The organism is Xaviernesmea rhizosphaerae, assembly GCF_001938945.1.
Taxonomy (GTDB): Bacteria; Pseudomonadota; Alphaproteobacteria; order Rhizobiales; family Rhizobiaceae; genus Xaviernesmea; species Xaviernesmea rhizosphaerae.
In genome coordinates this window covers 115,344-171,414 of sequence record NZ_MKIO01000020.1, presented here as the reverse complement: position 1 = coordinate 171,414, position 56,071 = coordinate 115,344, and the positions used below count along the sequence as shown (strand labels likewise).

Below are 56,071 nucleotides of genomic sequence, written 5' to 3'. Positions count from 1 at the left end.
CGCCGGCGTCCGAACCGGGGCACGGCATTCAGCAGCGTTTGCGTATAGGGATGGCGGGGGCTTTCGATGACCGAGGCAACGGGCCCGTACTCCACGATCCGGCCGCGATCCATCACGGCAACTCGGTCGCACAGCCGCGCGATCACGGCCATGTCGTGGGAAATGAAGAGATAGGACAGATCGCGCCCTGCCTTCAGTTCGGCCAGGAGATCGAGGATCTGCGCCTGGACCGTGACATCGAGCGCCGAGACAGGCTCATCCGCCACGACAATCTCGGGGTTCGGCGCGATTGCGCGGGCGATCGCGATGCGCTGGCGCTGGCCGCCGGAAAATTCGTGGGGGTAGCGGTCGGCATGGTCGCGGCTCAGCCCGACACGATCCAAGAGGTCGGCAACAACGCCGTCGATGACGCCCCAATCGCGCTCGCCCCTGGCGAACAGCCCCTCGCCGATCTGCCGGCCGACTGTCAGTCTCGGATTGAGCGAGGAATAGGGGTCCTGGAAAATCATCTGGCAGGGCCGGAGAGCCTCTGCCCGCTGCGCCGCCGGCAACGTGTCGACACGCACACCCTTGATCGAGAGCTGGCCGGCGGTCGGCCGGTCCAGGCCCACGGCAATTCGGCCGAGGGTCGACTTGCCGGAACCGCTTTCGCCGATAATGCCGAGCGTTTCGCCCCGTTCGAGCGTGAGGGACACGCCGTTGAGGGCATGAATTTCGCGACCATGGCTCATGAACCGCTTGCGAAGGCCTTCGATCCTGAGGGGCGGGTGGGATATCATGCGTCAGCTCCCTCTCGTTCGCTCCGGTGCCGCATCAGTCCTTTCTCGACCGTCAGATGCGAGGCAAGCAGGCTCCTGGTGTAGGCATGCTGCGGGGCGCCGAGCACCGCGTCGACGGTGCCCGTCTCGAGGATGCGCCCCTGCCGCATCACGGCAACGCGATCGGCCGTCTCCGCGACCACGCCGATGTCATGGGTGATCAGCAGGATGCCGGAGCCGGAGCGAAGCTTGAGATCGACCAGAAGATCGAGCACCTGCGACTGGACGGTCACATCCAGCGCAGTCGTCGGCTCGTCGGCAATCAGGATACCGGGCCGCAAGGCGAGCGCTGCCGCGATCATCACGCGCTGGCGCATGCCGCCGGAAAGCTGATGCGGATATTGCGCCATCACGCGATCGGGCTCGGCAATGCCGACCTCCTCCAGGCAGGCCAGCGCCTGAGCCGTCGCCTCACGGCGCGACAGGCGCTGATGGCGCAGCAGGCCTTCAGTCATCTGCCTGTTGATGGTCAGCACCGGATTGAGGGAGGTCATCGGCTCCTGAAAGATCATTCCGATCCTGGCGCCGCGCACGTCTTCCATCTGCCGCCGGCCCAGGGCCGTCACGTCCTGCCCGTCGATCTCGATCCGGCCGCGCATCTGCGCCGCTTCTGGCAGAAGCTGCATGATCGAAAGGGATGTCATGCTCTTGCCGCTGCCGGATTCCCCGACAAGTGCGAGGATCTCGCCGCGGGCCAGGTCGAAGCTGACGCCGTCTATGGCGTTGAAGGCGCCGGCCTTGGCCGCGAAGGTGACGGAAAGATCGCGCACGCTCAGAACGGGCCTTTGCCCTTCGGTCTCGCTCATCGCAGGCCCTTTCGACGCGGATCGACGAAATCGCGCAGGCTGTCGCCGATCAGGTTGAACGACAGCACGGTCAGGCAGATGGCCGCGCCGGGAAAGATCAGGATCCAGGGCGCCTTGGTGATGTAGTTGCGGCCGGAGGCGAGGATGGCGCCCCATTCCGGTGAGGGCGGCTGAACGCCGAGCCCCAGAAAAGACAGGCCGGCCGCGGACAGGATCGCCGAAGAGAAGCCGAGCGTGCCCATCACGATCAGGCTCTGGCCGATATTGGGCATGACATGCACGCGCACGAGCCGGTTGGTGCCGATGCCGGCCAGCCGCGCCGCCTCGATATAGGGTTTGGCCCGCTCGGCGGCCGCCAGCCCGTAGGTAAGGCGGGCATAGAAGGGCACGAGGCTGATGGCGATGGCGAGCGTTGCGTTCTCGATACCGGGGCCGAGAAAGGCCACCAGGGCCAGCGCGATCAGCGTATCGGGAAAGGAATAGAGGATATCGATGAGGCGCAGCATGACGGCTTCCACCGCGCGCCCGGAAAAGGCCGCCATCAGGCCGGCAAGCCCGCCGATGACGAGGCCGAAGGCGACGGCACTGACGCCGATGCCGAGCGACAGCCGGCCGCCGATGAGAACGCGGCTGAAGAGATCGCGGCCGAACTCGTCCGTGCCGAACGGATATTTCGCCGAGGGTGCGGCAAGACGCGGCCCGACGGCCATGCGCGTCGGATCGAAGGGAGCGAGATAGGCCGAGAACAAGGCCGCGAGAATGATGATCGCCGCAAGAGCAAGGCCGAGAACGACGCTCAAGGGCAGCCGGCGGCGCGGCGGGCGCGGGCCGATCGTGGTTTGTGCCGGAACGGTCATCTCTGCCTCATGCGCGGATCGAGAAGGGTGTAGAGAATGTCGATAAGCATGGAGACGACGACGACGGAGGTTGCGAACAGCACGATGAAGCCCTGGATCATCGGATAGTCGCGCTCCAGCATCGCCTGGACGGCAAGCCGGCCGATTCCATTCCACGAGAACACGTTCTCGATGATGACCTGCCCGCCGAGCAGATAGGCAAAGACAAGGCCGATCACGGTGACGAGGCTGATGAGCGCCGGGCGCAGCGCATGGACGAGGAGAACCTGATGCTCGCGCAGTCCCCTGGCGCGCGCCGTGCGGATATAGTCCTCCGCAAGAACCTCGACCAGCGCCGACCGGGTCATGCGGGCGACGAGCGCGCAATAGGTGAGCCCGAGTGTCAGGGCCGGGAGCACGATGTTGCGCCAGCCCGATCCCGCCACCGGCAGCCAGCCGAGCTTGAGGGAAAAGACCTGGATCATGACGAGACCGAGCCAGAAAGCGGGGATCGAAACGCCGAGCACGGCAATGATCATCACGGCGGTATCGGCGATGCGGCCACGGTTGATGGCGGCCAGGAAGCCGAGCGGTATGCCAATCGTCAACGCTGTAGCAAGGCCAGCAACGGCAAGGGCGAAGGTATTGGGCAGACGCTGCAGAAGGAGCCGGGAAACCGGCTCGTTGCCGCGGATCGTCGTGCCGAGATCGCCCTGCAGCACATGCCAAAGATAGAGCATCACCTGTCGCCAGACCGGCAGGTCAAGGCCAAGACGGCTGCGCATGTCCGCCATGGCCTCCGGCGTCGCGGTCACGGACTGCGCCATCATGGCGGTCACCGGATCCCCGGGCACGACATGGATCAACAGGCCCGACAGGATGATCACGGCGATAATGGTGGAGCAGGCTATCAGCAGGCGTTTGGCTATCAGGAGCATCATCGCATCACCGCTTCCCTCATGATTCCGCCCCGATGCCTGTGGTCTGATTTTGACATTTGCTGAGGTTTGGAACCCGCGACGGCAAAATGTCGAATTCATTCCACGAGACGACGGGGCGGAAAGAACCGATTATCGGGTGACGGTCACGTCATTGAACAGAAGCGATACCATGAAGCCCATCTTGAAGCCTTCGACATTGGCGCCCGAGGCCATCAGCCAGCCCCAGCCGGGCGATAGAAGCGGAACAGCGTAAGCGTTTTCCATCAGATATTTCTCGATGTCATGGATCTTGGTGGCGCGGGCATCGCCCGAAAGCTTGCGCTGTTCGTCCAGCATGCCATCGAGCTGCGCATTGATGCCCATGTTCACGAAGCCGGGGCGCTTCCACAGGAAGGTCAGATAGTCGGGATCGACGCCGGACATGCCCATGGTCCAGACAACAGGCAGGCCGTCGGTCCGTTCGTTCTCGCCCTTCATGTGATCGAAGAAGGCGGCAACCTCGCGCGTCTCGATTTCAGCCTCAACATGGATCGCGGCGAGATCCTGCTGCATGATCTGGTGCATCTGGTCCCAGCCGGGCAGCTTGTGCACCGACAGCTTGATCTTCAGCGGCTTGTCGGCCGTGTAGCCTGCCTTTTCCATGATCGCCTTGGCGGCTTCCGGATCATAGGAAACGCCCCAGCCTGCGCACAGGGATTCGTCGGTGGCGAAAAGGTTCGGCGCCACAGGGCAATTGGCCACGTTGACCAGCCCCTCGAAGGCGATGTTCGCATAGGCATCGCGGTTCATCGCCATGCCGATCGCCTTGCGGATCTCGGGATTGTCGAGCGGCTTGATCTTCCAGGTGAAGGCCGCAAGCATCTGCTGACCGGAAAACTCTGCCGCATAGACCTTGAACTTGCTGTCGCTCTTCAGGTCGGTCGCCTCCTCGAGCGAGGGCTCGACCAGATCGGCCTCGCCGGAACGCAGCGCCGCCATGCGGGCCACCGCTTCGGGAATGACCTTGAAGGTCAGCTTGTCCAGATGCGGCTTGCCGGGATTTTCGATCAGCGGATTGACGTTCTTGTAGTCGGGGTTTGCCGCCAGCTCGATGCTGTCATTGCGCGTCCAGCTGACGAATTTGAAAGGACCGGTGCCGACCGGCTTGAACTCCTTGGTGGCGAAGGAGGACGGGCAGAGGAATGCCGCCTGTATGCTCGTCAGGAACGACGCGAAGGGGCCGTAGGGCTCCGACAGGGTCACCTTCAGCACCTTGCCGTCCACGCTGCTGCCGGTGATCGGCCCCCAGGCGGAGAGGTTCGGATTGAGCGTCGCGGGATCCAGCGCACGGTCGAGGCTTGCCTTGGCAGCGGCGGCGTCGAAGGTGCTGCCATCGTGGCATGTCACGCCATCGCGGATGGTGAAAGCATAGGACTTGCCGTCATCGGACATCGACCAAGCGCTCGCAAGGCCGGGATGCACGGAGCCATCCTTGTCCATGGTCAGCAGCGTGTCGAAGATCAGGTTGGTGATCTGCAGCGACTGCGTCGTGCTGGCCTTCTGGGCATCGAGGCTGTCGGCGTCGACGGAGCGCGCGACGGTGAGATCGGCGGCGACGGCGGGCGAAAGGGCCATGCCTGTCGCGATCGCCGCTGCCGCCAGCAGCGATCGGACATGCTTGCTGATGTGGAACTGTGTCATGCGCTGTGTTCCCTTTTTATGTGGTTGATTTTTATTTGATATGTCAGGCGATGGACACCGGCGGGCGCCTGTTCTTCCACGGGCTCGCGATCTCCAGCTGCGATGCCAGGCGGTAGAGCAGGCCTTCCTCGGCGGGGGCCGCGGCAAACTGCACGCCGATGGGCAGACCTGCTTCGTTCCAGACGAGCGGCACCGACATGGCCGGAGAGCCATTGACGTTGAAGATGTGGGTGTAGGGCATCCAGGACAGGTAGAATTCGTAATGTCCTCGCATCGAGGTCGCCTGCGGAAAGGCGTCGTGCGGCAAGGGCGGCTGCGCAAGTGTCGGCGACAAGAAGACATCGTAGCGGTCGAAGGTCGCGGTCACAGCAGCGGCGACCGCATGCAGGCGTGTCGTGGCGACATTCACCTCAACTGCGGAGATGCGGTTGCCAGCCTCGATCATGTCCCACAGCAGTGGCTCGAAATCATCCGCCGTCAGCCTGCGTCCAAGCACCTGTTCTTCCAGCCGCATGTCCGTGGCGTATTCCGCCAGGATAAAGGTCTCAAAGGCGCTCCACCCATCCGCCGGCAGGTCGATGTCATAGGGCTCGCAGATATGACCGAGGCTTTCAAGCAACCGGACAGTCTGCTCAACGGCCTGAACGCAATCCGGGTGGGTCGGCGCGCCATAAGGCGCGCGGGTGGAGACGGCGATGCGCAGCCGACCGGGGTCGCGTCCAACCTCGCTGGCAAAGTTGCCGCCGGGCGGATTGTTGTAGAACTGGCCCCGATGGTGCCCGTGGGTGGCGTCCAGCATCGCGGCGCTGTCCCGCACCGAGCGTGAGAGCACGTGCTCGACCAGCATGCCCTGCCAGGTGCTGCCCGAGGGCGCGACCGGGTTGCGCCCCCGGCTTGGCTTGAGGCCGAACACGCCGCAGACGGAGGATGGAACGCGGATCGAGCCGCCGCCATCATTGCCATGCGCCATCGGCACGATGCCGGCGGCAACCGAGACCGCCGTGCCGCCGCTGGAGGTGCCCGCGGTGCGGCTCGGATCCCAGGGATTGTTGGTTACGCCGTGGATGCGCGAGCGCGTGGTCCAATCCATGGCCAGTTCGGGAACGGAGGTCTTGCCGAAGATCACAACGCCCGCCTTCTTGAAGCGGCGAACGAGCTCGGCGTCGGCCGCTGGCTTGATCCTTGCACGCGGGGGCCAACCGGCGCCCGTAGGCTGGCCGCCATAATGAGCGGTCAGATCCTTCAGCAGAAAGGGAACGCCACGGAACGGACCATCGCCGAGCTCATCGCGAATAAAGCGTCGGGCCTCCTCCTCGAAGGTCGCCACCACCGCGTTCAGCCGGCCGTTCACGGCCGCAACCCCCGCAAGCGCTGCGTCGAGCAGCTCGTCCGGCGTCACGTCGCCACGGGCAACGCATTCGGCAAGCCCGGTGGCATCATGGTTTTGATAGTCGCTGAGCTGCACGTTCATCATCCCTGTCAGGTGTTTTGCCTAAAGCTACGCCACGATGAAATTAGTGGCATGATCCCGAAGGGTGATGTCAGAAAATAAGTTTTCCTCACCCTAAAGGGTGATAGGGTGGCTCCGTCAAACTTAACCGCCAGGATGGACCGTGCCCGAGCAAAGGAGCCTTATCGTCAGGCACATGTCGCCACCCCGCACCGCGCAGGGGGTCCTCGACCGGTTGCGGCTGACGAGACGCGCGAGCCTCTTGCAACAACATCGGCTGTGCCTCGTTCATGCGCCGGCAGGTTCCGGCAAGACCACCCTCCTGGCCCAATGGCACGCGGCGCTCGATGCGGCCGGCGTCAACACGGTGTGGTATTCCAGCAGCGAGACGGATCGCGATCCCCTGGGCTTTGCCGATGGGCTGCTGCAGGCCGTGGCCGCGAGCGCGCGCCGGAGCGGCGCCTCGATCGCGCCGCAGGAGCAGACAGACGCGCTGACCCGGCTGGTCACGCTGATGGCGCGGTGTGCGGCGCTCAGCCCTCTTGCCCTCTTCGTTGATGACTATCACCTGGCAGAGGCCGGGGATGGCGGCGAGACGATCCACAGCATCCTGGCCGCCCGCATTCCGCAGCTGACCATCATCCTCGCCAGCCGAAACCGCCCGTCCATCCCGATCGGCCGCCTGCGCGTCAGCGGCGAGATCCTGGAGGTGCCGGTCGACGACCTGTTTTTCGACGAGGTGGAAACGCAGGCCTTCTTCGAGGCATCCTCGGGCCTGTCGCTGACGGCGGAACAGAGCCGTCAGATGCACAGCTACACCGAGGGATGGCCGGCGGGCGTGCGGCTGGCCTCGCTGGTGCTCGGCCGGCTTCCGGGCGCCTTCTCGGTCACCCCGCCCACGGGTAGCCATCGGGCCTTCGCGGAATATTTCCTGGAGGAGGTGATCCTCGGGCTGCCCGAAAGGGTCTATCGTTTCCTGACCCGCACCTCCATCCTCGACGCGCTCAATGCCAGTCTCTGCGATGCCGTGACCGGAGACACAGATGGAACCGAGATTCTGAGCTTCCTGGAAGAGGCTCAGCTTTTCGTCGTTGCCTTGCCGGGCTCGCAGCGCTGGCACAAGTACCATCATCTCTTCCAGGAATTTCTTCAGGCCCGGCTTTACGCGGAAAGCGGCAACGATCTCGCCGAATTGCATTCGCGCGCCGCCCGCTGGTTCATCGATAACGGCTCGCCGATGGATGCCGTTCGGCATGCCTTCCTGGCGCGCCGGCCGGACTGGGCGGCGGAGATGATCGAAAGCTATTGCCTCTTCGACTATCTGAGTCATGGCCGGTTCGAGGTGTTTTCACGCTGGATGCAGCAGCTGCCGCGCGATGCGCAGGAGGAGCGGCCGCTTCTGCTGTTCCTTCAGGTCTGGCGCTCCATCAACATGCGCCGCTTTCTGCAGGCCGAACAGACATTGCGCACCATCACCACCCTGGCCTCTGATCGCGACAGCGGAATTTCCGTGATTGCGCGCGAAACGGGACTTGATATCGAGGGCCGCCTGCATCTGATGCGCGCCCTGATCGGTGCTTATGGCGGCGATCTGGCGGCAGGCCTCGACCATATCGCCGCGCTCGAAGGCCGCACGCTCGACCGCCTCGCCTTCGGACAGGTGGACCTGGATTCCATTCACAGCTATCTCGCCCTTCAGACCGGATCGCTGGAACTTGCGGAAAAGCTGACCTTTCGCGCCAAGGGCATCTATGACGAGACGGCAGTGCATTGGGGCGGGCTGCATTCCCGCTCGATCGCCGCCATGTGCTATATCGCCCGCGGCCTGATGCGGGATGCAGACATCATCGCGACGGACGCACTCCAGATTGCCCGCAGCCATTTCGGCGAACATTCCTACATGGTCGCCCTGCCATCCGTTCTTCTGGGGCTGGTGGCCTTTGATCGAGGCGACTTCGACAAGGCGGAGGAGCTCTGGCTTCGCGCGATGCCAGCGGAAGCGAACACCGATGTTTCCGGCTTGTGCGAACGCATGCTTGTGGCCACGGTCGGGCTTGCGCGCGTTTACGATGCGACGGGCCGTTGCGACGAGGCGACAAACCTTCTGGTGCGCGCCAGCCGCAGAGCCTATGAGACGGAAGATTTTCGCCTGGAATTCCAGCTGGCGATCGAGCGTGCGGATCGATGCTTCCGGCTCGGCAATCCCGCCGAAGGGCTGAGAGAATGGGAGCGGCTCTCCCTACACCTGCCGGAAGCCCAGCGCCGCTTCCCGCCTTCCATCTGGCAGGTCTGGGAGGCCTATCAGGTCCTGAAATTGCGCGTGCTGATGGAGCGCGGCCAGCAGGAGGTCGCCCTGAAGAGCCTGGTTGACGTGGTGGAACGGGCGCTGCGGGAAGGCCGTCTCCTGAGCGCGGTGCAGGTTCATCGACTGCTTGCGACGGTAAGTGATGTCGATCTCTCCGTTCCGGCTATGCAGCCGCATCCCGAGCTGGGCCGACTCACGGATATCTATCTTGACATCACGCGTATCGTGGACGCCCCGAGCACTGCCAACCGGCGCAGGTCGATCTCGCCCGATGCCTCCGGGTGGGGCCTCACATCGCGTGAGGAGGAAGTGTTGGAACTCATGCGGTGGGGACTGTCCAACAAGGAGATCGGCGTGCGGTTGGCTATCAACCTCAACACGGTCAAGTCTCACACGAGAAGTCTATTTCACAAATTGGGTGTCAAAAGCAGGACGCAGGCTGTGCTGCTGGCGATTGAGAATTAGCTGTTTTGGCAGCTTGATGGGTCACGTGCGAGCCTCTGGCATCCCTGCACGACGCCACGCCCGAACAGCAGATCCTATCCTGTCGCTGCTCGGCGTGCTGGCGGATCTCGCGCGCTCCTCCGCCCGCAGATCGCTGTCGAGCAGCAAAGTCACGGTCAGCAGAGTGTCGCGTGAGCGGGACCTCATGGAGCGGATCCTGAACTACATGCACGCCCACGAGACTGGCGCCATCAGCCAGTATGTCGGCCAGCTGCGCATCGGCAGCGCTTGCTGCCCGCTCGCACAGACGGACCAGCCCCTTGCCCTGACCGCCGATAACACCGGTTTTTCCGATGTCGCCCATTCTTCGCGCCAGTTCCACGCAGCAAGAGGCTTGGCGCCCGGCCATTACAGGCGGCAGTTTCGCGAAAGACATGACTCGCTGAACTCGGCGAAAGCGCGGCATGGCAACGGTCGTGAAGATCCAGGTTCTGTGACCGTATGATGTTCTTTCTGCGATTCACCGGCTTTTCATGCCCGCTTCTTCCCTGCCTCCTAACATAAGGCGGCCTGCGGGATATGCCGCCGGGCCAGCTTGCGCCCTGCTCTCAGGCGATAGGCCTTGGCGAAGCGCCGCTCCGGCAACCTGCCTGCCGTCTTATACCAAGTGTCGATGATAGGAACCTATAGGACAGGCTTTCCGGGCTTTCTGGCTAGGAGAGGTTCGCAGATCGATGCCACTGCATCGGTCAAGAGCCTCGACAACGCCAGAAGGCCTGGAAAGCCTGCCGAAGGTGGCTTAGGTCTGGTCTCTGGCGTCGTTGCGATGCTTGCCCGATGCGACAGCATCGCGCTGNCTCGACAACGCCAGAAGGCCTGGAAAGCCTGCCGAAGGTGGCTTAGGTCTGGTCTCTGGCGTCGTTGCGATGCTTGCCCGATGCGACAGCATCGCGCTGCCCATCGCGCCTAGCCAGAAACCAGACCTGAGCCATCCTATAGGTCCCTATCATCGACACTTGGTATTACGGCCCGGCGGGGGTCATGCCGGTTTCAAGACGCGCAAAGCCAGCCTCCAGGGTCTTGCGCGCGAGGATAGAGGTCATCGACGGGCTGCGGTGCGGGTCGACGATCAGAGAGAGTGTCAGCGGCGGCAGGCCGCGGTCGGCGAAGGGCAGTTGCCACAGCCCGTCGGCGCCGACAACGGGCGCGGCAGGCGGAAGGACCGCCAGGCCATAGCCGCATCCCTCGCGGACAAGTGCGCGCATGAGGTCGAGACTGTTGGTGCTGGCCACGGGTTGCGGCCTTCGCCCGATCCGCGCGGCGGCGATGTCGACGGCGTCGCGCACATGCGTGGACGCATCCGGAATCAGCGTCGGGCAGGCAAAGAACGACTCCAGCGCGATACCGTCAGGCGGCGCGGTCCCGGGCAATGCGGGAAGAAGCGCGCGCAGGCAAAAGGCCGTCGAGCAGGTCACGGCCACGCCCGGCATCGGCTGCGGACTGAAGGTCAGCCCGAAATCGGCGGTGCCGTCGATCACCTGCTGGCGCACCCGGTCGGGATCGACGACCGTGACTTGATGGCGAATGCGCGGATGTTCCCTCAGGAAGGGCGCAAGGGCCGCGGGCAGAAAGCCGACCGCTGCTTCCTGCGAGAGGACGATCTTCACCTCGCCGCGCCGCAGCCCCTTCAACTCTTCGATCTCGAAGCGGATGCGGCCGAAATCCTTCTGCCATCCCCGCACGCCATGGATCAGCATCTCGCCGGCCGAGGTGAGGCGCATGCCGCGCGGCAGCCGTTCGAACAGCGCCACGCCCAGTTCCTCTTCCGCCCGGATCAGTTGCTTGTCGATCGCCGAGGCCGAGATATTGAGCTCTTCGGCAGCCTTGCGGATCGAGCCGAGACGGGCGACCGAATCGAGATAATGGGCAAAGCGGGAGAAGAGCAGCCGGCTCATGCGTGCACGGTCTCGCGTTGAATAAAAGGAAACGCACAGGGCGATTTTTGATGTTTGTAAAAGCGCGGGCCGTCGATGTCTATAGAGGCACAAGCCGCCCTTCCCCTCTCAAGCGGCCCGTTTGACACCGCGAGCCCGCATGCGTCTGGAAACAGTAAGAACCCATGAAGCAAAGATCGCCGGCGCATCGGTTGCACTGCCGATCGTCCAGCTCGACGCCCGCAAGGCGATCGCGCTCCTGATGGTGATCGACATGGGCATTCGCTTCGGCGATCGCGTCGGCGAGGCCCTGGCGGCGCATTTCGCCGCGCTCCGCCCGGAGATCGTCGTCGGTAGCGCAACGCTCGGCATTCCCGTAGCCATCGAAGTGTCGCGGCGACTGGGGATCGACCACTACGTCATCCTGCAGAAATCGCCGAAATTTCACCTCGCCGACGCGCTGGTGGAAGAGGTGCGTTCCGTTACCAGCACAGCGCCGCAGCGTCTCCTGCTCGACCGGCGGTCGGTCCCGCTCCTGCAAGGCCGGCGGGTGCTGGTTGTGGACGATGTCGTCGCCACCGGCTCCAGCATGGCGGCGGCGCTGCGCCTGGTCCGGCGTGCCGGTGGATGCGTCATCGGTGCCGGCACCATTCTGACGGAAGGCCATGCCTGGCGCTCGGCGCTCGGCGACGATGCGGCTCTGCTCCACGGCCTAGGGCATATTCCCCAGTTCGACATGATCGAGGGCGAGCCGGTAGCCGATCCCGCCACCGTGGCAGACGCTTTTGTCGAGCGGCGAATTTTTCTCAAGGCACAGACCACACAGACGCGCAAGCCATCGGCGGCCTGAGACAGCACAGACAAGAGGGCAGCCACGCCGGAAAGGCCGGAGCTGCCCCGTCAGGGACGGAAACAGCCGGGAACCTTTCGTATCGGACATGCCGGCGTCGCCATGAAGGCGTCCGCCGAAAGCGATCAAAAACAAGGGGAACCGAACCATGCAATCCTCCAGCCTGTCCCAGGGCGAGGGCAACACGCTCTTTCCCATCGTTCTCTCCGTTGTGGCTGCAGCGGCCACGGGCGTGCTCTGGGCCTATGCCAACCCGATCCAGCTCGTGCCCGGCGTCATCCAGTGGCGCATCTTTGCCTTTCTGCCCCCTGTCGTCGGAATTCTCATCGGCTGGCGCAGCGGCTTCATCTGCGGCTATCTCGGCACGATCATCTGGTCGCTCCTGGCCGGCACCTTCATTCCCGCGCACTCGCTGATCGTTGACGGCATCATGGTCGGACTGACCGGTCTCGTTCCCGGCCTTTTGTTCGATCCAGCCAAGACCAGCTTCGATCGGGCGACGCTGCTGCGTATCGCGCTCACCTGCCTGGTGGTCGGGGTGGTCATGGTCGCGGCCGTTTCGGCAAGCCTGGCCTATCTCGGCATTTTCCCGTTCTGGTGGGCCTTCGGCTATATCGGCCTGTCGGACATCGTCCCGATGGTCATCGGCACGCCGCTCCTGATCCTGCCCGCGCTGAAGATCCTGAAAAGCGCGCATCCCGCCGGCTTCAAGCGCTTCTGACAGACCTGGAACGACCTGTGCTCGATATCGACAAACTCACGCTCGGCTTCGGCGGCACACCTGTGCTGTCCGAAGCCCGGCTGACCCTCTCGCGCGGGCAGAAGCTGCTCGTCTGCGGTGCCGCCGGCAGTGGCAAGACCTCGCTTCTCTCCGTTGCCGCCGGGCTCATCCCCCGGCTCGTCACGGTGCCGGAGCTTTCCGGCACCGTGACGCTCGACGGCCAGCCGCTCGGCAGCATCGATCGGCAGGCGCTGTTTCGCCGGATCGGCTTCATCGGCCAGAATCTCGAGGATCAGCTCTGGGATCTCTCGGTCGAGGACATTATCGCCTTTCCGCTGGAAAACCGGGGCATGGCCAAGGCCGAAATCCGCGCGCGGCTCAAGATGCTGATCGATGGCTTCGGCCTTTCGGCGCTGAGCGGCCGGCGCGTGCTGACCCTCTCGGGCGGAGAGCGGCGCTTGGTCGCAGTGGCCGCAGCGCTTGCCTCAGGGCCAGATCTCCTTGTGATGGACGAACCCACCACCGGCCTCGATCCGGCGGCGCGCCGGCGGCTCTGCAGCATTCTCGATCAGGCAGCGCAGGACGTGCCAAGCCTGCTGATCGCAGATCAGGATGCCGTCTCGTTGCTGCCTGTCGTCGATCGCCTGGCGCTGCTGCACGACGGACAGCTTTGCGCGCCGCAGCCGCCGGCGAGGTGTCTCGAAAATCATGCGGCATGGGAGGAAGCCGGCCTGCTGTCGCCGATGCGTCGCCGCAGGCTGGCCCCTGCCGGCGCCATCGGCCGGCCTCTGCTGGCAGTTTCGGCTCTGATCACCCAGCTCACCCGTTCTGTCGGCGATCCGGTTCTGAACGCAGTGACGTTCGAGATCCGCACCGGCGAGGTCGTGGCGCTGATCGGGCGCAACGGTGCCGGCAAGACGACATTGTTCAAGGCGATGCTGGGCCTGACGAAAGCCGCCCGCGGAACAATCACGCTGGACGGCGCGGCGGCAGACCGCTGGACCGTGGCCGCGCGTGCGCGCAAGCTCGCCTATGTCCCGCAGAACATGCGCCACATCCTCTTCAACATGAGCGCTATCGGCGAGGTGATCTTCGCCATCACCGCTGCGACGGCGCACTCGAACGATCCCGAGGTCGTCGCCAAAGCCCGCGCCGCCCTTGCACGCTACGATCTCGGCCATCTGGAAGAGGCCAACCCCTTTTCGCTCTCCGTGCGCCAGCAGGCACTGTTGGGCCTTGCCTGCGCCGATGCGGCCGGAGCGCTGGTCGCCATCATCGACGAGCCGCTTCTGGCGCGCGATCTGCGAGGACGGCAGTTGTTGGAGCGCTTTATCGCAGCCATGCGCGAGACTGGACGGGCGGTGATGCTGATCTCGCACGATCTCGAACTGGTCGACGATCTCGCCTCGCGCCTGATGCTGCTCGATGAAGGGCGCATTGCCTATGACGGCCCGACGGACGAGGGCTGGCGCAGCCAGGCTTTTGCCAAGCTTGGTTGGTCAGCACCCTACGCCTCTGTGCCGGAGGAAACCGCATGATCTGGCTGCACGATCTCAACTTCTTCGTCAAACTCGCCCTCGCCTTCGCGGTGATGGTGACGGCATGGCTCGCGCCGGGCTGGCAGGCCGGCATTGCCTTCGCGCTCCTCTGCGTGCTTCTGCTCTGGCTGCTGCGCGTGCCGGGCGTCGCCGGCTACAGCAAGGGCGCTGCCTTGCTCACGGCCATGGTGATGGCGAGCTGGCTGCTCAATCTCACGCTTCAGGGCATACCGCTTGCCGCGGCACTGCCTGTGGCCGCCGCCATGGCCGCCCGGCTCGTGGCCACCACGGCGGCCTTTTTTTTCGTGATGGAGACCTCCACCCCCGGTGCCATCCTGGCGGCTTCGAGCGCGGCGCGACTGCCGCCGCTCGTCACCCTGGTCCTGTCGCTGACCTTCGGCGTCATCCCGATGCTGCGCGCCGATTTCGAGCGCATCGCCGATGCCCAACGCGCCCGGGGCATGGAGATCGACGATGTCGGCCTGCCCAGCCGCCTGCGCTTCGCCCTGGCGCGGGGTGTGCCGCTTCTCGTGCAGGCGATCCGCATGGCCCATGCGATCTCCTTCTCGCTCAGCCTCTACGGCTATGATCTCACGCGGAAACGCACAACCTGGCGGCAGGTCGGCCTGATGGTCGAGCCCCGCCTCATGATGAGGAATAAAGCCGATGCCAAGTGACGCCGCCGATCCCCGGACAGGACAGAGCTGGACCGTCGATGTCGCCGGGCAGGCGATCGATCTGCCGATCGTGGCGATCAAGCCGGATTTTGCCATCTCGCTGATGATGGTGATCGATCTCGGCGTCCGCTTCGGTGCCCATGTCGGGCAGGCGCTGGCCGAGAGGCTGGCGCCAACCAAGCCCGAAATCGTCATCGGCGCCGCCACGCTGGGTATTCCCGTGGCGATCGAGGTCACCCGCGCGCTCGGCCTGGACGACTATGTCATCCTGCAGAAATCGCCGAAGCTGCACCTGGCCAATGCGCTGGAGCAGCGCATCTCCTCCATTACCTCGAAGGGAGAGCAGCGCCTGCTGCTCGACCGCGCCGCCCTCCCGCTTCTGGCCGGCAAACGTGTTGCCGTGGTCGACGATGTCGTCGCATCCGGTTCCAGCCTGCGCGGCTCGCTGGAACTCGTCCGCAGGGCAGGCGCGGAGGTCGTCGGTATCGGCGTGATCCTCACCGAGGCCAAGGACTGGCAGGAGACGCTTGGGCCGGACCGCGATCTGGTTCATGGACTTGCCCATATTCCGCAGTTCACCAAAGCCGCCGATGGCCGCTGGAAACCGATTCCGGGAACCTGACATGCTGTCCCGGAATTGCCATTTGCAGGCCGCCCAGACGAACGGCCCAGTCGGCCAGGCGCGATTGTTGGACAGACTGTCAGAGCTTATGGTTGAATCCAGGGATGAGCCGGCACGCCGGTTCGAGGTGTTGACTGGCAATGGCCGCCGCCGCGAATAGAGCGGCGATCAGAAGGCGCAGATCTTTGCGTAGAGTTGCGAACCTGGCGTAGCGGTGTGCTCTGTGGCGCGGCGGCGTGGGTTAGGGTTGATCGCAAGTTTCCCTTCCCCAGGGATAACCACCCTTTAGATCTGTTATCCTACGGCAGCGCCGTCGCTTGGAGCGTCAAATTTCCGTCTCGCTCCAGAACGCTTCCCTCAACTTTCTTGAGAGCTATTCGCGACACGATCAGATCCCTTAGCTGGCCGCCTGTCGATCGGAAACCCGGTCCGCGTGCGATCACGTTGATGGTCTCATCCTGAGTTGCCCCAAAACTGGTCTCAAGGACTTCGACGGCTCTCTCGTCTATTTCCATCGGCGGGATCATCTCAAGGCGCCTCACCCCGGGGACGTTACCACGCTCCTGTCTCGCGCAGGCGCATCGTGGCGCTTGGCCAGTGCAAGAATTCTCCGGAGCGGTAGATCTGGCCGCCATTGAAGGGAATATCGACCGCATTTCCGACGTGCACCCTGATCGTGCTGCCCGATTGCTGAAGGCCCCATGCCGAACGGATGGAAGCGGGATATTTCTCGCGGACACGTGGACCCATCATATCCAATTCCAGCCTCAAAGGTCACACACCCGTTTCAGCGTCTATCACCTGCCAGGGTCACGACCCATTAAATTCATGCCATCTGTTCGCGCGCATGGGATTCGATGGAAGCAAACAAGCGCAAGACAAGGCTTTCAGCCTTGTCGAGCATTGTTTGCGATCAGCCGGCCCATGCGTGCGAACCCTGCGGGCGGGACGGATTTTGCGCCTGGACTGCGTCGGAAAGCCTTGAAAATGCTCCACATTTCCTGCGGCTTCCCTCCTTGCCAGACACAAAATCCGTCCCGCAGATGACATGAATTTAATGGGTCCTGACCCTAGAGCATCGGTCCGAAAAGTGGGAACCGGTTTTCGGATAAGTCCGATGCAGAAACAAAAGCCTAGAGCAGCGAACTGCATACGATTTTCAGTCCGATGCTCTAAGCCGTCAAAGTGGTCGCTTGTTTGAGGGTGTGTGGAGGTTTGATGGAAGCGGTGATCTGACCACACCACCCAGATCAGAGCGAACCGCCGATGCCGATGCAGCGATCATTGCCGCGGTGAAAATCGCCGAGATCGCCCTTGGAGAAGCCCCCTGCACTCCAGCAGGCTATGCTGGTGGAGGCTCCGGCCGGACCGGCTGATGAAAGAAATGCGGCTCGCAGAAAGATGTGCTCGCGACGGGATTAAATCGTCTGCGCCGGTGTTGACTCCATGACCGAACAGATCAAGCCGTTCCCTTTGATGGATGACGCCATGATAAACAGCCTCTCCCGCCTCACAGCCACGCTCGTTCTTGCTGCGGCACCAGCCGTTTTGGCTCTCCAGCCGTCATACGCGGCGAACCACTACCGGATCGATCCTGCCTCGCACATCGGTTTCCACGTCGGACAGGCCGGCGACGGCGCCGGCATTTCGGGCACCTTTCCGGAAGTGTCCGGCAGCTTCGACATCGATCGTAACGACCTCGCCCACTCCTCCGTCGCGGTGACCCTGCGCGCGGGAAGCATCACGACTGGCCAGGGCCGCATCGACACGTTCCTGCGCTCCAATGCCGTGTTCGACGCCACAAATCATCCCGAGATCACCTTCCGCTCCACGCGCGTCGTGCCGACGGGACCGAAGAGCGCGACCATCGAGGGTATCCTGACCGCGCGGGGCCAGTCGCGCAAAGAGGCGTTTCAGGCCACGCTGGTCGATGAAGGCGGCGCACGAATGGCCTTCCACGTAACCGGCGACATCTTCCGCATGCCTTACGGGATGGGGATTGGCGTGCCGATCTATTCGAATGTCGTCACCTTCGACATGCAACTGCAGGGTCGGCGCTGAACGCTCTCGGCTGCAACAAAAGAGCTTACCCGCCGGGATTAAATATCGGTTCGCGGTGTTCTTCTTCATATGGGCGCCATGCCCGACCCAAGGTTCTCAAGGACACATTCGATGATCAAGACATTCCTTCTCGCCAACCTGCTTCTCATATCCGCTGCACCCTTGGCGAACGCCGCGGAAGACGCCGGCGGCGCCATCAAGGAGGTGGAGACGGCCAAGGGCGATGTCCTTGCCGATGCCAAGGGCATGACGCTCTATACGTTCGACAAGGATAAGAACGGCGAACCGGCCTGCTACGACGCTTGCGCCCGGAAATGGCCGCCGCTGCTGGCCGCCAAGGGTGCAGAGGCTTCCGGCGAGTTCACGCTCGTCAAGCGCCACGATGGCACGCTGCAATGGGCGCACGAAGGCATGCCGCTTTACCTCTTCCAGAACGACGCGAAGCCCGGCGACATCACCGGCGACGGTTTCGGCGGCGTCTGGCACGTGGCCAAGGACTGATCGACATGGGCGAGATCCTGGACGAGATCGCGGATTGCGTACCGGCATTGCGCCGCTATGCCCGCGCATTGACGCATAACCGAGACGGTGCCGACGATCTCGTTCAGGACTGCCTGGAACGTGCGATCCGCAAACGCTCCTTGTGGCGGCCGATCGGTCCGATCCGGCCCTGGTTGTTCCGGATCCTCCTCAACCTGCATCGCAACGAGCTCAGGCACCTGCGACGCAACCCCACCGCCGCGCCGCTGGACGAATTTACTGAAAGGCTCGCCACGCCCGGCTCACAGTTCGAACACGCCGCACTGGCCGAAACGGCCCGTGCCATGGAGCGCCTGCCGGACGAGCAGCGCGAAGCGTTGCTGCTCGTCGCCGTCGAGGGACTTGACTATCGGCAAGCGGCGGAGGTTCTCGAAATCCCCGTTGGAACCTTGATGTCGCGGCTCGGACGGGCGCGGACCGCCCTTCGGCAGATGACGAGCGAGAACGGCAGACCAGTATTGAAAGCGATCAAATGAGCGGCCAGGAGCAGGACATCACTGACAACGACGTTCTCGCCTATGCGGACGGACAATTGGACGGGGACGCGCGCGATCGCGTCGAGCGCCATCTGACCGCCGATCCGGCGGCGACGGCCCTCGTCCGGGAATGGCAACGGCAGAATGGCCTTCTGGAAGCCCTCTACGGGCCTGTCGCGCGCGAGTCTGTACCGGAGCGGCTGCAGCCCCAGCGCCTGGCGCGGTTGCGAAAAGCATCAGACGCGAGCTCGTGGCGGCAGCTCGCTGCCGCCCTGGCGCTTCTAGCGCTTGGAACCGGAAGCGGCTGGTTGGCGCACGGTTTCCTGGCTGGGGACCGTGGCATGGCCGAACCTCTGGTCGCGCAGGCGGTCGAGGCCCATGACCTTTATTCGGGCGATGTCCTTCATCCGGTGGAAGTGAAAGCAGAAGACAGCGCACATCTCCAGACCTGGCTGTCGAAGCGGCTCGACCGGAAACTCTCCATCCCGGACCTGCGCTCGGATGGACTGAACCTGGTTGGTGGCCGGTTGCTGCCGGCCGCAGGCGGCGAGCCAGCGGCGCTGATCATGTACGAGGATGACAGCGGCCAGCACGTGTCGCTCTATGTCGTCCCGACGGATGATGGAGGGGAAACCGCCCTGCGCTACAACAACGTCGACGGACTCGAAGCGATTTCCTGGACGGACGAGGACGTGCACTGCGCCCTGATCGGTGGACTGCCGCGTGCGCGTCTGGAGGCCATCGCGAAAGCCGCCTACGCGCAGTTGATCTGAGGGCACGCTTCATGATGTGGCGCAACACTCGCACTGCCTATGGTCTCGTCAGCCGGCTCCTTCATTGGACTGTTGCACTGTTGTTCATCGCGCAGATCCCGCTTGGCTTCCTGACGCAGGCGACAGCCCAGAACCCGGCCCTGCAATTCGATCTCTATCAATGGCACAAGTCCACTGGCTTCCTCATTCTGGCGCTCGCAATCCTACGCATTCTATGGTCGCTGACCAGCCGCAAGCCGAAGGAACCGTCAGGCACGAAGCCGACGATGCAATGTGCCGCCCACATGGCCCATGCCGCTCTGCTGACAATGACGCTGGCGATCCCGCTGACCGGTTGGGCCATCGCTTCAACCTCGCCGCTCCAGATCCCAAGTTTTTTCTTCGACCTGGTGGTGATACCAAATCTTCCGATGGCCGTGTCGGACAGCGCGGAGGCGATCTGGTCGCAACTCCATGCGTGGCTCGCCTACGGAGCCGCGGCCCTGATCGTGATGCATGCCGGCGCAGCCGTCTTCCACGCGATACGACCAGAGGCCGGCTCGCTCCATGGAATGCTGCCACAGCGCAGTCGACGATAAGCTGACGAGACGTCTTGCCGAACCGACTGATCGGTCAGCGGTGTCGTAAGGGCATAGGCCCGGGTTCCGGCTTTCGGACCCGACAAATCTTAACGTGCACGCCTCTCGATAGCCCGAGGTTTACCGGAAATCGACTGGCTTCAGTGACAATGACATATCACTGCGGATCTCCTCCAACATTGATTAGGTGTTTAGTCCCGGCATTTCATGGTGCATTATTCAACCAAGAGTGGAGGGACGCGCTATGTGACAAATTCTACACGGGAGCGCCCGGACCACAGAGGCAGTCCGTCGAGTAATACAAAATAGTCAAGAGAGCCTGAGAGCACTTTCCGCGCGCTACGGTATCAATCATAAGGCTGTCGCGAAGTGGAAGCGGCGCACGGCGGTGAAGGACCTTCAGGCTGGTCCGAAAGACGCCCGCTCGACGACACTTTCGATCGTAGAGGAGGCGATCATCGTTGCCTTCCGCCGACACACACTGTTGCCGCTGGATGACTGCCTCTATGCCCTCCAGGCCACGATCCCGCATTTGACCCATTCGTCGCTGCATCGCTGCTTACAACGGCATGAGATCAGCCGAGTCGCGAGAACGCGATCGAACACAGGCTCACCAAAAATCAAGCATCCCTGGACCAACGGCCAAGTCGAGCGGATGAACCGGACGATCAAGGAAGCGACTGTCAAACGTTACCACTATGACAGCCATGCGCAGCTAGAGCATCAGACTGAAAATCATACGCAGTCTGATGATCTAGAGTTTTGTTTTTGCATCGGAATTTTCCGAAAACCGGTTCCCACTTTTCGGTCCGATGCGCTAGTGGGATAGCCCAACTAGCGAGTCGTCGCGTTAAGCAGCTTGCCGAGCTGGATATAGACCTCAACCACTCGAAGTCTGCCTGCGTCGGAGTGCATCGACACTCCTTTGCGCCGCCCCCCCCCCCGTATCAATCATTTGACGACGAACTGCGGCTCCGCCAAGCCTTGGAAGGGAAGTGTCACGGCAAAGATATCGCCACCGATGCAGTCGCGGTTCATCGAGGTGATTAGGGCGGTCTTCAGATCCGGGCCGCCGAAGCAGAGATTGGTGCCGTTGGGCACCGGCACCTTGATTTCCGCGTCGATCCGCCCTTCGGGCGTCATGCGCAGGATGCGGCCGGAATCGCTTGCGGCAATCCAGTAGCAGCCATCGACATCCATCGCCGCGCCATCGGGACGGCCAAGCAAGGTCGCATGATCGGCAAAGAGGCGACCTCCGTATCGCTCCCCGCTTTCCGGGTCGAAATCGTAACAGAGCACATGCGGATGGGCGGGATAGGAATCGGAGACGTACATGCGCCGGCCGTCCGGGCTCCAGGCCAAACCGTTCTGCACCTGAAAGCGGCCGCCGCGCGCTTCGAGGACGCCGTGGCGGGCGATGCTGAACAGCGCGCCGGCCTCGCCCTCCACCCCCGGCTTGCCGGCAATCGAGCCGGCCCAGAAGCGGCCCTGACGGTCGCAGGCGCCGTCATTCATTCGCCAGCCTTCGGGTAAGTCGGGGCCGCCGGCAAAGTCGAACGCCACCTTATCGTCGACGATCGTCATCCGGGCGAAGCCGCGATCCGTGGCGGCGATGAAGCCGCCGCCCTCGGAAAGGGCAAAGGCGCTGAGCTGCACCGGCAAGGCCCAATGCGTCAGGCCCTGGCCGGCGGCATCGATGCGCCAGAGCGTGCGGGCGGGAATATCGGTCCAGTAAAAGCAACCTTCGCCCGCATGCCAGACCGGGCATTCGCCCAGCCGGCAGCCGGGGCTGGCGAGAGCTTCGGCCTGAAAGACCGCATGGGAAGCGGGGCCGGACGACATGAGAATCACGCCCTGACGATGCGGGCTTGGCTCGCCTTGTCGAAGATCAGCAGCTTTTCGCCATCCGGGCGAAGCGCGAAGAGGTCGCCGGTGCGCGCCTGGCTGCGCTGCTTGGAAGAGACCAGCATCTTGCCGGCCGGGCTGTCGCAGATCACCGTCGTGTCCGAACCCGTGCTTTCCACCGCATCGACGGCGCAGACAATGCTGCCGGCTGCACCGGCCGCCACCGTCTCCAGATGCTCCGGCCGGATACCGATCAGCACTTCACGCCCGCTCTCCAGCCTGTAGCCATCCGGCATCGGCAGCACGATCTCGCTGCGGGCCGCATGCAAGGTCTTCGCCTCCGGCCCGACCATGGCGGGTAACATATTGATAGCAGGCGAGCCGATGAAGCCGGCCACGAAGACGCTGTCGGGCCGGTCGTAAAGCTCCAGCGGCGTGCCCACCTGCTCCACGCGGCCATCGCGCAGCACCACGATCTTCTGGCCCATGGTCATGGCTTCCACCTGGTCATGGGTGACATAGACCGAGGTGGTGCCGATGCGGCGATGCAGGTCGCGGATCTCCCCGCGCACCTGAGTGCGCAGTTTCGCATCGAGATTGGAGAGCGGCTCGTCGAAGAGGAAGACAGACGGGTCGCGCACGATCGCCCGGCCCATGGCCACGCGCTGGCGCTGGCCGCCGGAAAGCTCCTTGGGCAGGCGGTCGAGCAGAGCCTCGAGGCCGAGCATCTGCGCCACCTCGTCGGTCTTGCGGCGGATCTCGTCCTTCGGCCGATGCTTCAGGCGCAGGGCGAAGCTCATATTCTCGCGCACGGTCATCTGCGGATAGAGCGCATAGCTCTGGAAGACCATGGCGATGTCGCGCTCCTTGGCGGCAAGCTCGGTCACGTCGCGCCCGCCGATGCGCACCTCGCCGTCGGTGACATCTTCGAGCCCGGCAATGATGCGCAGCAGCGTCGACTTGCCGGAGCCGCTCGGGCCGATCAGCACGCAGAACTCGCCCTCGGCGATCTCCACCGAGACGTTGCGGATCACTTCGACAGCGCCGAAGGACTTGGATACGCCCTTGAGTGATACGGCTCCCATTTCACGTCTCCCTGGTATTGTTTGAGCGGGCTTAGCCCTTGACGGCGCCGGCCATGATGCCGCGATTGAACTGCTTCTGCAGCAGGAGGTAGCAGATGATCGTCGGCGCCATGGCGAGCAGGGTGGCGGCCACGAAGACATTCGGCGTGATCGTCTCATCCACCCGGAGCATGCCGAGCATGACGGGAATGGTGAAGAGCTGCTTGTCGCTGACGACCACCAGTGGCAGGAGATACTGGTCCCAGATCATGATGAAGCCGAAGATGACGACGGTGCCGAGCGCCGGCCGCACCAAGGGCAGCACGACATTGGCGAAGATCTGCCACTCATTGGCGCCGTCGATGCGGGCGGCTTCCTCCAGCTCCTTCGGCACGGCGCGCATGAATTCGGTCAGCATGAAGATCGAGAAGGCCCAGCCGACCACGGGCAGGATCATCGCCGCATAGGTGTTGTAGATCGAGGCGTCGATGACCGGAAAGCGCGCCTGCACCACGAGATAGAGCGGGATGGAGATCACCTCTTCCGGCAGCATCATGGTCGAGAGCACCAGCAGGCTGACGATCGCCGCACCGCGAAAGCGGCGGCGCGCCAGCGCATAGGCCGCAAGCGCGCTGACGGCGACCTGAAGCGCCGTGCCGAGAATGGCGACGACGAGCGAGTTCAGCAGATAGCGCCAGACCTGCATGTCGATCAGCGCCGTCTTGAAATTGGCCAGCGTCGGCTGCACCGGCAGGAGCAACAGCTGGCCCGGCTTGATGACCAACCCGCTCAAGGCCGTGACGATGATGCCCCAAAACGGGCCGACGAAGATCGCCAGAATGATGAGATAGAGCAGGATGCGCGCGGCGCGGACGGCGAAAGATGGTTGCATCGGCCCCTCCTCAGCGGCTCAGCCGCGCCTTGACCAGCGTCTGGATCAAGGTCAGCACGATGGTCGCTGCGAGCAGCAAGAGCGAGACGGCCGAGGCATAGCCATATTCGAGATTCTGGAAGCCGGCCTTGTAGATATGGGTCATGATCGTTTCGGTCGAGCCGGCGGGACCGCCGCCTGTGGTCGCATAGACCTCGGCGAAAACGCGAAAGCCGCGGATGAAGGACAGCATAATGACCACGGAAATCGAGGGAATGATCCCCGGCAGCGTCACATGCCAGAGCATGCGCAGCCGGCTGGCGCCATCGACATTGGCGGCGTCGTAAAGCTCGCGGTTGATGCCGACGAGGCCGGCGACGAAGATCACCATGTCATAGGGCGTGCTTTTCCAGACCTGCATCAGCACCAGCACCCAGAGCGCCTGGCCGGGATCGGTCAGAAACCCCTGCGGCGCGATGCCGAGCTGATCGAGCACGGAATTGACGACGCCATAGGGCGCGGAATTGAACAGGATGCGCCAGATCTCGGCGATAACAGCCGCGCTGGTGATCGCCGGCAGGAAGATGGCGGTGCGGATGATGCGCAGATGCCGCGCCTGGCCTTCCAGCACCAGCGCCAGGAAGAAGGCGAGCGTGGAGGCGGTCAGCGTGGAGACGATGACATAGGTCAGCGTATGGCCGACGGCGGCGCGCAGGTCCGGATCGCTAAAGGCGCGGGCGAAATTGTCGAGCCCGACCCACTGGCTCTCGCCATAGAACTGCACGTCGTAGAAGGCCATGGTGAGGCCGGAGGCCATCGGATAGAATTTGAACCAGGTGAAGATGACCAGCGCCGGGGCGAGGAACAGCCACGGGATCAGCGCGCCTTTCCAGTCGAGCCGGCGGGCCCTCTTACGCTTGGCCCTGGCTGGCTGTTGCGGCACTTCGTCCCCGAGAGACAGGTCGCGCGTTGCGGACATGGATCATCTCACCTCGTAGGGCGCAGGCCGGACGCTTGGTTTCCGCGATCGACCTCTGCCGGGCGCCCGGTCAGTTGAACACAGCATCGGTGCCGCCGGCTTCACGCCCGAGGGAGACCATGCCTGGAAAAGAGACCGCGCGCATCCAGGGACGCGCGCGCCGAGACTTGGCGGATTACTCGGCCAGCGCCTTCTGCTTGCGCAGTTCCTCCGCCATCTGCTGATCGATGGCTTTCAGTTCCGCCGGAATGTCCGAGCTGCAGCTCGCCAGAATCTTGTTGAAGCCTTCGGCCGTCAGCATGCGGATCGGCGTCCAGTTCGGCACCGGCGGCACGTAATGGCCGCTCTTGTCGAAGACCTCCTTGAAGGTCTCCCAGCGTGCATCCTTGCGCACGGCATTGACGTCCACGGCCTTGTTGGTCGGCAGGCGCACCAGCGGCGTATGGCCCGTGCCCTCACCCATGCCGATTTCCTGGCCCTCGGGCGAAATCAGATAGCCGATGAATTTCTCGGCCGCCGTGCGCGCCTTGGTGCCGGTCATGATATAGGCGCTGGTGCCTTCGGCAAGTGCCGCGACCCCGCCCGGACCTGCCGGCGGCGGCAGAACTTCGATCTTGTCCTTGCCGGGCTGCTCGTCGAGAACGGCGATGTGGTAGGGACCGGAGAGAAAGATGCCGGTCTGGCCCGAGCGGAAGGTCGGCAGCGCGTCGCCCGTCGTCGCGTTGATCGCGCCGGGCTGGACCAGCCCTTCGCAGAAGAGCGAGCGCATGAAGCCGAGCGCAGCGGCCACCGGCTTGCTCTCCAGATCCGGCTTGAAGCCGCCCTTCTCCTGCTTGACGAAATTGCCGCCGGCCGCCCAGATGAAATTGCTCATATACCAGCTGGCATAGCCGCGCACTGTCGAGGCCGGCACGCTCAGGCCGAAGGTGTCGGCCTTGCCATTGCCATCGGGATCGTTCTTGGTGAAGGCTTCGGCCAGCTTGTGCAGGTCGTCCCAGGTCTTGGGCTGCGGCAGGCCGAGCTTTTCGCGCCAGTCCTTGCGCACGAAGAGCGCGAAGGCCTGGGCGGAGATCGGCACGGAATAGATCTTGCCATTGGCAGCCTTGGCGCTGTTCCAGGCGGCCGGCACGATCTGGTCGTTGCCCTCGATCTTGCTCGGATCGACCTCTTCGATAATGCCCATCTTCAGCATCTGGCCAAGGGCGATATCGTCGTTGATCACCACATCAGGCAGGTCGCGCGCCGCTGCGGCGCGGGCGAGCCGCTGCTCGAAATCCGTGCCGGTGTTGTAGCTCTCGACCTTGATGCCGGTCTTGGCGGTGAACGCGTCGGTCAGCGTCTTCAGGATCAGCGCCGACTCGTCGGTCTGGCGCGACCAGACTTTCAGCGTTTCGGCCGAAGCCGCGCCGGTTGCCGCCAGAAGCATGGCGCCGGCCAGAAGATGCGTGGTCATCTTTTTGAGCATGTCGTTCCTCCCAATCATGAGCGCGCGATCCCGGCGGGGCTGACGACGCTCGAATCCTCTTGCCCTGCATTCTGATCCGGCATGCCGCCGGATCGGTTTGGCGGGGCTCCTCGTGCGCCCGCCGTGCTTCCTTAAAGCGTGTCGCGATCTCTCAGATTCGCTCCTGGCGCTTTAAGTGCTTGTTTTGTCGCATGCAATCGCGCAAAACAGCTTCACACTTTTGCGCGACATGCTTAGCCTCAAGCCGCCTTGTCGCGGCGATAGGGCGCAATCAAGGCGTCGAGCATGCGCTCTTCCTCGGCGCTGAGATCGACAAGCGGGCTGCGCACCCGGCCGGCGGCAAAGCCCTGCAGGCGCACGCCGGCCTTGACGGCCGAGACCGCATAGCCCTTGCCACGATTGCGGATGGCCATGAACGGATAGAAGAAGCCGTTAAGCAGCCGCTCGCAGGTGGCGCGGTCGCCGCCACGCAGCGCCCCGTAGAATTCGACGGCCAGAGCGGGGACGAAATTGAACACAGCTGAAGAATAGGTGGTGAAACCCGCCGCCAGATAGGCTTCGGCGAAGAGTTCCGCCGTCGGCATGCCGCCGAGATAGGTGAGACGGTCGCCCATGCGCGCGGTGACCTGACGCACCAGGCCGATATCGCCCGTGCCATCCTTGAAGCCGACGAGATTGGGGCACTCATCACACAAGCGCGCGAGCACATCCGGCAGGATGACGCTGTTGTCGCGATTATAGACCATCACCCCGATATCGATCGACTGGCAGACGCGCTTGACATGGGCATAGAGCCCTTCCTGCGGCGCGTCGATCAGATAGTGCGGCAGCAGAAGAATGCCATCGGCGCCGGCCTTCTGCGCCCCTTGTGCGATTTCGATTGCCGTTTCCGTGCCATAGCCGCAGCCCGACACGATCGCCGTGTTTCCGGCAGCCTCCTTGGCGGCGCGGACGATCTCAGGCACTTCCGAAGGCTTCAGCGAGAAGAATTCGCCCGTGCCGCCGGCTGCAAACAGCACCGGCGCATCGAAGCCCGAAAGCCATTCGACATGGGCCTGATAGCTGTCACGCTGAAAGGCGCCCGCGCTGTCGAAATGCGTTACCGGAAAGGACAGCAAGCCCGAACCCAAAGCTTGCTTGATCTCCTGCGGATTCATGCCACCCGTCCTCCGTCTCGTCGTGCAGTGACAGAAGACCTAGCACCGGTCTCGGCAGACTGTCAAGAATTCGTATTATATCCTAGACAAACTTCTCTGATGAGCTTGCCGATAGCGCGAAAGGCTGCCGCGCAGATGCAGCTTCATCGCCGCCCGCGCCGCCGCCTCCTCGCCATTGGAAATCGCCTCGACAATGGCGGCATGCTCGCCATGGATCTGCATCAGGTAGCTCTGCTGCGAGGCCGGATCCTCGCTTTGGTTCAAGGCGGCACGCGGAATCACGCTGCGGCCGACCATTGCAAGAAACTCGGGAAAGCGTGGATTGTTGGTGGCCTCGGCAATGGCGAGATGCAGGGCGAAATCGGCCTCGGCGGTTGGCTCGCCCGCCTCGATCAGCATGAAAAGAGCGCGATGGCGCGCAAGGATCGCCTCCTCCTGCTGCGGCGAGCGACGCTGGGCGGCCAGGGCCGCGGCCTCGATCTCGACCGCTGTGCGCAGCTCCAGAAGCTCTATGACGGAGGAGACACGCTCCCGGTCAACGTTTTGAAACGGCAGGGAAACCGGGGCCGGGGCATCGAGCACGAAGACGCCCGACCCCTGGCGCGGCTCGACCAGGCCATCCGATTTCAGGGCGGCGATGGCTTCGCGGATGACGGTACGGCTGACGGCATAGTCCGCCGTCATCTGCGCCTCGCTCGGCAACCGCGCGCCCGGCTCGAAGGCGCCGGAGCGGATGGCCTCGCGCAGCTTCTCCACTAGCTGGGTTACCAGCGTCGCCTTACCCTTCGGGGTTTCGGATGTCCGCCTCCTGCCGCCGTTCACGCTCACGCTCTGCTCCTTGCACGTCATCTTACCGCCTGTTGCCGCCATGGCGCTGCCGGGGGTCATCTTCAACCCGCAGTGGATCATTCACCACCCGGCGGCGCTGCGCAAGATCTCCCTCCGCAAACTTATATGATGGGTTGTCGCCTATTTTGGCTTTCTGTATGCTCTCCTTGCTCATGCCCACGAACGGGGCTTTTGGCTGGAGATTGACGTGCATCGACTTCTCATTACCGGCGCGGCCGGCGGCATCGGCCGGATCATGCGCCAGAAGCTGGCATCGCTGGCGACCATCGTCAGGCTGTCCGACATCAGCGACCTCGGCGAGGCTGCGCCCCACGAGGAAATCATGCCCTGCGACCTTGCCGACAGCCAGGGCATGCGCGATCTGGTGGACGGCTGCGACGGCATCCTGCATCTGGGCGGCATGGCCGGCGAGGCGCCCTCCTCGCAGATCGTCGGGATCAACATCACCGGCTGCCTCAATCTTTACGAAGCCGCGCGCGCCCATGGCATGCCGCGCATCTTGCTGGCCAGCTCCCAGCACGCCATGGGCTTTTACCGGCAGGACGAGCAGCTCGACGCCACCATGCCGATGCGCCCGGACGGGCTTTACGGCCTGTCCAAATGCTTTTCCGAGCTGACGGCGCAGATGTATTTCGACAAGTTCGGTCAGGAGACCGCCATCGTGCGCATCGGCTCCTGCTTCGAGGCGCCGCGCGACCGGCGGATGCTGGCCACCTGGCTCTCCTATGACGACTTCGCCGCGCTGGTCCGCCGGGTGTTCAAGGTGCCAAGGCTCGGCTGCGCGACCGTCTGGGGCGTTTCGAACAACGATGCCCGCTGGTGGGACAACCGCACCGCCAATTTTCTCGGCTGGCAGCCGAAGGACAATGCCGCCGACCATCGCGACCGGATCGAGGCAACCCAGCCCATGCCGGACCGCACCTCGCGCGCCTCGATCTACCAGGGCGGTCCCTTCGTCGAAAAGCCGATCGTTCACGATCTCTAGACGGATCACGACGCGAATAATTTGTTTGCTTGACGCCCCCTCATCTGCCTGCCGGCATCTTCTCCCCGCTGGGGAGAAGATGCCGAGACGAGGGCCTAACGCCTCAATCGAACGCCGAAAAAGGGATATATCCGGTTTTGCGGCATAGGACGGCGCAGCACGTTTCTTCTCCCCAGCGGGGAGAGATGCCGGCAGGCAGATGAGGGGGAAGCCAAGCCATTCAATGTTTAGGGTCTTTGTCCCCTCATCGAGATCGAACGATGCGCTGGCGCCTCACCGCGTCTTTAAAAGTGCGGCGATATAGCCGTAGCAATAGGCAAAGGCGACCTGCTGCTGGTTGTCACCCGAGAGCGTCGGCGCATGGTCGGGCATGACCATATAGGCGTAATCGGTCTCCCGCAGCACATCGATCACCGCCGCCATATCGATGTCGCCGTCATCGGGGAAGCTTTCGCGGAAGGAGTATCGCTTGCCGACGATGTTGCGGAAATGAATGTTCATCAGCTTGCCGCGCGCGCCGAACCAGCGGGTGATCTCCGGCACCTCGGCGACATCCTCGACCATTTCGCCCAGCGTGCCGATGCAGAAATTCAGGCCGTGAACGGGGCTTTCATGCATCTGGACGAAGCGCTTCATCCCCTCGACTGTTCCGAGAACGCGGTTGACGCCCTTATAGCCCGGCGGGGTCGCGGGATCGTGCGGATGGCAGGCCAGCCGCACCTTGGCCACCTCGGCCACCGGCACGACGCGCGCTAGGAAGTAATCGACCCGCTCCCAGATCGTCTCCTCCGACAGCACGCCGGCCGGGCCTGGCTCGTTCTGGTCGACCAGATCCCACCGGAAGGCCTCGGCCTGATAGCCGCCACGCCCCGGCTCCATCGGCGTGCGGGGAATGCCGATATAGTTGAAATTATAGCGCACGGACGGGATGCCGGCGGCCGCGCAATCCTCGATCAGCCGGCAAATGCCATCGAGCTCGGCATCCCTGTTCGGCCCAGCCAGCAGCACATCGGGGCATGGCGCCTTGTCGACCGAGACCGAATACATCGGCAGCTGCAGCATATCGAGGATCAGGCCGAAGCTCTCCACCTTCTCCCGCAGCCGCTCCAGGGCCGGGCGGGTCCATGAGCGCCAGTTGCCATCCGGATTGGCCGAGACGTGATCGACGCCCAGCTGCTTCATCACGAGATAATCGTCGTCATGCCGTGCCGGAAGCTGCGTTCCCAAATACATTGTTGGTCTCCAACCCACACCTATCATATGAGATATGATATAGGTAGTATGAATTTGGTCAAGATAGGCGTTGGTGCACGGATCTCTGAAAAGATGGATTTCCGTCGTTGATGGTTAGCGCTACACGGCAGCCTTGTTGCAACGGACAGACTTCGGACGTGCGCATCCCAACATGCGATTGAGGACGGCGCAGCCGATGGCGACTTCCGTCTTCTGTGCCGCGAATGAGCGTGCCCGCAGCCGCGTCCGATGATCGATTTGTAACGACCGATCGCGGTCTCGGCCAAAGATCGCGTGCCGTAGCCGGTCGCGCTCTGCCATTTCGTTCGACCATCATTGTTGATCGCCGCAATGTGGCGGTCTCGCTGGCTGGAGAGATCGGCGTCCTGCCGTTCCACCGCATTGGCGCGTGGCGGACTGACCACCGCCGGGTCAGGACTGTGATTGATAACGGCGCCATAGGTCGGATCGCCATCATAGGCACGAGAGCATCGGACCGAAAAGTGGGAACCGGTTTTCGGTCCGATGCTCTAGCCTGAAGCGTCGACGAAGACCTGCTTCGTATTCCGTTCAGTTGATAACCTTGAACTTCATCTTGCCGATACGATGGCGACGGCAGGCGTTGTGTTTGAAAGGCATGTTCAGTCAGCTGAGTTGTTTCAACCCAACCCGACCACGTCACCGCTGATGAATGATCCGTGCACCAACGCTCCCGAGACAGGACCCTCGCCGAAACAATGCCTTGATCAGCAAAGGCCGTTAACACACGACGCTGTTGTAGCGCGCGATGTGTTTGATCCCAAATATTATGTCCGCATCGGATTTTTTCGAGAACCGTTCCTGTGTTTCGGCCCGATGTGCCCAGCGCCTCCTTGGCGCACAGAGGCCCGGCGCGCCCCGTTCGATGGCACGGGCGACAGGAGACGCGTCAGCGCGGCCCTTGCAACAAGGCGCGCGCGACCGACTCGTTCGTGACCAGCCGGTTGACATAGCCGGCGCGCAAAATGGCGCGAATGATGGGGATCTTGCTGCGACCGCCAGACACCAGCATGGAAACGGGCTTGAGCTTCAGCTTGTCCGGCGGCAGCGCAATGATCGACTCGTTAAGGAAGTGATCGACCGGGCGGCCCTGGGCATCGAGAAAGCAGCCCAGAAATTCCCCGACGGCGCCCAGTTTCAACACGGCGTCGAGATGATCCTTGACCACGCGAATATGCGTGAGCGACGTCTCTTCCATGATGGGGCCGCAGGACACCATGCCGATATCGGCAATCTCGGTGCGGGCCAGCACGTCAGTCAATTCGTCATTGAGAAGCAGCGCATTGCGGCTCTCGGGATTGGCGCAATAGATCGGAGCGGCCAGATAGTGGCATTCGACGGCCAGCGCGCGCGCAAAGGTCGTTGCAACCTCGAACGTGTTGGTGCCGGAACCGCGGGTAACCCCGCCCATCAGCCCGACAACCCAGCTTTCCGGCTTCGGCCGAGCGCGCAGCGTGCGCACGGCAAAGCTCAACGTGCGGCCAGAGCCGACACCGACGCCCATGTCATGCTCATGAATGAGTCCGCTGGCCATCGTGCCCGCGGCTTCGCCGATGACGCGCTTCTGCTCGACGAAATCCTCGAGATCGGGAACCACCACCGCCTCGATCAACCGGTAACGGGCGGAGACGGCCTCTGCCAGCTCGACGCAATCGCTGAGCGGCAGCGAAACGCTGACTTTGACATTGCCCGACTCCCGCACGGCGCCAATGATCTTGTTGACCTTCAGCCGCGTGATGTTCATTTCCTGCGCGATTTCCTGCTGGGTCCGTCCGCCGATAAAATAGAGCCAAGCGACGCGGGCCTTCTCCAGTTCTTCGTCATACGGTTCCCAAAGCTCGGCCATTGCATGTTTCCTGCGGTCTGTCGCTGACGATGACTGTGGGATAGGACATAACCGAGCTCGATGCCTTCGGCTAGTTGTCAGCGCCCCGCCAGCCGTGCCTTACGAAACAACGCTCGCAGGATGGGCTGGGACTGGATCGTCCGCAAATCTTGTTGCCTGCGGCGGGATCGTCCGGCAGCCGACACGGCCAGCCCTGGGCTTTTCATGCGCACGCGCTGAAGCGCATCTCCGGCTGTTTCAGGGCGGTCGGTCCAGAATGGTGGACGCTTCACGCCGGGTAAAAGGAATACAACCTGTCCGTCCCTGCAATCGCGTGCAACAAAGGCGACCCGAGCTTTCCAGTCCAACGCCGTTGCGCCAAGACCTCGTTCTGTCCATGCTGGCAGATATGAGCGCGACAGCTGCAGCGCCTTTTTCGCTCGGACTGTGCGGCGCCAGGTGTCCTCGCTCATCCCAATCGGTGGGCAATCAGTGCCGCTGGTCTGTCCGTTCTCCGGCAAGCCGGGCTCTCATGCATCCGGTGGAAAGCGCTGGCGATCAATGGGCTTATACCAAGGCTCGCTGATAGGAACCCATAGGACCGTCTTCCCGTCGTTTCCGGCTCGGAGAGGTCCGAAGAGCGATGCCATCGCATCGGTCGAGGGCGTCGACACCGCCGGAAGCGTCGGGAAGACGGCCGGAGGTGGCACAGGCTTGACCGCTGGCGTTGTTGCATCGCTTGGACGATGCGGCAGCATCGCCCTGCGCACCGCGCCGAGCCAGCGATCAAGCCTGTGCCATCCTATGGGTTCCTATCAGCGAGCCTTGGTATTAAGCCGCGGCGCGCGCGAACTTGCCGGGCGGACATCCGAAACGCTTACGAAATGCCGTGCTGAAGGCGCTGGCCGACTCATAACCGATCTCTTCGGCGATCCGGTCGAGCGTCTTGTCGCCACGCATCAGAGCGTCCTTCGCAATCGCCATGCGCCAGCGCGTCAGATATTCGATTGGCGCGCATCCCAGCACGTCCCCGAACCGGGCCGAGAAGGCAGAGCGCGACCGGCTACGGCACGCGATTTTTGGCCGAGACCGCGATCGGTCGTTACAAATCGATCATCGGACGCGGCTGCGGGCACGCTCATTCGCGGCACAGAAGACGGAAGTCGCCATCGGCTGCGCCGTCCTCAATCGCATGTTGGGATGCGCACGTCCGAAGTCCGTCCGTTGCAACAAGGCGACCGTGTAGCGCCAACCATCAAAGACGGAAATCCATTTTTTTTGAGATCCGTGCACCAACGCCCTGAGCCAGGCGTGAACGACCCGTGATTCACGCCTGGCTGAACGCGGCGACCGCCTTCAGCAACCAGCGCGACAGCTCTAGCGATGATAGTCAAACTGTCAGGCTTGTAACGCAGCCCATTTTCGATAGGGCGGCATCCACCCAGGCCCTGTCGTTCTTGCCCGCGCGGATGGCGTCCATCTGCTTCATCTCGGCGTCGTGCTTTGTGGAGGCGGCGGCGAAAATTGTCTCGGCAGCGTCGATCGGGACGCTAAGAAGGCCATCCGGGTCTTCGCAGATCAGGTCGGCGGGATTGATGACCATTCCGCCAATCGCGATAGGAACATTCAATTCACCGGGCCCATCCTTGTACGGACCACGATGCGTTACGCCGGGCGCGAAGACGGGGGAAGGAACGGAAAACGTCTGGTGTTCACTTCCGCCGGTCATCTATCAGCCCTCCTACAGCGCCGGCGTGCGCCCTGGGCGCCCTCTCGCCTTGTCAGCAACAGCAGGGCAACTGGCTCTCACGACAAGCCCGGCTTCCGCATCCATGATGGCGATGGTTGGGCTCCTGTCCCCGGCGGGGTTTACCCTGGGCCATATCATCTTGATCGTTTTGCCCGCTTCGATCGTGGCGATCCTGATCGGCGCATTCACGATGAACCGCATCGGCAAGGAACTGGAGGACGATCCCGAGTTTCGCCGCAGGTGCGCGCAGGGATTGATCCTGCCACCGCCGAATGCGCTCGGGGATCCTGCAGCGGCCGCGACGAAAGAGGGCAAACGCTCGGCGCTCATCTTTGCGTTCGGGATCGCGGACATCATGGCGTCGGGCTTTACCGGTTGGAAGCCTATCGTGGTCGTCGGAGGGGGCGCGATGCAGCCGCTCGATACGACGCTTTTCATTCAGATGGTGATGCTGGCAACCGCAGCTCTGATTGGGGCCGCCTGTGGCGTGCCGGCGTCCGACATACCGAAAAGCCCTTTGTTACGCCTCGGCCTATCGGCCATTGTGATGCTGTTCGGCGTTGCATGGATGGCAAACACGCTTCTGGCCGCTCACGGTGACCTGATTGAGAAAACCTTGACCGAGGGGGTGCATTAGGCACCTCTGATGTCGGGTGCCGGCCTGTTTGGCGTCGCGGCGATCACCACCAGCCAGTCCAGCGCCACCCTCTCGATCATCCCTGTTGGCCTCGCGATCGGGATCCCGCCGGCAGTCCTCGTCGCGCTTTGGCCGGCGGTCATCGGCGTATTTTTTCTGCCCGCCAACGGATCTCAATCTGCCGCAGTTGAGATTGATCAAACCGGCACACCCGCATCGGCGCCTTTATCGTCAATCACTCGTTGATCTTGCCGGTCTTTCTGCTGACGGCTGTCTCGGTGAGCGTGGGGCTGTTCATCGCGGCAATGATTTTCCCGTAACGTGCATTCGGCTCCTGTTCAGCAGCGCTTTTCCAGTGCTGATGCATCGTCGGCTGTGGCGGTATTGGCGTCCAGAGCGCTTCAACAGCGCTCTGGGTTTATCTTCGTGATCGACGCATTGTCTGCATCGTCCTGGCGCTTGGGAGAAGAATTTGGCCCACTGCCTCTCTCAATGCATGTGTGACGTTGGACCATTACGGTCCGAGATCAAGCAACTACCGGACCTGTTCCAAAGCCAACGTCATGGCGCGCAGGACAACGAAGGTGGAGGCAGCGCCAGGGTCGACATGCCCGAGGGAGCGGGCGCCGAGCTTCGCGGATCGCCCACGTCTTGCTTCCATGGTCGCCGTTGCCTTCATGCCGGCTTCGGCGGCATCGCGGGCGGCCTTGAGCGTATCCAGCGTGGACACGCCGCTCTGCGCGGTGGACAGGGCTGCCGCGGCGGCAGGCACCCAGGCGTCCACCATGGTCTTGTCGCCCGGCTCTGCCCTGCCCCGGTCGCGAATGCCCTGGCAGGCGGCTGCGATCCAGGCTGCCATGGCGCCGGCATCGAGGTTCAGCCGGTTGGCAACGGCGCTGCCGGCGCGCAAGAAGGCTGTCGCATAGAGCGGACCGGATGAAGCGCCCACGGCATCGAGAAAGGCCTTGGCCATGCGCTTGCAGGTGCCGTCGATCGTCTCTTCGGCCGGCGCGTCTTCCATGGCGCTTTGCACCGCTTTCCAGCCGATTTCCATGGTCACGCCGTGATCGCCATCGCCGATGACGCCATCGAGATCGGACAGCCAGTCCTTTTCCGCAATGATCTCCTCACCGACCTTCTTCATCATGGCCCTGAAGATATCCGGCGTCACATCACCTTCCGCCACCAGATCGGCCGTGCTCTCCGCCACGCGCGCGGTATCCGCGGCTTTTTCAGACTTGCGGCTGCGGATCTCGGCGGCTGCACCGTCATGAACGGTCCCGACAGTCAGCGCGAGCGTGCGGCAGGGGTGATCCAGGAGCGCTTGCAGCGTTTGATCGAGTCTCATCAGGGTAATCGAAGCGCCAGCCATTTCCAGCGATGTCGCATACTCGCCCACCCAGGAGGCATGGATGGAAACGCCGAGCGCATCCAGCCTTTGCTTGACCCGGCGGAAAATGAGGTACAGCTCGATCTGCGTGGTGGAGCCCAGACCGTTGACCAGCACGGCGACCCGGCCGCCGCCGGAAAGCGCCAGCTCGTCAATGAGCCGGTCCATCAATTCGTCGGTCACCTCGTCAGCCGCGGCAAGCTTCTGGCGGCGGATACCCGGCTCGCCGTGCAAGCCCATGCCGATTTCCATGTCCTCGTCGCCGATGAAAAAGTTTGCCCGTCCCGTTTGCGGAAGCGAGCAGGCGCTGAGCGCCACGCCCATGGATCGCGTCGCCTCGTTGGCAGCCTTCGCCAAGGCCTCGACGCGGGCGAGCGGCTCTCCGAGATCCGCAGCGGCACCGGCAATCTTGAAGACGAAGAAATCCCCGGCGATCCCGCGCCGTTCCTCCTTTCGTTCGATCGGCGCGGATGCCGCGTCGTCGGCAACGGCGACGTGGCGCACCGCCATGCCCTCGGCGGCCAGTTCCTCGGCCGCCATGGTGAAGTTGAGGACGTCGCCGGTGTAGTTTCCGTAGAGCATGATGACCCCTGCCCCACCGTCGGCCGCGCGTGCGGCATCGGCAATATGGGCGGGCGATGGGGACGCGAAGACATTGCCGACAGCCGCGGCATCCGCCAGACCCCGCCCGACATAGCCGGCGAAGGCTGGCTCATGGCCGGACCCGCCACCGATGACAACACCCACCTTTCCGTCGCGCGGACCGTCGACCGCGACGACGGCGCGGCCGGTCGGACCCTCGACTCTGAGCAGATCAGGGTGAGCGCCGACCATGCCCTCGATCATTTCCGCAATGATGTTCTCAGGGGCGTTAATCAGCTTTTTGGTTTTGGCTTGCTGGGTCATGTGTTCTTCCAAAAGATGGCAGCCATAGGAGAATGAAGCGTCAGGCGAGGTCGCGGCGCAGATAACGGCGGGAAATGGCATCGAAGGAAATAGCGAGCACCACGATGGCGCCGGAAACGATCCCCTGCCAGTAGGGCGACACGCCGAAGAGCACGATGATGTTCTCGATCATGGCGATGATGCCGGCCCCGAAGATGGCGCCAATCGGGCTGCCGACTCCGCCCGTTGTCGCCACGCCGCCGATCACGGAAGCCGCAATCGGTGCAAGCACCCAGGTGTCGCCGATCGACGGCTGGGCCGTGCCGAGGCGGGCCACCATCAAGACGCCCGCCAGGCCCGCCAGCGCGCCGGCGACGACGAAGAGGATCAGCCGGACGCGATCGACCTTGATGCCCAGCATGCGCGCGGCCTGCGGGTTGTTGCCGATGGCGTACATGTACCGTCCGAAGGGTGTCTTCAGCATCACGAAGCCGGCAATGAAGAGCGCTGCGAGCATGATGACGAAGGGCACGGGAATGCCAAGAACATCGCCACGACCCAGGAACTGAACGCTGGTCGGAATGCCGGTGATGGCGACGCCGCGCGTCAGGACGAGATTAGCGCCGCCGAAGATGCCTGCCGTTCCGATGGTCAGAACCAGCGAGTGCAGGCGAAGCATCGTGACGAGAAGGCCATTGATGAGACCGAGAAAAGCACCGAAAGCGATGGCGAGACCCAGCGCAAGCGCGGGATTGAAACCGAGCTGCACCATGAAAACGCCGGCCATCACGCCGCACAATCCGCCATTGACACCCAGCGACAGGTCGAGCTCCCCCAGCACCATCAGCATCGACTGACCAATGGTGACCAGTCCGACAAAGGCCAGTCCACGCGCCAGGACGGTCATGTTGTACGAGGTCAGGAAGTATGGCGAGATCAACGACGACAGAACGAAGATCACGACGAGCACGACGAAGACGCCAGCCAGCGGATTGCGCAGCAGCACAGACAGGTTAGATTGCATCGGCTCTCGCCTCCGTTCCAAAAATGGCGCCGACGAGCGTTTCCGTCTCCGTGGTCGCTGTATCGAATTCGCCGGTTATGTGCCCGGTGTGCATGGTGATGATCCGGCTCGCGCAGCGGCGAAGCTCCGTGATTTCAGAGGAGACCAGGATGACGCCGACGCCGTCCTCCGCCAGCTCTTTCATGATGCGGTAGATTTCGGTCTTCGTGCGGATGTCGATGCCCTTGGTGGGCTCGTCGAAGATCAGAATGCGCGGGCGGGTGGCCATGGCGCGGCCGATGATGGCTTTCTGCTGGTTGCCGCCCGACAGGTTGGAGATCCGCTTGCCCATGCCGGCGGTCTTGATGCCGTAATCCTCGATGATTTTCGTGACCGCCTCACGCTCGCGCCTCTGGCTGATCCCGAGCGGCCCTTGTGTCAGTTCGAAAATCGAGATGCCGATATTCTCGCGCAGGGACAGCATCGGGAAGATGCCGTGATGCTTGCGCTCCTCCGACAGATACAACATACCATTGGCAACGGAGCGCGATGGATCGTTGAGCGGCCAATCCTTGCCGTCGACTGTCACCCGCCCGGCCGAGGCTTTCAGATAGCCGAAGATGGACTGCATGACCTCGGAGCGCCCGGCGCCGACGAGGCCGGCGAAACCCAGAATCTCCCCGCGGCGCAGATCGAAGCTGACATCCTGGAAGCGGGCGCCTGAGAGCCCGCGAACCTCCATGATCGCATCGCCGACCGGCACGCCGGGTCGGAAGTGATCGTCGATTGCGAGGTGACGGCCCGACATGGCGCGGATCAGGTCGGCTTCCGTGATGTCTGCCACGCGGCCGCTCTCGACCTTCTCGCCATTGCGAAGAACGGTGTAGTCGTCGCCGATCTCGAAGACCTCCTCCATCTTGTGGCTGATGAAGACGACGGCGTGATCGCGGTCGAGGAAGTCGCGAATAACACGGAAAACGCGGTCCACCTCGATGCGGGTCAATGCGGAGGTTGGTTCGTCGAGAATAAGAACCTTCATCTCGTTGTTGGTCGATGCGCGCGCAATTTGCAGCAATTGCTGATCCGAAACCGAGATATGCGCGACGAGATCGCTCGGCCGGGCCTCAATGCCGAAACGCTCAAGATAGGTCTGCGCCTCCCTCATCAGCGCTCGACGGTTGAACAGCCGGCCGCCGTGACCTGAGCGGTCGAAGGGCATGAACAGGTTTTCGGCCACCGTCATCTGCGCAAACAGCGTCAGTTCCTGCGGAACATAGGCGACGCTGCGATAGGCGGAGGGATCGACGAGAGGATCGCGTCCGTCGATGCGCACCTCGCCGCGTGTCGGGCGGTCGGCGCCGGTCAGAATTTTGACCAGCGTGGATTTTCCCGCGCCGTTTTCGCCCGCCAGAATATGGGTCCGGCCAAGCTCGATCTTCAGATCGACGTCGTTCAGCGCGACGACGCCGGGGAAGTCTCGGCCAAGCCCGCGGATTTCAAGATAAGCCATGATCTCGTCACTTGCATACCAGGCTGCCGGAAAGCGCGGGCGTCGGCCCGCGCTCGGTTGCTGGATCGGCGGTCTTGAAGCGCGTCGCGATCGTTCGGATCCACGCTTCAAGCCCGTGTCCTGTCGCGGATCGTTGTCGCAAGACCGGTGACCGGTTTGCGCAACATGCGTCAGTTGCCGACGTTTTCTTTGGTCAGGAAGGCATTGCCGGTATCGATGTAGTTGGGGACCGGTGCGCCGGTGGCCTGCGCCCAGAGCATCATGACGGACCAGTAGCCCTGCATTTCCGGCTGCGAGGCGGACGAGCTGTCGGCGACGCCATTGCGGATCATATCCAGCATTTCCGGCATGTTATCGAGGCCCACAAGGGCAACTTTGCCCTGCTTGCCGGCTTCGATGATCGCCTGGCCGATGCCGGTGGGACCGGAAGCGTCGGAGGCCACCCAGCCCTTGAGATCGGGATGGGCCTGCATGATCGCGGCAGCCTGCTGCTGCGCGGTCTGGATGCTGTCGTTGTCGATGCCCTCAGCCACGACCTTGATGCCCGGATTTTCCGCAAAGACCTTGCGGTGGCATTCGGCGCGGATCGAATGGTTCGGCGCGGTGGGCACGCCCATCATGATCGCAACTTCGCCCTTGCCATCCAGAAGCTTGACGAGACGGCGGGCGGCAATCTTGGCCTGCTCGCAGAAGTCAGAGCCGATATAGGTGATGTTCATGCCCTCAGGCGGAACGGAATCGAACAGGACGAGCGGAATCTTCTGCCCCTGGGCTTCTTCCAGCGAGGCGCGGTTGCCGGATGGATCCAGAAGGTCAACAGCAAGGCCGTCGGGGCGCGTGGCAAGCGCGCTGTCGAGGATCTGGTTCTGCTGAACCACATCTGCGGCCTGCGGCGCGGAATAGGTGATCTCGATATTGGCGCCCGTCTGCGCCTTCAAGGCAGCGGCTGCGGCCTTCGCGCCATTGTTCACCTTGTCGAACCAGGGATGCACGACCTTGGGAACGATGACGAAGCGATAGGTGTCCTTCTTGGTCGTTCCGGCCGCGTCTTCTGCCTTTACGGCGATCGGCAGCGCAAATGCAGCGCATGCCAGGAGCATAGCGAGTCTCTTCATGGTGTCCTCCATTTGCGCAGGCGAACCTCCTTCGCCTGCGTCCCAGGGAACACCAGGCCATCCTCTCCGATGACGACCGAGCTGCTCCCATAGGCGATCAATACATATGTATTTTCATTTTTACAATCGTAAAAATGCGAAAGCGGATCGTTTCCGAACGTGAACATGGATGAGGGCCGGATGCGTCCTCCCGGCGCGCGCAGAGCGCGGCCGATCCCTCTCGCCAGCCGTGCGGGCGCACAAAATCCTTCGCTATCGCGCTTAGGCATCGGACTAAAAATACTCCGCAATGCGATGCTCTAGGCTTTTGTTTTTGCTTCCGAAAACCTGAAGCCGATTTTCGGTCCGATGCTCTCGGCGGGCCGATGCGGGTCGGCCCGATCCTTATCGTCACAATGACGTTTCGGCGGTCGCGTCCGCGTCATTGCTCCCGCCAGACCGAGCCCTCTCGGCTGCCGAGATCCAGCTTTCATCCAAGGCAATCCTGGCAGGTCAACCGCAAGAGAAGGCGCGCCGGCAGCATCTTGGGCCTGCCGGACCGGCGCGGTCCATTGCCTTGTCGTACGCGCAAAGGTACTTCTGCCGGCCGCGCGAGATCACGCCAGCGTCTGGCCCGCGCAGGGCACGTCATCCACGACCAACCCCAGAAATTTCAGGCGAAGACGCGACCCTATCGACCGGCGGCCAGCAGCAGCTCCGCCATCGTCAGATCGGTCACCAGATGATCGACGAAACCGCCGCGCAGCGCCGCGCGGGTCGCGTCCAGCTTGAAGGTGCCGCTGACGACGAACAGCCCCTCAATGTCTCGCAGCAGGTCATGATCCGCGCCGATGATGCGCCTGTCCGGATCGCCGAGGACCGGCTGCCCACCCTCATCGATAAAGCGCCCGGCGATGATGCCGACAGCACCCTTGGCGCGGTCGTCGTCAATGTCGTCGACGGTTGCGATCTTGAACTGCACCACATGGGTGTCCGGCGTGCAGGGGCTCAGAGAGAAGATCGACTTGTTGCATTTTCGCAGATTGTTCAGCTGCTCGCTGATGATCGGTTCCGCCTTGAGCGCCGCGGTCAGTTCCGCGCTGAAGCAGACGGCAGCCGCGTTGAAATTGATGCAGTAGCCGTTCAGCCGCCGCGCGATTTCCGTGGTGCAGCTTTCCGAGGTGCTCAACAGCGGGTTGGCGATCGAGCCGAGCAGTTGGCGCACGGTCAGGTTCTCGATTGGCCAATGCGGCACATATTCGGAGACGAAGGAAACGGTCTGCCCCCAGGATACGCCGAGCACATCTCCCTGCTCCAGGAAGTTCGGCAAATGATGGGCGGCAACCTCGCACACCTCACGCCGCCGTCACCTCCACCGTCACATGCGAGAGGCCGGGAAGGGTGGCAAGCCGGGCCTTGTAGCTGGCGGGCGGCTCGGGGGCCGGGCTCGACAGGGCGATGATGGCGGCGTGGTGGCCGGGGCCGACCTGCCAGACATGCAGGTCGGTGATGCGCGCGCCATCGCAGTCCAGACGCCGGCGGATGGCGGCGGGCAGGTCGCCGGCGGTGTCGGCGGTATCGAGCAGCACCAGCGCGCTCTGGCGAATGAGACCGATCGACCAGCGGGCGATGACCACGGCGCCGACGACGCCGATTGCCGGATCCAGCCAGCTCCAGCCATAGACCCGCCCGGCGATGAGCGCGGCAATCGCCAGCACCGAGGTCAGCGCATCGGCCAGAACATGGAGATAGGCCGCTTTGAGATTGCTGTCGCCGCCATGGCCTGCGTGTCCGCCATGACCACCATGATGCCCGCGATGGCCATGGTGACCGCCATGCATCCCTTGGCCAGCGTGAGCGCCATGGTCTGCGTGGCTCCCGTGTCCACCATGGCTGCCGTGGGAGATCTGCGGCGCATGATCGTGCGCCGCGGGGCTGGGGCCATGATCGTCACTATGGGCGTGGCCATGATGGTCGGCGCCGAGCAGCCAGGCCGAGACGAGATTGACGACGAGGCCGAGCGCGGCGACCGCGATCGCCTCGTCATAGGCGATGTCAACGGGCTCGATCAGGCGTAGCGCGCTTTCCCAGGCAATGATCAGCGCGATCAGGCCGAGGATGATGGCGCTGGCGAAGGCTGCGAGATCGCCGACCTTGCCGGTGCCGAAGGTGAAGCGCGGATTGCCGATCTGCCGCCGCGCATAGCGATAGGCGAGCGCGGTGATCAGCATGGCCCCGGCATGGGTGGACATGTGCCAGCCATCGGCCGTCAGCGCCATCGAACCGAGGATCTGGCCGCCGAGGATCTCCGCCACCATCATGGCGGCCGTCAGGCCGATCACCCACCAGACCCGGCGTTCGTTGCGGGCATGGTCGGCCCCGAGGAAGGCATGGTCATGCGCCTGCGGATCACGGCGCCCGGCAGGGCTCGGCCTCTCCCCGGTCACCGAGGGCGACGGTGAAGGGGCGCGCGCCGGATCTGGATGATGGTGCGGATCGCCGGAGGCGGCTCCGCCGGCGGCAACATGCTCGTTCGACATGGACGTCTCCTCGCATCAGCGCATCGGACTGAAAATCATACGCAATCCGATGCTCTCTAGAATTTTGTTGTTGCATCGGATTGCTCCGAAAACCGGCTCCCGCTTTTCGCCCCGATACTCTCGCGGCGTCGCCCGGCCACCGACGCCGATGATGCCTGTCGATCATCAGGGCCGTCGATCCGGGCACCGGCCGGACGTGTCATCGGTCTGTCTGCGGCACCAGGCGCTTGGTTGCGGGGATCGGTGCCGTCATGGTGTCGCTGCATCCGGTCCTGAAATCGATGCCGACCAGCGGTGCACGCTTCTGCCGGAAGGCCACCGGTGGAAAGGCGGGCCGAAAGGCCCCCGGTTACCGCTGGCCCCTCTTCGCTGCATCCGGGTCGGCCTTCGGATCGATCGGGCGGGCAGGCGGCCGGTTCAGCGCATATAGGTCTTCAGGATCGCCGCCAGTTCCTCGGCCGCCGCCTGGCGCTCGGCCTCGTCGCGGGCATGAAGCACATGTTCGTGCAGATGCTGCTCCAGAAGTTCGCCATTCAGCCCGTTCAGCGCGCCGCGGATCGAGGCAAGCAATTGCAGCACCTGGCCGCAGCCGGCCTCCGCCTCCAGCGCGCGCTCCACCGCCTCCACCTGACCCTTGAGCCGGCGCACGCGGGCCACGAGCTTGTCCTTGCTGCGGATCGTATGCGACATCGATGCCCTCCCGATAGAATAGGGGGGTACCCTATATTCGACAGCCTGTCGAGCGCCATCGCGCCTAGGCGTTCGCCGGCTGACCTGACCGACGGCAAACCGACAGGAAGAGCCCGCCGAAAAGCCGCTTGACAAGGCCGCGGCCACGCAGCATGGTCGCCGCCATGATCACGCGCCCGACCCATATTGCCTGGTATTTTACGCTGCTCCCATAGGTGCGGCTCGTTTGATCATGATCTCAACAAGCCGCCGCAAGGCGGCTTTTGTTTGAGAAGAACGGCCCTTGCGGCGGATCCAGCCAGACACCGGATCCCACAAGCCTTCAAGGAGCCTCCCCCATGCCTTCCCATCTTGCCCCTACCGTGTTCATGCCGGCCCAGCGCGCCGCCAATGATGACGCGCCCATGCGGGCGCCGCTCGTGCGCATCCGTGCGGCGCAGGCGACCGATCTCCCGGCGCTGAGCGACATGATCGGCGAGCTCGCCGCCTTCCATGGCGATGCCTGCGCGATGAGCGCCGAGATCCTGGAGCGCGACCTCTTCGGCGCCGCGCCCTGGATTACCGCCATCGTCGCAGAAGCGGAAGGACGGCTGATCGGCTATGCCCTTCTGGTGCCGCTCTACCGCGCGCAGGAGGGCCGGCGCGGCATGGACCTGCACCATCTCTTCGTGCGCGCGGCCCATCGCGGCACCGGCATCGGCCGGCATCTGGTGGAAGCCGCGCGCGAACAGGCCCGGCGGCGCGGCTGCAGCTTCCTTTCGGTCAGCGCGACGACAGGCAATGTCCAGGCGCATCGTTTCTATGAATCGGAAGATTTCCTTCCCCGTCCCGTGACAGGAATGCGCTATATCCAGCCTCTCGTTTAGGAAGGAATCACCATGTCACGTCTGGCCCTTGTTCTCACCGAAGGCTTCGCCGACTGGGAATGCGCGCTGCTGATGGCGCTGGCCCGGCAGGATTGCGGCATGGAGATCGCCGTGGCCACCCCCGGCGGCAAACCCGTCACCTCGATCGGCGGCCTGCGCGCCGCCGCCGATCTGGACTGCCGCAAGCTCACCGCCGGCAAGTTCGATGCGCTGGTTCTCTGCGGCGGCACGCTGTGGACCACACAGCAAGCGCCGGATCTGACCGGGCTTGTCGGCAGCTTCGACCGGGAGCGCAAGGTGGTCGCGGGCATCTGCGCCGGTGTGCTGCCGCTGCTGGATGCCGGCTGCCTGAAGGGGCGCGGCCATACCAGCAATTTCCCGGGCTTCCTGCGCGAGGCGCGCCCCGCTTATGGCGAGGCCGCGACCTATCGCGACGTGCCGCACGCCGTGCGCGACGGCCATGTCGTCACCGCGCCGGGCACGGCGCCGGTCAGTTTCGCCATCAAGGTGCTGGAAGCGCTGGGCGCGGATGGCACGGCGCTGTCGCAGGAGCTCATGTGCTTTTCCGCCGAGCATATTTCGGTCAAGGCCGCGGCGGCTGCGGCCTGATACGGTTTCCGGGTGATCGGACCGGAAACCGTATTCCGTCCATCGAAAATCTGGCTTTCCGGCCAGAGATTCTCGTTGGTTCTTGTTTCCGGTTCGCGAAGCGATCAGCCGGAAACTGTATAAGGCACGCGCTCATTTGACGGGCGGAACGGCCTTCAGATAGGCGGCGATGGCCGCGCGGTCCTCGGCCGGCAGATGGGCGATGTTCTGCTGCACCTCGACCATATTGCCGCCGGCGCTGTCGAAGTCGGGGGTGAAGCCGGTTTCCAGATAGTTGGCGATATCGCCGGCGCTCCAGCTGCCGATCGTTTCAGAGGCCGGCGTGATGTTGGGCACGCGGCCCTCCCCTTCCGGATTGGGCGCGCCGGCCAGCCACTGGCCGCTGACGAAGCCGCCCAGCCCGTTGCGCGGCGTGTGGCATTCGCCGCAATGACCCGGGCCCTCCACCAGATATTGCCCGCGCAGCACCGCCGGATCGGCATTGGCCAGGGCCACGCGCGGCGCATCGCTGAAGAACAGAAGCTTCCAGCCGCCCAGCAGCAGGCGCTGATTGTAAGGGAAAGGCAACTCATGCGGCGGCGCCACCGTTTCGCTCTTCGGCAGGGTCTTCACGAAGGCGAAGAGGTCGGAGACATCCTTGGGCGTCAGCCGGCTATAGGACCCATAGGGGAAGGACGGGTAGAGATGCTCGCCATTGCGGCCCACCCCGCGCGTCATCGCATCGCCGAATTCGGCCAGCGTCCAGCCGCCGATGCCGGCCTTCTCGTCGGGGGAAATGTTGGGCACGTGAAAGGTGCCGAAGGGGCTCTTCAGCGCGAGACCGCCTGACAGCGTCAGCCGCGCCTGCCCTTCCGCGCCCGGCGCCGCATGACAGCTGACACAGCCGCCGGCCCAGAAGATGCGCTCGCCATTGGCGACATCAGCCGCGGGCAGGCCTTGCCAATGCGCGGCCGGCTGGCGCTCCGGCTTGGTCAGGAACCAGCCCAGCGCGCCGGCAAAGCCGGCGATGAGAAGAAGGGAGATGCCGATCCCGCCGCGCCTGCGCCCCATGCTCTCTCTCCCCTAGCTCACGCCGCTCGGCGCGGAGCGGATGCGGGCGCTCCATCCCGTTTTTCTGATCGTGCATGAGACGTGGCGCGGTTGCGGAAAATGGCAACCGGACAACCAGAAATCGGGCCGAAAAGCGGCTCAACTTGTCAGAAATAACCGATGCGCAGACAAAACAGTGCATCGGACGCCATGGGAAAGAGCGTCCCGCAGTGTCGGGCGTTGCCCGCCTGCTGGCCTCTATCATTTGCTTGCCCGCCAGGGAGGGACGGCGGCCCGGCAATCGTCCAGGCCACCATCGGCACCCTCTGTTTTCAGGCAGACCCTATTTCTTCAGACGGTAGGTCTGGTGACAGTCCGAACAGAGCGGGCCGAGCTTGCCGACGGCGGCGCCCACGGCGGCCTGGTCGGCCGGCAGCTGGGCCAGCAGCGTGTCGGCTTCCTTGGCAAGGTGGTCAGCCTTGGCCTTGAAGTCGTCCATATTGGCCCAGATCTTCGGGCTCGCCTCGGAATTGGCGTCCGAGCCGGCCGGGAACTGATCCGGGAAAGCCTTGATGTTCTTGCTGATCGTCTCGAGCGAGGTCTTCACCACGGCGGCATCATAAGGCTTCTGCCCCTTGGCGATGGCGCCCAGCGCGCCGACGGAGCCGCCGATCTGCTTCATCATGCCTTCGCGGACCTTCTGCGGTTCGGCCGCCGTGACGGCGCCGGCGGCGAGCCCGGCAAGGGCTAGCGAAAAAAGAACGGTCTTGAGCTTCATTTTCCTCTCCTTCGGTGGTGCCGCATCGGCGCGCCATCATGGCTTAACATGCGCAGGATTGCATGTCGCGCGCATGAAGAAAGTCACGTTTCGCGTGATCGGCGGATTGTTCGGCTTTGCGGCTCGCGCGTCGCAAGCGTTTCGTCGGGAAAGCCGGACATAACGCAGCTTCCCTGCACGGAAACGCACCGCTTGTTAGTGCTTACGAAACCTCGAACTGGTTGGCCAGCGTGCTGGTCAGCTGCGCGGCGAAGCGAGCTGCGGCCACCGGCAGGGTGCGGCCCTTCAGCTGGCCGAGATAGAGAATGCCCGAAGGAACATCGCGGCTGTCGATCGGGCGCGAGACCATCTGGCCGGTCGAGGTCTCGTCGCCCAGGCCGATCGGGATCTGAAAGGTGAGGATATCCTCCGCCACCGCGTGATTGCGCAGGAATTCGAAGCTGTCGGACTGGATCACCGGATCGAGCCGGATGCCGGCGACCCGCATGGCGATGTCGAGCAGATGGCGCACGCCATAGGGCGCGGTCGGCAGCGAGACCGGATAGCTCGCGCATTCGAACAGCCGCACGCTCGTTTTCGCCGCCAGCGGATGGCCCGCGGCCATCACCACATGCACCGGCTGGCGCACCCGGATCAGCGTCATGAAATCGGCCAGCCGCACCGGCTCGAAGACGATGGCGAGATCGGCGCTGTGATCGACCAGCGCCTGCTCCGCCGCCTCGCGGTCGCGCAGATGCACGCCGAAGGTCACGTTGGGGTGCTCCTTGCGGTAGAGCGCGATCTGGCTGGGCAGGAAATAGGGCAAGAGCGCCTGGCTGCAGGCGATCGACACATGGCCGCGCCGCACGCCGGAAAGATCGGCGATCTGCGATTTCACCCGCTCCATGTCGGAAAGCTGGTTGCGGATGTGGTGGATGTAGATCTCGCCCGCCGCCGACAGCCGCACCCCATGCGGCAGCCGCTCGAAGATCGGCACGCCCAGCTCCTCCTCCATGGCGAGGATGCGGCGGTTGAGCGCCGTGGAGGTGATGGCCAGCGTATCGGCCGCCGCCCGGATCGAGCCGGCCTTCACCACCGCGTCGATATAGCGGATGGAGGAGAGATAGCGCATGGCGCCCCTTCATGCCCTGCTGCAGTTATTGCAGCGCCCCGGCCAAAACATAGCACAAGACAGAAGCGCGTCCATCTGGATTACTAAAGCCGGAACGCAAATAAGCCGGCCCAAAGAGCCGAAAGCGCCGCCGGTTTGACGACAAATGGGGAACTTTGTCATGTCCAGGATCCTGATGCCCAATCGCCGCCAGTTTCTGCGCAGCACGGCCGGCCTTGCCGGCGCCGCCGCCCTTTCCGGCCTCCTGCCGGCGGGCACGGCCCGCGCCGCGGGTCTCACCGTCGGCTTCATCTATGTCGGCCCGAAGGATGATTTCGGCTACAACCAGTCGCATGCCGAAGGGGCCGCCGCCGTCAAGGCGATGGAGGGCGTGACCGTGGTCGAGGAGGAGCAGGTTCCCGAGACGGTGGACGTGCAGAAGACCATGGAGAGCATGATCGGCTTCGACGGCGCCACGCTCGTCTTCCCGACCTCCTTCGGCTATTTCGATCCGCATATCCTCGCCGTCGCGCCGAAATATCCCGAGGTCCGCTTCGAGCATTGCGGCGGCCTGTGGACGCCGGACAAGCCGAAGAATGTCGGCTCCTATTTCGGCTATATCGGCATGGGGCAATATCTGAACGGCATCGTCGCCGGTCATGCCACAAAGTCGAAGAAGATCGGCTTCGTCGCCGCCAAGCCCATTCCCCAGGTGCTGCTCAACATCAATTCCTTCCTGCTGGGCGCGCGCGCCGTCGATCCGTCGATCACCTGCCAGGTGATCTTCACCGGCGAATGGTCGCTGGCGGTGAAGGAGGCCGAGGCCACCAATGCGCTGGCCGACCAGGGCGTGGATGTCGTCACCTGCCATGTGGACGGGCCCAAGGTGGTGATGGAAACCGGCGCGGGGCGCGGCATGTTCCTGTGCGGCTACCACGCCAACCAGAGCGCGCTCGCCCCGGAAAAATATCTGACCGGCGCCGAGTGGAACTGGGCCAAGGTCTATGGCGACATGGTCAAGACCACGATGGCCGGCGGCAAGATCGACAATTTCGTGCGCGGCGGCCTCGCCGACGGCTTCATCAAGATGAGCCCGCTCGGCCCCGCCGTTTCCGACAAGGCGCGCGCCCAGTTCGAGGCGACGAAGGCCGAGATCCTCAAGGGCGGCTTCGCCGCCATCAAGGGCCCGCTCAAGGACAACAAGGGCAATGTCGTGGCCACGGCCGGCCAGGCCTTCGTCGAGACCGACGTGGCGCTGGAGAGCATGAGCTATCTCGTGGACGGCGTGATCGGCTCGACCTCGTAAAGGGTCGGCATGGGAGACGACGGAGAGCTTCTGCCGTGGCGTTCTGCACTTCGATCACTACCCAAATACACAATGCATCTTACTGGCGAACTTAAGAATGCATTGCGAGCCTCTCGGAGCAGCGGTTTGGGGAAGCTGTGATCCAAGGCGAAGCCTCTCGGTCGTCATGCTCGGGCTTGTCCCGAGCATCTACAACGTTTGATTCTATGGACGTCAGCAGATCCTCGGGACAAGCCCGAGGATGACGAAGAGGAAGAGGCTCCGCCTCAATGTGATGTCATGCGGAAGCAATCCTCCTAACCTCGTGGGACGACCTGCCTAGCCGATCAACCGTTTGCGTCGTGTACTGTGGCTGACAAGCCGTCTAAAGTTCTAAAATGCTGTTTTTTCATCGGATTTCCCCGAAAATCCGTCCTCTGCTTTTCGATCCGACACACCAAAACCGCCCCTTGCCCGGAGACAGGCCATGAGCATGCAGCATGCTGAACGGACGGCATCGGCCGCCGTGCGGGCCGGCTTCCTCAGCGAAGCCACGGCCCGCCGCATCGAGACGGCGATCCTGCCGCTGGCGGCGCTGTTGGCGGGGATGATCGCCTTTTCGATCTTCCTGGCCTTCCTCGGCAAGCCGCCGCTCGATTTCTACCTCCTCGTCTACAAGGCCGGCTTCGGCACGGCCTTTTCCTGGACGAACACGCTGGCCCGCGCCGCGCCCCTGCTTCTGGCGGCGCTCTGCGTGGCCCTGCCGGCGCGGCTCGGCCTCGTCATCATCGGCGGCGAGGGGGCGATCGTGCTCGGCGGCGTGGCCGCCGGCGCGGTGGCCACGCTGATGCCCGGCCTGCCCGGCCCGGCCGGCATCCTGCTGATGGCCCTTGCCGGCGCGCTCGTCGGCGGGCTCTGGATCGGCGGCGTCGGGGCGCTCAGGCACCTGCGCGGCGTCAACGAGACCATTGCCAGCCTGCTGATGGCCTATGTCGCCATCGCGCTCATGAACCATCTGGTCGAGGGGCTGCTGCGCGATCCCGCCAGCCTCAACAAGCCTTCCACCGCGCCGCTGCCCGCCGCCTGGCGGATCGGCGAGATCCCCGGGCTCGGCGTGCACTGGGGCCTTGCCGTTGGCATTCTCGGCTGCATCCTCAGCTGGGTGCTGATCGAGCGCACGACATGGGGCTTTGCCGCCCGCATCGTCGGCGGGAACCTGCGCGCCGCCCGCATCCAGGGCCTGCCTGCCGGCCGCCTGGTCATCGGTTTCACCGCGCTCGGCGGCGCTTTTGCCGGTCTCGCCGGCATGTTCGAGGTGGCGGCGGTGCATGGATCGGCCAATGCCTCGCTCGCCGCCGGCTATGGCTACACCGGCATCCTCATCGCCTTCCTCGCCCGCCACAACGGGCTGGCCATCGTGCCCGCCGCCATCCTGCTGGCCGGGCTGGAGGCGTCGAGCGGGCTGATCCAGCGGCGGATGGCCCTGCCGGACGCGACGGTTCTGGTGTTGGAGGGCATGGTGTTCATCGCCATCCTCCTCTCCGACACCTTCCAGGACCGGCTGAAATTCCTGAGTTTCCTTGAACGGAGGCAGAAATGAGCGAGGATATCGGTCTCTGGGGCGTGCCCCTTGCCATTCTCGGCGGCGCCATCCGCGTCTCCACGCCCTTCATCTTCGTCTCGACGGGCGAATGCCTGACGGAGCGGTCGGGGCGCATCAATCTCGGGCTCGAGGGCACGCTGGTCTTCGGCGCCATGAGCGGCTATGCCGTGGCCTATCACACCGGCTCGCCCTGGCTCGGCACGCTGGCCGCCGCCTTTGCCGGCCTGCTCTTCGGCCTGTTGCACGGTGTGCTCTGCAGCCTGCCGCGCGTCAACGACATCGCCATCGGCATCGCGCTGATGATCTTCGGCACGGGGCTCGCCTTCTTCTTCGGCAAGCCCTACGTCCAGCCGGTCGCGCCGCACCTGCCGGCCATCCCGCTCGGCTTCTGGTCACCTTTGCCGCAGGTGCAGGCGGCGCTGAACGTCAATGTGCTGTTCCTCGCCGGCATCGCTCTGGCCTTCGCCACGGCCTGGATGCTGAAGAACACCCGGATCGGCCTGACGATCCGGGTCGCCGGCGACAGCGCGGATGCGGCCCGCGCGCTCGGCATCGACGTCAACCGCGTGCGTCTCTGGTCGACGGCGGCGGGCGGCGCCCTGGCCGGCATCGGCGGGGCCTATCTCTCGCTCTATTATCCCGGCAGCTGGAACGAGGGCATTTCCTCCGGCCAGGGGTTGATGGCCGTGGCGCTCGTCATCTTCGCGCGCTGGAATCCGGTGAATTGCCTCTATGCCTCCCTGCTCTTCGGCGGGGCCGGCGCGCTCGGCCCGGCGCTGCAATCGGTCGGCATCACCAGCGGCTACTACCTCTTCTATGCCGCGCCTTACGTGCTCACCCTCGGCTTCCTGGTGGCGACCAGTTCGCGCACCCGCGCCCTGCCCTCCGCCCCCGGCGAACTCAGCATCATCAAGTAAAATGGCGCCGCCCGCGGCGGCCACGCGACTGGAGCTTTGCGATGACCACGATTCATGCCGATCCCTATCTATGGCCCTATAATGGCGACCTGCGCCCGGAGAACACCGCCTTCATCATCATCGACATGCAGACGGATTTCTGCGGGCCGGGCGGCTATGTCGATACCATGGGCTATGACATCGCGCTGACCCGCGCGCCGATCGAGCCGATCAAGACCGTGCTCGCCGCCATGCGCGAGAAGGGCTATCACGTCATCCACACCCGCGAGGGTCACCGGCCCGATCTCTCCGACCTGCCGCCCAACAAGCGCTGGCGCTCGCAGCAGATCGGCGCGGGCATCGGCGATGCCGGCCCTTGCGGGCGCATCCTGGTGCGCGGCGAGCCGGGCTGGGAGATCATCGACGAACTGAAGCCGCTGGCAGGCGAGCCGATCATCGACAAGCCGGGCAAGGGCTCCTTCTGCGCAACCGATCTCGAACTGCTCCTGCGCACGCGCGGCATCGAGAACATCGTTCTCTCCGGCATCACCACCGATGTCTGCGTGCATACCACCATGCGCGAGGCCAATGATCGCGGCTTCGAATGCCTGCTCCTGGAGGATTGCTGCGCCGCCACCGACCCCGGCAACCATGCCGCAGCGATCAAGATGGTGAAGATGCAGGGCGGCGTGTTCGGCGCGGTCAGCAACAGCGCCGCCTTCGTCGAGGCCCTGCCATGAGGGTTCCCGCGCTCGACCCCTCCCCGCCGCAGCACGCCATCGCCGTGGAAACGCTCGGCATGACCATGCGCTTCGGCAGTTTTACCGCGCTCAAGGACGTATCGATCCGCATTCCCGCCGGCTCCTTCCATGTGCTGCTGGGCGAAAACGGCGCGGGAAAATCGACGCTCGTCAAATGCATGATGGGCTTTTACAAGCCGACCTCGGGGCAGATGACGGTGGACGGGCGCGAGGTGGCGGTGCCCGACCCGCGCGCCGCCCATGATCTCGGTCTCGGCATGGTCTATCAGCACTTCACGCTGGTGCCCTCGCTCACCGCCGCCGAAAATCTCGTGATCAGCCGCAAGGACGTGCCCGCCCGCATCGACTGGGAGAAGGAGCGCGCCGACCTTGCCGCCTTCATGACACGCATGCCTTTTTCCGTGCCGCTCGACGTGCCGGTGGGCCGGCTGGCGGCAGGCGAGAAGCAGAAACTGGAACTTTTGAAACAGCTCTATCTCGGCCGCCGCTTCCTCATTCTGGACGAGCCGACCTCGGTGCTGACCCCAGCGGAGGCCGACGAACTCTTGGGCATGGTGCGCGGCCTGACCACGGATGGCACGCTGACCTGCCTGATGATCTCGCACAAGTTCCGCGAGGTCACCGCCTTTGCCGATGAGGTCTCGGTCTTGCGCCGGGGCGAGCATGTCGGCGGCGGCAAGGTCGCCGATCTCTCCACCGCGGAGATGGCGGCAATGATGATCGGCGAGAAGGAACTGGTGCGCCCCGCCGCCCGTCTGGCGGTCAACGGCAAGCCGGTGATGACGGTCTCCGGCGCCAAGGCGGCCGACCGCTCGGGCCTGAAGACCATCGAGATCGGCGATCTCAAGGTGAAGTCCGGCGAGATCGTCGGCCTGGCCGGCATTTCCGGCAACGGGCAGATGGAGCTGATGGAGATCCTTTCCGGCCAGCGTCCGCTGATGGAGGGCGCCATCAAGGTCTGCGGCCTGCCCTTTCACGCCACACGGAGCGAGGCGCGCCAATTCAATGTGCGCTATCTACCGGAAGAGCCCTTGCGCAATGCCTGCGCGCCGAAGATGAGCGTGGCCGAGAACATCTTCTTCCGCGACTTCGACTTTGCCGGCGGCAAGCCGAAATTCTGGCTGAACGGGCGCCGCATGGCCGAGCTTGCGGCCCGGCTGGTCGGCGAATACAAGGTGAAGACCGCCTCGCTCGCCACGCCGATTGCCGCCCTTTCCGGCGGCAATGTCCAGCGCGCGGTGCTCTCGCGCGAGCTGAACGGCGCGGTCGATCTGCTGCTGATCGCCAATCCCTGCTTCGGCCTGGATTTTTCCGCCGTGGCGGAAATCCGCACCCGCATCATGGCCGCGCGCAATGCCGGCGCCGCCGTGCTGCTGATCAGCGAGGACCTCGACGAAATCCTCGAACTCTCCGACCGCATCTTGGTGATGTCGGAAGGCAGGATCGTGTTCGAGACACCGGCCGCCGGCGCCGATATCGGCGAGATCGGCAAGCACATGGCAGGACATCACTGATGGCGACGATCAAGGCCCGCCCCTTCGACTTCACGCTGGCGCCCGAAAACGCCGCGTTGATCGTCATCGACATGCAGCGCGATTTCATCGAACCCGGCGGCTTCGGCGCCACGCTCGGCAATGACGTGACGCGGCTGCAGGCGATCGTTCCCGCCACCGCCCGGCTGATCGCCGGCTTCCGCAAGGCCGGCCTTCCCGTGATCCACACGCGGGAATGCCACGCGCCCGACCTGTCCGATTGCCCGCCCGCCAAGCGCACGCGCGGTAACCCTTCGCTCAGAATCGGCGATCCCGGCACCATGGGCCGCATCCTCATTGCCGGCGAAGCAGGCGCCGACATCATCCAGGCGCTCTATCCCATCCCCGGGGAGACCGTGATCGACAAGCCGGGCAAGGGCGCCTTCTATGCCACCCCGCTCGGCGAGATGCTGAAAGAGAAGGGCGTGCGCCAGCTCGTCTTTGCCGGCGTCACCACCGAGGTCTGCGTGCAGACCACCATGCGCGAGGCGAACGACCGCGGCTATGAATGCCTGCTCGCGACCGACGCCACCGAAAGCTATTTTCCCGAATTCAAGAAGGCCGCCATCGACATGATGACCGCGCAGGGCGCGATCGTCGGCTGGGCGGCCACCGTCGATCAGATCGTGGAGGCGATTGATGACTGAGGCACAACCCACCGCCATCGTGCACATGCCCCTGTTTCTTGCGGATGCCTGGCATCAGTGCCAGTTCGAATATTTCCGCGAGGGGGTCGAGATCTACCGCATCTTCAGCGGCGCGCCGGAGCTGGCGCTGCTGCGCTATGCGCCCGGCGCCAGCGTGCCGCGCCACCTGCACACCGGCGTGGAGACCATCCTGGTGCTCGAAGGCTCGCAAAGCGACGAATATGGGCATTACGGCCCAGGCTCCCTGGTGGTCAATCCGGAGGGCAGCGTGCACTCCGTCTCGTCGCAGGAAGGCTGTGTCGTGCTCATCCAGTGGACGAGCCCCGTCCAGATCCTCTGAACATTTCGGAAGCTTCCCATGCATACGCTGCCCTTCACCCTGGCGCGCCTCAGCGCCGCCTATGCCAGCGGCCTGAGCCCGAAAGCGGTGGTGGCCGAAACCTATCGCCGCATTGCCGAGGCCGCCGATCCCGGCATCTTCCTGCATCTGGCCGAGGAGGAGAGCGTGGCCGCTGCCGCAGACGCGCTCGGCGCTTACGATCCGGCCAAGCCGCTCTACGGCATTCCCTTCGCGGTGAAGGACAATATCGACGTTGCGGGCATGCCCACCACCTGCGCCTGCCCGGCCTTCGAATATCAGGCCGCCAAGGACGCCTTCGTCGTCGCGAGATTGCGGGAGGCCGGCGCCCTGCCGATCGGCAAGACCAATCTCGACCAGTTCGCCACCGGCCTCGTCGGCCTGCGCTCGCCCTATCCGATTCCGAAAAACGCGCTCGATCCGGCCATTGTCCCGGGCGGGTCCAGCAGCGGCTCGGCCGTGGCGGTGGCGCGCGGGCTCGTGCCATTCGCGCTGGGCACGGATACGGCCGGCTCGGGCCGCGTGCCGGCAGCGCTCAACAACATCGTCGGGCTCAAGCCCTCGCTCGGCAGCCTCTCGGCCAGCGGCATGGTGCCCGCCTGCCGCACGCTGGACACGATCTCGATCTTCGCGCTGACGGTGGAGGACGCCTTCGCCGCCTTTTCCGCCGCCGCCGGCTATGACGAAGCCGACGGCTATTCCCGCGCCTTTCCGCCGCCTGTGATGGAGGCCCCTGCGGCAGGATATGCCATCGGC

The 56,071-nt window shown here is 63.9% G+C and carries 54 protein-coding genes and 4 pseudogenes (2 of these 58 only partly in view); 28 read left to right on the top strand and 30 right to left on the bottom strand.

The genetic code is table 11. From position 1 onward, the window contains the following. From BJF92_RS25930 to BJF92_RS03760, 6 genes are all read right to left on the bottom strand, one after another. Positions 1 to 779, bottom strand: partial view of an ABC transporter ATP-binding protein gene (locus BJF92_RS25930; protein ID WP_075633433.1) — the 5' portion only. It extends 109 nt beyond the left edge of the window; only the first 779 of its 888 coding nucleotides appear in the window; the start codon lies at positions 777 to 779; the stop codon falls past the left edge of the window. Next, a complete protein-coding gene (locus BJF92_RS25925; RefSeq protein ID WP_075633432.1) occupies positions 776 to 1,624 on the bottom strand; it encodes an ATP-binding cassette domain-containing protein in 849 nt (282 codons plus the stop codon). Before BJF92_RS25925 ends, BJF92_RS25930 begins: the two co-directional genes overlap by 4 nt. Next, positions 1,621 to 2,481, bottom strand: coding sequence for an ABC transporter permease (locus BJF92_RS03775; RefSeq protein ID WP_075633431.1), 861 nt, complete (start codon positions 2,479 to 2,481; stop codon positions 1,621 to 1,623). The genes BJF92_RS25925 and BJF92_RS03775 overlap by 4 nt, the downstream gene beginning before the upstream one ends. Continuing rightward, positions 2,478 to 3,401, bottom strand: a complete 924-nt coding sequence (locus BJF92_RS03770) for an ABC transporter permease (RefSeq protein WP_075633430.1) — start codon at positions 3,399 to 3,401, stop codon at positions 2,478 to 2,480. The genes BJF92_RS03775 and BJF92_RS03770 overlap by 4 nt, the downstream gene beginning before the upstream one ends. A gap of 129 nt (positions 3,402 to 3,530) precedes the next feature. Next, on the bottom strand, positions 3,531 to 5,081 hold the full coding sequence (locus tag BJF92_RS03765; protein ID WP_075633429.1) for an ABC transporter substrate-binding protein: 1,551 nt from the start codon (positions 5,079 to 5,081) through the stop codon (positions 3,531 to 3,533). A 43-nt stretch (positions 5,082 to 5,124) separates the two neighbouring features. Further along, a complete protein-coding gene (locus BJF92_RS03760; protein ID WP_245294651.1) occupies positions 5,125 to 6,552 on the bottom strand; it encodes an amidase in 1,428 nt (475 codons plus the stop codon). Positions 6,553 to 6,793: 241 nt separating this feature from the next. Here BJF92_RS03760 and BJF92_RS03755 point away from each other — a divergent pair, with 241 nt between their 5' ends. Continuing rightward, positions 6,794 to 9,301, top strand: a complete 2,508-nt coding sequence (locus BJF92_RS03755; RefSeq protein ID WP_143523882.1) for a winged helix-turn-helix domain-containing protein — start codon at positions 6,794 to 6,796, stop codon at positions 9,299 to 9,301. Positions 9,302 to 9,485: 184 nt separating this feature from the next. Continuing rightward, positions 9,486 to 9,785, top strand: a complete 300-nt coding sequence (locus tag BJF92_RS24935) for a helix-turn-helix domain-containing protein (RefSeq protein WP_075633427.1) — start codon at positions 9,486 to 9,488, stop codon at positions 9,783 to 9,785. Positions 9,786 to 10,302: 517 nt separating this feature from the next. Here the strand turns inward: BJF92_RS24935 and BJF92_RS03745 are convergent. Beyond that, entirely contained in the window at positions 10,303 to 11,235 is a 933-nt protein-coding gene (locus BJF92_RS03745) for a LysR family transcriptional regulator (RefSeq protein WP_075633426.1), read from the bottom strand. A 139-nt stretch (positions 11,236 to 11,374) separates the two neighbouring features. Here BJF92_RS03745 and BJF92_RS03740 point away from each other — a divergent pair, with 139 nt between their 5' ends. From BJF92_RS03740 to BJF92_RS26385, 11 genes and pseudogenes are all read left to right on the top strand, one after another. After that, positions 11,375 to 12,064: a phosphoribosyltransferase family protein gene (locus tag BJF92_RS03740; RefSeq protein ID WP_075633425.1), complete on the top strand. Its 690-nt coding sequence runs from the start codon at positions 11,375 to 11,377 to the stop codon at positions 12,062 to 12,064. Between the two features lie 148 nt (positions 12,065 to 12,212). Continuing rightward, complete coding sequence (locus BJF92_RS03735; protein WP_075633424.1) at positions 12,213 to 12,785, top strand: aminotriazole resistance protein; 573 nt, start codon at positions 12,213 to 12,215, stop codon at positions 12,783 to 12,785. Between the two features lie 17 nt (positions 12,786 to 12,802). Continuing rightward, entirely contained in the window at positions 12,803 to 14,323 is a 1,521-nt protein-coding gene (locus BJF92_RS03730) for an ABC transporter ATP-binding protein (RefSeq protein WP_075633423.1), read from the top strand. Further along, positions 14,320 to 15,000: an energy-coupling factor transporter transmembrane component T family protein gene (locus BJF92_RS03725; RefSeq protein WP_075633422.1), complete on the top strand. Its 681-nt coding sequence runs from the start codon at positions 14,320 to 14,322 to the stop codon at positions 14,998 to 15,000. Before BJF92_RS03730 ends, BJF92_RS03725 begins: the two co-directional genes overlap by 4 nt. Further along, positions 14,990 to 15,622 (top strand): phosphoribosyltransferase family protein, encoded by a 633-nt coding sequence (locus tag BJF92_RS03720; RefSeq protein ID WP_075633421.1) that lies wholly within the window; start codon positions 14,990 to 14,992, stop codon positions 15,620 to 15,622. The genes BJF92_RS03725 and BJF92_RS03720 overlap by 11 nt, the downstream gene beginning before the upstream one ends. Before the next feature lie 1,488 nt (positions 15,623 to 17,110). Further along, on the top strand, positions 17,111 to 17,683 hold the full coding sequence (locus BJF92_RS03710; protein WP_075633467.1) for a YceI family protein: 573 nt from the start codon (positions 17,111 to 17,113) through the stop codon (positions 17,681 to 17,683). Between the two features lie 111 nt (positions 17,684 to 17,794). Beyond that, positions 17,795 to 18,184, top strand: a complete 390-nt coding sequence (locus BJF92_RS03705) for a COG4315 family predicted lipoprotein (RefSeq protein ID WP_075633419.1) — start codon at positions 17,795 to 17,797, stop codon at positions 18,182 to 18,184. A 5-nt stretch (positions 18,185 to 18,189) separates the two neighbouring features. After that, a complete protein-coding gene (locus BJF92_RS03700; RefSeq protein WP_075633418.1) occupies positions 18,190 to 18,699 on the top strand; it encodes a sigma-70 family RNA polymerase sigma factor in 510 nt (169 codons plus the stop codon). Then, on the top strand, positions 18,696 to 19,472 hold the full coding sequence (locus BJF92_RS03695; protein WP_075633417.1) for an anti-sigma factor family protein: 777 nt from the start codon (positions 18,696 to 18,698) through the stop codon (positions 19,470 to 19,472). Before BJF92_RS03700 ends, BJF92_RS03695 begins: the two co-directional genes overlap by 4 nt. A gap of 11 nt (positions 19,473 to 19,483) precedes the next feature. Then, a complete protein-coding gene (locus BJF92_RS03690; protein ID WP_075633416.1) occupies positions 19,484 to 20,050 on the top strand; it encodes a cytochrome b in 567 nt (188 codons plus the stop codon). Between the two features lie 298 nt (positions 20,051 to 20,348). Further along, positions 20,349 to 20,636, top strand: a pseudogene (locus BJF92_RS26385) (IS481 family transposase); the annotation flags it as partial. Between the two features lie 365 nt (positions 20,637 to 21,001). Here the strand turns inward: BJF92_RS26385 and BJF92_RS03675 are convergent. The 8 genes from BJF92_RS03675 to BJF92_RS03640 form a co-directional block, all read right to left on the bottom strand. Continuing rightward, the gene (locus BJF92_RS03675; RefSeq protein ID WP_078057825.1) at positions 21,002 to 21,892 is read right to left on the bottom strand and encodes an SMP-30/gluconolactonase/LRE family protein; all 891 of its coding nucleotides are present in this window, start codon (positions 21,890 to 21,892) and stop codon (positions 21,002 to 21,004) included. A 5-nt stretch (positions 21,893 to 21,897) separates the two neighbouring features. Next, a complete protein-coding gene (locus BJF92_RS03670; protein ID WP_075633415.1) occupies positions 21,898 to 22,980 on the bottom strand; it encodes an ABC transporter ATP-binding protein in 1,083 nt (360 codons plus the stop codon). Positions 22,981 to 23,011: 31 nt separating this feature from the next. Then, a complete protein-coding gene (locus tag BJF92_RS03665) occupies positions 23,012 to 23,851 on the bottom strand; it encodes a carbohydrate ABC transporter permease (RefSeq protein ID WP_075633414.1) in 840 nt (279 codons plus the stop codon). Between the two features lie 10 nt (positions 23,852 to 23,861). After that, positions 23,862 to 24,809, bottom strand: a complete 948-nt coding sequence (locus tag BJF92_RS03660; protein ID WP_078057824.1) for a carbohydrate ABC transporter permease — start codon at positions 24,807 to 24,809, stop codon at positions 23,862 to 23,864. Positions 24,810 to 24,984: 175 nt separating this feature from the next. Continuing rightward, positions 24,985 to 26,274, bottom strand: a complete 1,290-nt coding sequence (locus BJF92_RS03655) for an ABC transporter substrate-binding protein (protein WP_198931518.1) — start codon at positions 26,272 to 26,274, stop codon at positions 24,985 to 24,987. 239 nt (positions 26,275 to 26,513) lie between these two features. After that, complete coding sequence (gene kdgD, locus BJF92_RS03650) at positions 26,514 to 27,431, bottom strand: 5-dehydro-4-deoxyglucarate dehydratase (protein ID WP_075633412.1); 918 nt, start codon at positions 27,429 to 27,431, stop codon at positions 26,514 to 26,516. A gap of 75 nt (positions 27,432 to 27,506) precedes the next feature. Further along, on the bottom strand, positions 27,507 to 28,280 hold the full coding sequence (locus BJF92_RS03645) for a FadR/GntR family transcriptional regulator (RefSeq protein WP_078057823.1): 774 nt from the start codon (positions 28,278 to 28,280) through the stop codon (positions 27,507 to 27,509). Between the two features lies 1 nt (position 28,281). Then, positions 28,282 to 28,473, bottom strand: a complete 192-nt coding sequence (locus tag BJF92_RS03640; RefSeq protein ID WP_075633411.1) for a hypothetical protein — start codon at positions 28,471 to 28,473, stop codon at positions 28,282 to 28,284. On the opposite strand from BJF92_RS03640, the gene BJF92_RS03635 reads away from it, so the two are divergent. Further along, positions 28,468 to 29,265 carry an NAD-dependent epimerase/dehydratase family protein gene (locus BJF92_RS03635; protein WP_075633410.1) on the top strand — a complete coding sequence of 266 codons (798 nt, stop codon included), beginning with the start codon at positions 28,468 to 28,470 and terminating at the stop codon, positions 29,263 to 29,265. The genes BJF92_RS03640 and BJF92_RS03635 overlap by 6 nt on opposite strands. Positions 29,266 to 29,538: 273 nt before the next feature. Here the strand turns inward: BJF92_RS03635 and BJF92_RS03630 are convergent, their stop codons facing one another. The 4 genes and pseudogenes from BJF92_RS03630 to BJF92_RS03615 all read right to left on the bottom strand — a co-directional run. Continuing rightward, the gene (locus BJF92_RS03630) at positions 29,539 to 30,498 is read right to left on the bottom strand and encodes a mannonate dehydratase (RefSeq protein WP_075633409.1); all 960 of its coding nucleotides are present in this window, start codon (positions 30,496 to 30,498) and stop codon (positions 29,539 to 29,541) included. Positions 30,499 to 30,618: 120 nt separating this feature from the next. Next, positions 30,619 to 30,980, bottom strand: a pseudogene (locus tag BJF92_RS03625) (transposase); the annotation flags it as partial. Between the two features lie 446 nt (positions 30,981 to 31,426). Next, positions 31,427 to 32,383 carry a sugar-binding transcriptional regulator gene (locus tag BJF92_RS03620; protein WP_075633408.1) on the bottom strand — a complete coding sequence of 319 codons (957 nt, stop codon included), beginning with the start codon at positions 32,381 to 32,383 and terminating at the stop codon, positions 31,427 to 31,429. An 810-nt stretch (positions 32,384 to 33,193) separates the two neighbouring features. Next, positions 33,194 to 33,421, bottom strand: a pseudogene (locus BJF92_RS03615) (helix-turn-helix transcriptional regulator); the annotation flags it as partial. Between BJF92_RS03615 and BJF92_RS03610 the strand changes: the two are divergent. Beyond that, positions 33,412 to 33,608, top strand: a pseudogene (locus BJF92_RS03610) (IS5/IS1182 family transposase); the annotation flags it as partial. The pseudogenes BJF92_RS03615 and BJF92_RS03610 overlap by 10 nt on opposite strands. Before the next feature lie 144 nt (positions 33,609 to 33,752). Here the strand turns inward: BJF92_RS03610 and BJF92_RS24925 are convergent. Continuing rightward, positions 33,753 to 34,091 carry an RraA family protein gene (locus BJF92_RS24925; protein WP_143523881.1) on the bottom strand — a complete coding sequence of 113 codons (339 nt, stop codon included), beginning with the start codon at positions 34,089 to 34,091 and terminating at the stop codon, positions 33,753 to 33,755. On the opposite strand from BJF92_RS24925, the gene BJF92_RS03600 reads away from it, so the two are divergent. After that, entirely contained in the window at positions 34,009 to 34,749 is a 741-nt protein-coding gene (locus BJF92_RS03600) for an anaerobic C4-dicarboxylate transporter family protein (RefSeq protein ID WP_158032181.1), read from the top strand. The two genes, BJF92_RS24925 and BJF92_RS03600, sit on opposite strands and share 83 nt — an antisense overlap. A gap of 9 nt (positions 34,750 to 34,758) precedes the next feature. Further along, positions 34,759 to 34,995 (top strand): hypothetical protein, encoded by a 237-nt coding sequence (locus BJF92_RS24920; protein WP_143523879.1) that lies wholly within the window; start codon positions 34,759 to 34,761, stop codon positions 34,993 to 34,995. Between the two features lie 289 nt (positions 34,996 to 35,284). Here the strand turns inward: BJF92_RS24920 and dhaL are convergent, their stop codons facing one another. From dhaL to dmeR, 7 genes are all read right to left on the bottom strand, one after another. Further along, positions 35,285 to 37,045 (bottom strand): dihydroxyacetone kinase subunit DhaL, encoded by a 1,761-nt coding sequence (dhaL, locus tag BJF92_RS03595; RefSeq protein ID WP_075633407.1) that lies wholly within the window; start codon positions 37,043 to 37,045, stop codon positions 35,285 to 35,287. Positions 37,046 to 37,085: 40 nt separating this feature from the next. After that, the gene (locus BJF92_RS03590) at positions 37,086 to 38,048 is read right to left on the bottom strand and encodes an ABC transporter permease (RefSeq protein WP_075633406.1); all 963 of its coding nucleotides are present in this window, start codon (positions 38,046 to 38,048) and stop codon (positions 37,086 to 37,088) included. Then, positions 38,038 to 39,537, bottom strand: coding sequence for a sugar ABC transporter ATP-binding protein (locus BJF92_RS03585; protein ID WP_075633405.1), 1,500 nt, complete (start codon positions 39,535 to 39,537; stop codon positions 38,038 to 38,040). Before BJF92_RS03585 ends, BJF92_RS03590 begins: the two co-directional genes overlap by 11 nt. Positions 39,538 to 39,707: 170 nt before the next feature. Continuing rightward, complete coding sequence (locus tag BJF92_RS03580; protein ID WP_075633463.1) at positions 39,708 to 40,652, bottom strand: substrate-binding domain-containing protein; 945 nt, start codon at positions 40,650 to 40,652, stop codon at positions 39,708 to 39,710. A 670-nt stretch (positions 40,653 to 41,322) separates the two neighbouring features. Further along, complete coding sequence (locus BJF92_RS03575; RefSeq protein ID WP_078057821.1) at positions 41,323 to 41,985, bottom strand: sugar-binding transcriptional regulator; 663 nt, start codon at positions 41,983 to 41,985, stop codon at positions 41,323 to 41,325. A gap of 1 nt (position 41,986) precedes the next feature. Continuing rightward, positions 41,987 to 43,171, bottom strand: coding sequence for a CDF family Co(II)/Ni(II) efflux transporter DmeF (dmeF, locus tag BJF92_RS03570; protein ID WP_078057820.1), 1,185 nt, complete (start codon positions 43,169 to 43,171; stop codon positions 41,987 to 41,989). 417 nt (positions 43,172 to 43,588) lie between these two features. Beyond that, positions 43,589 to 43,861, bottom strand: a complete 273-nt coding sequence (dmeR, locus tag BJF92_RS03565; protein ID WP_075633404.1) for a Ni(II)/Co(II)-sensing transcriptional repressor DmeR — start codon at positions 43,859 to 43,861, stop codon at positions 43,589 to 43,591. A 368-nt stretch (positions 43,862 to 44,229) separates the two neighbouring features. Here dmeR and BJF92_RS03560 point away from each other — a divergent pair, with 368 nt between their 5' ends. Further along, a complete protein-coding gene (locus BJF92_RS03560) occupies positions 44,230 to 44,727 on the top strand; it encodes a GNAT family N-acetyltransferase (RefSeq protein ID WP_075633461.1) in 498 nt (165 codons plus the stop codon). 12 nt (positions 44,728 to 44,739) lie between these two features. Further along, positions 44,740 to 45,336, top strand: coding sequence for a DJ-1/PfpI family protein (locus BJF92_RS03555; RefSeq protein WP_075633403.1), 597 nt, complete (start codon positions 44,740 to 44,742; stop codon positions 45,334 to 45,336). A 132-nt stretch (positions 45,337 to 45,468) separates the two neighbouring features. Here the strand turns inward: BJF92_RS03555 and BJF92_RS03550 are convergent, their stop codons facing one another. Together BJF92_RS03550 and BJF92_RS03545 are read right to left on the bottom strand one after the other, a co-directional pair. Next, positions 45,469 to 46,386, bottom strand: a complete 918-nt coding sequence (locus tag BJF92_RS03550) for a cytochrome c (RefSeq protein WP_075633402.1) — start codon at positions 46,384 to 46,386, stop codon at positions 45,469 to 45,471. 322 nt (positions 46,387 to 46,708) lie between these two features. Then, complete coding sequence (locus BJF92_RS03545) at positions 46,709 to 47,143, bottom strand: c-type cytochrome (protein ID WP_075633401.1); 435 nt, start codon at positions 47,141 to 47,143, stop codon at positions 46,709 to 46,711. On the opposite strand from BJF92_RS03545, the gene BJF92_RS25455 reads away from it, so the two are divergent. Beyond that, entirely contained in the window at positions 47,133 to 47,306 is a 174-nt protein-coding gene (locus BJF92_RS25455) for a hypothetical protein (protein WP_158032180.1), read from the top strand. The genes BJF92_RS03545 and BJF92_RS25455 overlap by 11 nt on opposite strands. 39 nt (positions 47,307 to 47,345) lie before the next feature. Here the strand turns inward: BJF92_RS25455 and BJF92_RS03540 are convergent, their stop codons facing one another. Beyond that, positions 47,346 to 48,254, bottom strand: a complete 909-nt coding sequence (locus tag BJF92_RS03540) for a LysR family transcriptional regulator (RefSeq protein WP_075633400.1) — start codon at positions 48,252 to 48,254, stop codon at positions 47,346 to 47,348. Positions 48,255 to 48,414: 160 nt separating this feature from the next. On the opposite strand from BJF92_RS03540, the gene BJF92_RS03535 reads away from it, so the two are divergent. From BJF92_RS03535 to atzF, 8 genes are all read left to right on the top strand, one after another. Next, on the top strand, positions 48,415 to 49,539 hold the full coding sequence (locus BJF92_RS03535; RefSeq protein WP_075633460.1) for a BMP family ABC transporter substrate-binding protein: 1,125 nt from the start codon (positions 48,415 to 48,417) through the stop codon (positions 49,537 to 49,539). A 466-nt stretch (positions 49,540 to 50,005) separates the two neighbouring features. Beyond that, positions 50,006 to 51,118 (top strand): ABC transporter permease, encoded by a 1,113-nt coding sequence (locus tag BJF92_RS03530; RefSeq protein ID WP_075633399.1) that lies wholly within the window; start codon positions 50,006 to 50,008, stop codon positions 51,116 to 51,118. Further along, on the top strand, positions 51,115 to 52,038 hold the full coding sequence (locus tag BJF92_RS03525) for an ABC transporter permease (RefSeq protein ID WP_075633398.1): 924 nt from the start codon (positions 51,115 to 51,117) through the stop codon (positions 52,036 to 52,038). The genes BJF92_RS03530 and BJF92_RS03525 overlap by 4 nt, the downstream gene beginning before the upstream one ends. A gap of 41 nt (positions 52,039 to 52,079) precedes the next feature. Next, on the top strand, positions 52,080 to 52,757 hold the full coding sequence (gene biuH, locus BJF92_RS03520; RefSeq protein ID WP_075633397.1) for a biuret amidohydrolase: 678 nt from the start codon (positions 52,080 to 52,082) through the stop codon (positions 52,755 to 52,757). After that, positions 52,754 to 54,292 (top strand): ABC transporter ATP-binding protein, encoded by a 1,539-nt coding sequence (locus tag BJF92_RS03515; protein WP_075633396.1) that lies wholly within the window; start codon positions 52,754 to 52,756, stop codon positions 54,290 to 54,292. Before biuH ends, BJF92_RS03515 begins: the two co-directional genes overlap by 4 nt. Further along, complete coding sequence (locus BJF92_RS03510) at positions 54,292 to 54,957, top strand: cysteine hydrolase family protein (protein WP_075633395.1); 666 nt, start codon at positions 54,292 to 54,294, stop codon at positions 54,955 to 54,957. The genes BJF92_RS03515 and BJF92_RS03510 overlap by 1 nt, the downstream gene beginning before the upstream one ends. Then, the gene (locus BJF92_RS03505) at positions 54,950 to 55,297 is read left to right on the top strand and encodes a cupin domain-containing protein (RefSeq protein ID WP_078057819.1); all 348 of its coding nucleotides are present in this window, start codon (positions 54,950 to 54,952) and stop codon (positions 55,295 to 55,297) included. The genes BJF92_RS03510 and BJF92_RS03505 overlap by 8 nt, the downstream gene beginning before the upstream one ends. A gap of 18 nt (positions 55,298 to 55,315) precedes the next feature. Then, on the top strand, positions 55,316 to 56,071 hold the 5' portion of the coding sequence (gene atzF / locus BJF92_RS03500; protein WP_078057818.1) for an allophanate hydrolase. 639 nt of this gene lie beyond the right edge of the window; only the first 756 of its 1,395 coding nucleotides appear in the window; the start codon lies at positions 55,316 to 55,318; its stop codon lies off the right edge, out of view.

Bases quoted from the DNA above. Each gene is read 5' to 3' on its own strand.
- BJF92_RS25925 (WP_075633432.1), bottom strand. From the start codon at position 1,624: ATGAGCGAGACCGAAGGGCAAAGGCCCGTTCTGAGCGTGCGCGATCTT.
- BJF92_RS03775 (WP_075633431.1), bottom strand. From the start codon at position 2,481: ATGACCGTTCCGGCACAAACCACGATCGGCCCGCGCCCGCCGCGCCGC.
- BJF92_RS03770 (WP_075633430.1), bottom strand. From the start codon at position 3,401: ATGATGCTCCTGATAGCCAAACGCCTGCTGATAGCCTGCTCCACCATT.
- BJF92_RS03765 (WP_075633429.1), bottom strand. From the start codon at position 5,081: ATGACACAGTTCCACATCAGCAAGCATGTCCGATCGCTGCTGGCGGCA.
- BJF92_RS03760 (WP_245294651.1), bottom strand. From the start codon at position 6,552: ATGAACGTGCAGCTCAGCGACTATCAAAACCATGATGCCACCGGGCTT.
- BJF92_RS24935 (WP_075633427.1), top strand. From the start codon at position 9,486: ATGGAGCGGATCCTGAACTACATGCACGCCCACGAGACTGGCGCCATC.
- BJF92_RS03745 (WP_075633426.1), bottom strand. From the start codon at position 11,235: ATGAGCCGGCTGCTCTTCTCCCGCTTTGCCCATTATCTCGATTCGGTC.
- BJF92_RS03740 (WP_075633425.1), top strand. From the start codon at position 11,375: ATGCGTCTGGAAACAGTAAGAACCCATGAAGCAAAGATCGCCGGCGCA.
- BJF92_RS03735 (WP_075633424.1), top strand. From the start codon at position 12,213: ATGCAATCCTCCAGCCTGTCCCAGGGCGAGGGCAACACGCTCTTTCCC.
- BJF92_RS03725 (WP_075633422.1), top strand. From the start codon at position 14,320: ATGATCTGGCTGCACGATCTCAACTTCTTCGTCAAACTCGCCCTCGCC.
- BJF92_RS03720 (WP_075633421.1), top strand. From the start codon at position 14,990: ATGCCAAGTGACGCCGCCGATCCCCGGACAGGACAGAGCTGGACCGTC.
- BJF92_RS03710 (WP_075633467.1), top strand. From the start codon at position 17,111: ATGATAAACAGCCTCTCCCGCCTCACAGCCACGCTCGTTCTTGCTGCG.
- BJF92_RS03705 (WP_075633419.1), top strand. From the start codon at position 17,795: ATGATCAAGACATTCCTTCTCGCCAACCTGCTTCTCATATCCGCTGCA.
- BJF92_RS03700 (WP_075633418.1), top strand. From the start codon at position 18,190: ATGGGCGAGATCCTGGACGAGATCGCGGATTGCGTACCGGCATTGCGC.
- BJF92_RS03695 (WP_075633417.1), top strand. From the start codon at position 18,696: ATGAGCGGCCAGGAGCAGGACATCACTGACAACGACGTTCTCGCCTAT.
- BJF92_RS03690 (WP_075633416.1), top strand. From the start codon at position 19,484: ATGATGTGGCGCAACACTCGCACTGCCTATGGTCTCGTCAGCCGGCTC.
- BJF92_RS03675 (WP_078057825.1), bottom strand. From the start codon at position 21,892: ATGTCGTCCGGCCCCGCTTCCCATGCGGTCTTTCAGGCCGAAGCTCTC.
- BJF92_RS03670 (WP_075633415.1), bottom strand. From the start codon at position 22,980: ATGGGAGCCGTATCACTCAAGGGCGTATCCAAGTCCTTCGGCGCTGTC.
- BJF92_RS03665 (WP_075633414.1), bottom strand. From the start codon at position 23,851: ATGCAACCATCTTTCGCCGTCCGCGCCGCGCGCATCCTGCTCTATCTC.
- BJF92_RS03660 (WP_078057824.1), bottom strand. From the start codon at position 24,809: ATGTCCGCAACGCGCGACCTGTCTCTCGGGGACGAAGTGCCGCAACAG.
- BJF92_RS03655 (WP_198931518.1), bottom strand. From the start codon at position 26,274: ATGCTCAAAAAGATGACCACGCATCTTCTGGCCGGCGCCATGCTTCTG.
- kdgD (WP_075633412.1), bottom strand. From the start codon at position 27,431: ATGAATCCGCAGGAGATCAAGCAAGCTTTGGGTTCGGGCTTGCTGTCC.
- BJF92_RS03645 (WP_078057823.1), bottom strand. From the start codon at position 28,280: ATGACGTGCAAGGAGCAGAGCGTGAGCGTGAACGGCGGCAGGAGGCGG.
- BJF92_RS03640 (WP_075633411.1), bottom strand. From the start codon at position 28,473: ATGCACGTCAATCTCCAGCCAAAAGCCCCGTTCGTGGGCATGAGCAAG.
- BJF92_RS03630 (WP_075633409.1), bottom strand. From the start codon at position 30,498: ATGTATTTGGGAACGCAGCTTCCGGCACGGCATGACGACGATTATCTC.
- BJF92_RS03620 (WP_075633408.1), bottom strand. From the start codon at position 32,383: ATGGCCGAGCTTTGGGAACCGTATGACGAAGAACTGGAGAAGGCCCGC.
- BJF92_RS24925 (WP_143523881.1), bottom strand. From the start codon at position 34,091: ATGACCGGCGGAAGTGAACACCAGACGTTTTCCGTTCCTTCCCCCGTC.
- BJF92_RS24920 (WP_143523879.1), top strand. From the start codon at position 34,759: ATGTCGGGTGCCGGCCTGTTTGGCGTCGCGGCGATCACCACCAGCCAG.
- dhaL (WP_075633407.1), bottom strand. From the start codon at position 37,045: ATGACCCAGCAAGCCAAAACCAAAAAGCTGATTAACGCCCCTGAGAAC.
- BJF92_RS03590 (WP_075633406.1), bottom strand. From the start codon at position 38,048: ATGCAATCTAACCTGTCTGTGCTGCTGCGCAATCCGCTGGCTGGCGTC.
- BJF92_RS03585 (WP_075633405.1), bottom strand. From the start codon at position 39,537: ATGGCTTATCTTGAAATCCGCGGGCTTGGCCGAGACTTCCCCGGCGTC.
- BJF92_RS03580 (WP_075633463.1), bottom strand. From the start codon at position 40,652: ATGAAGAGACTCGCTATGCTCCTGGCATGCGCTGCATTTGCGCTGCCG.
- dmeF (WP_078057820.1), bottom strand. From the start codon at position 43,171: ATGTCGAACGAGCATGTTGCCGCCGGCGGAGCCGCCTCCGGCGATCCG.
- dmeR (WP_075633404.1), bottom strand. From the start codon at position 43,861: ATGTCGCATACGATCCGCAGCAAGGACAAGCTCGTGGCCCGCGTGCGC.
- BJF92_RS03560 (WP_075633461.1), top strand. From the start codon at position 44,230: ATGCCGGCCCAGCGCGCCGCCAATGATGACGCGCCCATGCGGGCGCCG.
- BJF92_RS03555 (WP_075633403.1), top strand. From the start codon at position 44,740: ATGTCACGTCTGGCCCTTGTTCTCACCGAAGGCTTCGCCGACTGGGAA.
- BJF92_RS03550 (WP_075633402.1), bottom strand. From the start codon at position 46,386: ATGGGGCGCAGGCGCGGCGGGATCGGCATCTCCCTTCTTCTCATCGCC.
- BJF92_RS03545 (WP_075633401.1), bottom strand. From the start codon at position 47,143: ATGAAGCTCAAGACCGTTCTTTTTTCGCTAGCCCTTGCCGGGCTCGCC.
- BJF92_RS03540 (WP_075633400.1), bottom strand. From the start codon at position 48,254: ATGCGCTATCTCTCCTCCATCCGCTATATCGACGCGGTGGTGAAGGCC.
- BJF92_RS03535 (WP_075633460.1), top strand. From the start codon at position 48,415: ATGTCCAGGATCCTGATGCCCAATCGCCGCCAGTTTCTGCGCAGCACG.
- BJF92_RS03530 (WP_075633399.1), top strand. From the start codon at position 50,006: ATGAGCATGCAGCATGCTGAACGGACGGCATCGGCCGCCGTGCGGGCC.
- BJF92_RS03525 (WP_075633398.1), top strand. From the start codon at position 51,115: ATGAGCGAGGATATCGGTCTCTGGGGCGTGCCCCTTGCCATTCTCGGC.
- biuH (WP_075633397.1), top strand. From the start codon at position 52,080: ATGACCACGATTCATGCCGATCCCTATCTATGGCCCTATAATGGCGAC.
- BJF92_RS03515 (WP_075633396.1), top strand. From the start codon at position 52,754: ATGAGGGTTCCCGCGCTCGACCCCTCCCCGCCGCAGCACGCCATCGCC.
- BJF92_RS03510 (WP_075633395.1), top strand. From the start codon at position 54,292: ATGGCGACGATCAAGGCCCGCCCCTTCGACTTCACGCTGGCGCCCGAA.
- BJF92_RS03505 (WP_078057819.1), top strand. From the start codon at position 54,950: ATGACTGAGGCACAACCCACCGCCATCGTGCACATGCCCCTGTTTCTT.